Source organism: Agromyces bracchium, from assembly GCF_009709675.1.
GTDB lineage: Bacteria > Actinomycetota > Actinomycetes > Actinomycetales > Microbacteriaceae > Agromyces > Agromyces bracchium.
Genome location: NZ_WMLB01000047.1, coordinates 1 through 55,476 on the forward strand (window position 1 = coordinate 1; position 55,476 = coordinate 55,476).

Annotated in this window: 55 protein-coding genes (1 of these 55 only partly in view); 23 read left to right on the forward strand and 32 right to left on the reverse strand. The window is 72.9% G+C overall.

Annotated elements, in window-relative coordinates; all coding sequences use genetic code 11:
• Window positions 1-302: 302 nt before the first annotated feature.
• A complete protein-coding gene (locus tag GJ743_RS18790; protein ID WP_155053439.1) occupies window positions 303-1,691 on the forward strand; it encodes an HNH endonuclease signature motif containing protein in 1,389 nt (462 codons plus the stop codon).
• 37 nt (window positions 1,692-1,728) lie between these two features.
• On the opposite strand, the gene GJ743_RS18795 is transcribed toward GJ743_RS18790, so the two are convergent.
• From GJ743_RS18795 to GJ743_RS18805, 3 genes are all read right to left on the reverse strand, one after another.
• On the reverse strand, window positions 1,729-3,789 hold the full coding sequence (locus tag GJ743_RS18795) for an elongation factor G (RefSeq protein ID WP_155053440.1): 2,061 nt from the start codon (window positions 3,787-3,789) through the stop codon (window positions 1,729-1,731).
• A 222-nt stretch (window positions 3,790-4,011) separates the two neighbouring features.
• Window positions 4,012-4,881 carry an LLM class flavin-dependent oxidoreductase gene (locus GJ743_RS18800; RefSeq protein ID WP_155053441.1) on the reverse strand — a complete coding sequence of 290 codons (870 nt, stop codon included), beginning with the start codon at window positions 4,879-4,881 and terminating at the stop codon, window positions 4,012-4,014.
• Window positions 4,882-4,890: 9 nt separating this feature from the next.
• Window positions 4,891-5,538: a phosphoribosyltransferase gene (locus tag GJ743_RS18805; RefSeq protein WP_155053442.1), complete on the reverse strand. Its 648-nt coding sequence runs from the start codon at window positions 5,536-5,538 to the stop codon at window positions 4,891-4,893.
• A gap of 311 nt (window positions 5,539-5,849) precedes the next feature.
• On the opposite strand from GJ743_RS18805, the gene GJ743_RS18810 reads away from it, so the two are divergent.
• A complete protein-coding gene (locus GJ743_RS18810; RefSeq protein ID WP_155053443.1) occupies window positions 5,850-6,839 on the forward strand; it encodes a zinc-dependent alcohol dehydrogenase family protein in 990 nt (329 codons plus the stop codon).
• 238 nt (window positions 6,840-7,077) lie between these two features.
• A complete protein-coding gene (cofD, locus tag GJ743_RS18815; protein WP_328289353.1) occupies window positions 7,078-8,139 on the forward strand; it encodes a 2-phospho-L-lactate transferase in 1,062 nt (353 codons plus the stop codon).
• Window positions 8,140-8,181: 42 nt separating this feature from the next.
• On the opposite strand, the gene GJ743_RS18820 is transcribed toward cofD, so the two are convergent.
• The 7 genes from GJ743_RS18820 to GJ743_RS18850 form a co-directional block, all read right to left on the reverse strand.
• Window positions 8,182-8,655: a hypothetical protein gene (locus GJ743_RS18820; protein ID WP_155053444.1), complete on the reverse strand. Its 474-nt coding sequence runs from the start codon at window positions 8,653-8,655 to the stop codon at window positions 8,182-8,184.
• A gap of 219 nt (window positions 8,656-8,874) precedes the next feature.
• Window positions 8,875-9,222: a hypothetical protein gene (locus GJ743_RS18825; RefSeq protein WP_155053445.1), complete on the reverse strand. Its 348-nt coding sequence runs from the start codon at window positions 9,220-9,222 to the stop codon at window positions 8,875-8,877.
• The gene (locus GJ743_RS18830) at window positions 9,222-10,064 is read right to left on the reverse strand and encodes a DODA-type extradiol aromatic ring-opening family dioxygenase (RefSeq protein WP_155053446.1); all 843 of its coding nucleotides are present in this window, start codon (window positions 10,062-10,064) and stop codon (window positions 9,222-9,224) included. The genes GJ743_RS18825 and GJ743_RS18830 overlap by 1 nt, the downstream gene beginning before the upstream one ends.
• Before the next feature lie 49 nt (window positions 10,065-10,113).
• Window positions 10,114-10,977, reverse strand: a complete 864-nt coding sequence (locus GJ743_RS18835; protein WP_155053447.1) for an amidohydrolase family protein — start codon at window positions 10,975-10,977, stop codon at window positions 10,114-10,116.
• On the reverse strand, window positions 10,974-12,251 hold the full coding sequence (locus GJ743_RS18840) for a CaiB/BaiF CoA transferase family protein (protein WP_155053448.1): 1,278 nt from the start codon (window positions 12,249-12,251) through the stop codon (window positions 10,974-10,976). Before GJ743_RS18840 ends, GJ743_RS18835 begins: the two co-directional genes overlap by 4 nt.
• Window positions 12,248-12,844 carry an OsmC family protein gene (locus tag GJ743_RS18845; RefSeq protein ID WP_155053449.1) on the reverse strand — a complete coding sequence of 199 codons (597 nt, stop codon included), beginning with the start codon at window positions 12,842-12,844 and terminating at the stop codon, window positions 12,248-12,250. The genes GJ743_RS18840 and GJ743_RS18845 overlap by 4 nt, the downstream gene beginning before the upstream one ends.
• Window positions 12,834-13,841, reverse strand: a complete 1,008-nt coding sequence (locus tag GJ743_RS18850; protein WP_155053450.1) for an alcohol dehydrogenase catalytic domain-containing protein — start codon at window positions 13,839-13,841, stop codon at window positions 12,834-12,836. Before GJ743_RS18850 ends, GJ743_RS18845 begins: the two co-directional genes overlap by 11 nt.
• A 228-nt stretch (window positions 13,842-14,069) precedes the next feature.
• Here GJ743_RS18850 and GJ743_RS18855 point away from each other — a divergent pair, with 228 nt between their 5' ends.
• A complete protein-coding gene (locus GJ743_RS18855; RefSeq protein WP_155053451.1) occupies window positions 14,070-15,155 on the forward strand; it encodes an ABC transporter substrate-binding protein in 1,086 nt (361 codons plus the stop codon).
• 1,012 nt (window positions 15,156-16,167) lie between these two features.
• Here the strand turns inward: GJ743_RS18855 and GJ743_RS18860 are convergent.
• From GJ743_RS18860 to GJ743_RS18890, 7 genes are read right to left on the reverse strand one after another with little or no spacing between them, the layout of a single operon-like run.
• Window positions 16,168-16,620: a RidA family protein gene (locus GJ743_RS18860; RefSeq protein ID WP_155053452.1), complete on the reverse strand. Its 453-nt coding sequence runs from the start codon at window positions 16,618-16,620 to the stop codon at window positions 16,168-16,170.
• An 11-nt stretch (window positions 16,621-16,631) separates the two neighbouring features.
• Window positions 16,632-17,471 (reverse strand): ABC transporter permease, encoded by an 840-nt coding sequence (locus GJ743_RS18865; RefSeq protein ID WP_155053453.1) that lies wholly within the window; start codon window positions 17,469-17,471, stop codon window positions 16,632-16,634.
• Window positions 17,468-18,301 (reverse strand): ABC transporter permease, encoded by an 834-nt coding sequence (locus GJ743_RS18870; RefSeq protein ID WP_166548424.1) that lies wholly within the window; start codon window positions 18,299-18,301, stop codon window positions 17,468-17,470. Before GJ743_RS18870 ends, GJ743_RS18865 begins: the two co-directional genes overlap by 4 nt.
• Entirely contained in the window at window positions 18,298-19,131 is an 834-nt protein-coding gene (locus tag GJ743_RS18875) for an ABC transporter ATP-binding protein (protein WP_155053454.1), read from the reverse strand. The genes GJ743_RS18870 and GJ743_RS18875 overlap by 4 nt, the downstream gene beginning before the upstream one ends.
• A 37-nt stretch (window positions 19,132-19,168) precedes the next feature.
• On the reverse strand, window positions 19,169-20,176 hold the full coding sequence (locus GJ743_RS18880; protein ID WP_230386929.1) for an LLM class flavin-dependent oxidoreductase: 1,008 nt from the start codon (window positions 20,174-20,176) through the stop codon (window positions 19,169-19,171).
• 1 nt (window position 20,177) lies between these two features.
• On the reverse strand, window positions 20,178-21,590 hold the full coding sequence (locus tag GJ743_RS18885) for a dihydroorotase (protein WP_328289354.1): 1,413 nt from the start codon (window positions 21,588-21,590) through the stop codon (window positions 20,178-20,180).
• Window positions 21,587-22,537: an alpha/beta hydrolase gene (locus GJ743_RS18890; protein ID WP_155053455.1), complete on the reverse strand. Its 951-nt coding sequence runs from the start codon at window positions 22,535-22,537 to the stop codon at window positions 21,587-21,589. Before GJ743_RS18890 ends, GJ743_RS18885 begins: the two co-directional genes overlap by 4 nt.
• A gap of 234 nt (window positions 22,538-22,771) precedes the next feature.
• Here GJ743_RS18890 and GJ743_RS18895 point away from each other — a divergent pair, with 234 nt between their 5' ends.
• The 5 genes from GJ743_RS18895 to GJ743_RS18915 all read left to right on the forward strand — a co-directional run bounded on the left by GJ743_RS18895 (window position 22,772) and on the right by GJ743_RS18915 (window position 26,895).
• Window positions 22,772-23,791, forward strand: a complete 1,020-nt coding sequence (locus GJ743_RS18895; RefSeq protein ID WP_155053456.1) for a putative F420-0 ABC transporter substrate-binding protein — start codon at window positions 22,772-22,774, stop codon at window positions 23,789-23,791.
• 5 nt (window positions 23,792-23,796) lie between these two features.
• A complete protein-coding gene (locus GJ743_RS18900) occupies window positions 23,797-24,948 on the forward strand; it encodes a putative F420-0 ABC transporter permease subunit (protein ID WP_155053495.1) in 1,152 nt (383 codons plus the stop codon).
• Window positions 24,945-25,877 (forward strand): ABC transporter ATP-binding protein, encoded by a 933-nt coding sequence (locus GJ743_RS18905; protein WP_328289355.1) that lies wholly within the window; start codon window positions 24,945-24,947, stop codon window positions 25,875-25,877. Before GJ743_RS18900 ends, GJ743_RS18905 begins: the two co-directional genes overlap by 4 nt.
• Window positions 25,878-25,917: 40 nt before the next feature.
• A complete protein-coding gene (locus GJ743_RS18910) occupies window positions 25,918-26,403 on the forward strand; it encodes a nucleoside/nucleotide kinase family protein (RefSeq protein WP_155053457.1) in 486 nt (161 codons plus the stop codon).
• A gap of 72 nt (window positions 26,404-26,475) precedes the next feature.
• A complete protein-coding gene (locus GJ743_RS18915; RefSeq protein ID WP_376862060.1) occupies window positions 26,476-26,895 on the forward strand; it encodes a pyridoxamine 5'-phosphate oxidase family protein in 420 nt (139 codons plus the stop codon).
• 50 nt (window positions 26,896-26,945) lie between these two features.
• Here GJ743_RS18915 and GJ743_RS18920 read toward each other — a convergent pair whose 3' ends face one another.
• Genes GJ743_RS18920 through GJ743_RS18930 form a run of 3 tightly spaced genes read right to left on the reverse strand, consistent with a single transcriptional unit; the run spans window position 26,946 to window position 30,292 of the window.
• Window positions 26,946-27,869 (reverse strand): ABC transporter permease, encoded by a 924-nt coding sequence (locus tag GJ743_RS18920; RefSeq protein ID WP_155053458.1) that lies wholly within the window; start codon window positions 27,867-27,869, stop codon window positions 26,946-26,948.
• Window positions 27,856-28,938: an ABC transporter ATP-binding protein gene (locus tag GJ743_RS18925; protein ID WP_328289356.1), complete on the reverse strand. Its 1,083-nt coding sequence runs from the start codon at window positions 28,936-28,938 to the stop codon at window positions 27,856-27,858. Before GJ743_RS18925 ends, GJ743_RS18920 begins: the two co-directional genes overlap by 14 nt.
• Window positions 28,939-28,948: 10 nt before the next feature.
• Complete coding sequence (locus GJ743_RS18930) at window positions 28,949-30,292, reverse strand: LolA family protein (RefSeq protein ID WP_155053459.1); 1,344 nt, start codon at window positions 30,290-30,292, stop codon at window positions 28,949-28,951.
• Between the two features lie 191 nt (window positions 30,293-30,483).
• Here GJ743_RS18930 and ggt point away from each other — a divergent pair, with 191 nt between their 5' ends.
• A complete protein-coding gene (gene ggt, locus GJ743_RS18935; RefSeq protein ID WP_155053460.1) occupies window positions 30,484-32,331 on the forward strand; it encodes a gamma-glutamyltransferase in 1,848 nt (615 codons plus the stop codon).
• Window positions 32,332-32,385: 54 nt separating this feature from the next.
• Here ggt and fgd read toward each other — a convergent pair whose 3' ends face one another.
• From fgd to cofE (GJ743_RS18965), 6 genes are all read right to left on the reverse strand, one after another.
• The gene (gene fgd / locus GJ743_RS18940; protein WP_328289357.1) at window positions 32,386-33,411 is read right to left on the reverse strand and encodes a glucose-6-phosphate dehydrogenase (coenzyme-F420); all 1,026 of its coding nucleotides are present in this window, start codon (window positions 33,409-33,411) and stop codon (window positions 32,386-32,388) included.
• A complete protein-coding gene (locus GJ743_RS18945; protein ID WP_155053461.1) occupies window positions 33,408-34,298 on the reverse strand; it encodes an NTP transferase domain-containing protein in 891 nt (296 codons plus the stop codon). Before GJ743_RS18945 ends, fgd begins: the two co-directional genes overlap by 4 nt.
• Window positions 34,295-35,164: a coenzyme F420-0:L-glutamate ligase gene (gene cofE / locus GJ743_RS18950; protein WP_155053462.1), complete on the reverse strand. Its 870-nt coding sequence runs from the start codon at window positions 35,162-35,164 to the stop codon at window positions 34,295-34,297. Before cofE (GJ743_RS18950) ends, GJ743_RS18945 begins: the two co-directional genes overlap by 4 nt.
• Window positions 35,161-36,159, reverse strand: a complete 999-nt coding sequence (locus GJ743_RS18955) for a TIGR03557 family F420-dependent LLM class oxidoreductase (protein ID WP_328289358.1) — start codon at window positions 36,157-36,159, stop codon at window positions 35,161-35,163. Before GJ743_RS18955 ends, cofE (GJ743_RS18950) begins: the two co-directional genes overlap by 4 nt.
• 221 nt (window positions 36,160-36,380) lie before the next feature.
• Window positions 36,381-37,154 carry a GntR family transcriptional regulator gene (locus tag GJ743_RS18960; protein ID WP_155053463.1) on the reverse strand — a complete coding sequence of 258 codons (774 nt, stop codon included), beginning with the start codon at window positions 37,152-37,154 and terminating at the stop codon, window positions 36,381-36,383.
• Window positions 37,155-37,244: 90 nt separating this feature from the next.
• On the reverse strand, window positions 37,245-38,027 hold the full coding sequence (gene cofE / locus GJ743_RS18965; RefSeq protein ID WP_328289359.1) for a coenzyme F420-0:L-glutamate ligase: 783 nt from the start codon (window positions 38,025-38,027) through the stop codon (window positions 37,245-37,247).
• Between cofE (GJ743_RS18965) and GJ743_RS18970 the strand changes: the two genes are divergently transcribed.
• From GJ743_RS18970 to GJ743_RS18990, 5 genes are all read left to right on the forward strand, one after another.
• Window positions 38,014-38,493 (forward strand): hypothetical protein, encoded by a 480-nt coding sequence (locus GJ743_RS18970; RefSeq protein ID WP_328289360.1) that lies wholly within the window; start codon window positions 38,014-38,016, stop codon window positions 38,491-38,493. The two genes, cofE (GJ743_RS18965) and GJ743_RS18970, sit on opposite strands and share 14 nt — an antisense overlap.
• Window positions 38,494-38,503: 10 nt before the next feature.
• A complete protein-coding gene (locus GJ743_RS18975) occupies window positions 38,504-39,019 on the forward strand; it encodes a DUF6328 family protein (RefSeq protein WP_155053465.1) in 516 nt (171 codons plus the stop codon).
• A gap of 45 nt (window positions 39,020-39,064) precedes the next feature.
• Window positions 39,065-39,910, forward strand: coding sequence for an exodeoxyribonuclease III (locus tag GJ743_RS18980; protein WP_155053466.1), 846 nt, complete (start codon window positions 39,065-39,067; stop codon window positions 39,908-39,910).
• Between the two features lie 78 nt (window positions 39,911-39,988).
• Window positions 39,989-41,281 (forward strand): serine/threonine-protein kinase, encoded by a 1,293-nt coding sequence (locus GJ743_RS18985; protein ID WP_155053467.1) that lies wholly within the window; start codon window positions 39,989-39,991, stop codon window positions 41,279-41,281.
• Window positions 41,278-41,730, forward strand: a complete 453-nt coding sequence (locus GJ743_RS18990) for a hypothetical protein (protein ID WP_155053468.1) — start codon at window positions 41,278-41,280, stop codon at window positions 41,728-41,730. Before GJ743_RS18985 ends, GJ743_RS18990 begins: the two co-directional genes overlap by 4 nt.
• A 7-nt stretch (window positions 41,731-41,737) precedes the next feature.
• Here the strand turns inward: GJ743_RS18990 and GJ743_RS18995 are convergent, their stop codons facing one another.
• The gene (locus GJ743_RS18995; RefSeq protein ID WP_155053469.1) at window positions 41,738-42,574 is read right to left on the reverse strand and encodes an SDR family NAD(P)-dependent oxidoreductase; all 837 of its coding nucleotides are present in this window, start codon (window positions 42,572-42,574) and stop codon (window positions 41,738-41,740) included.
• Between the two features lie 70 nt (window positions 42,575-42,644).
• Between GJ743_RS18995 and GJ743_RS19000 the strand changes: the two genes are divergently transcribed.
• From GJ743_RS19000 to GJ743_RS19015, 4 genes are all read left to right on the forward strand, one after another.
• Complete coding sequence (locus GJ743_RS19000) at window positions 42,645-43,115, forward strand: GNAT family N-acetyltransferase (RefSeq protein WP_196217068.1); 471 nt, start codon at window positions 42,645-42,647, stop codon at window positions 43,113-43,115.
• 162 nt (window positions 43,116-43,277) lie between these two features.
• Window positions 43,278-44,156 carry an ABC transporter ATP-binding protein gene (locus GJ743_RS19005; RefSeq protein WP_155053471.1) on the forward strand — a complete coding sequence of 293 codons (879 nt, stop codon included), beginning with the start codon at window positions 43,278-43,280 and terminating at the stop codon, window positions 44,154-44,156.
• A 68-nt stretch (window positions 44,157-44,224) separates the two neighbouring features.
• Complete coding sequence (locus GJ743_RS19010) at window positions 44,225-45,250, forward strand: aliphatic sulfonate ABC transporter substrate-binding protein (protein ID WP_328289361.1); 1,026 nt, start codon at window positions 44,225-44,227, stop codon at window positions 45,248-45,250.
• A 25-nt stretch (window positions 45,251-45,275) separates the two neighbouring features.
• The gene (locus GJ743_RS19015) at window positions 45,276-46,259 is read left to right on the forward strand and encodes an ABC transporter permease (RefSeq protein WP_155053472.1); all 984 of its coding nucleotides are present in this window, start codon (window positions 45,276-45,278) and stop codon (window positions 46,257-46,259) included.
• Window positions 46,260-46,312: 53 nt separating this feature from the next.
• Here GJ743_RS19015 and GJ743_RS19020 read toward each other — a convergent pair whose 3' ends face one another.
• The 4 genes from GJ743_RS19020 to GJ743_RS19035 all read right to left on the reverse strand — a co-directional run bounded on the left by GJ743_RS19020 (window position 46,313) and on the right by GJ743_RS19035 (window position 50,868).
• A complete protein-coding gene (locus tag GJ743_RS19020) occupies window positions 46,313-48,046 on the reverse strand; it encodes a DUF5671 domain-containing protein (RefSeq protein WP_155053473.1) in 1,734 nt (577 codons plus the stop codon).
• On the reverse strand, window positions 48,043-48,507 hold the full coding sequence (locus GJ743_RS19025) for a nuclear transport factor 2 family protein (protein WP_155053474.1): 465 nt from the start codon (window positions 48,505-48,507) through the stop codon (window positions 48,043-48,045). The genes GJ743_RS19020 and GJ743_RS19025 overlap by 4 nt, the downstream gene beginning before the upstream one ends.
• Before the next feature lie 90 nt (window positions 48,508-48,597).
• Window positions 48,598-50,172, reverse strand: a complete 1,575-nt coding sequence (locus GJ743_RS19030) for a polysaccharide deacetylase family protein (RefSeq protein ID WP_155053475.1) — start codon at window positions 50,170-50,172, stop codon at window positions 48,598-48,600.
• A gap of 123 nt (window positions 50,173-50,295) precedes the next feature.
• Complete coding sequence (locus tag GJ743_RS19035; RefSeq protein WP_155053476.1) at window positions 50,296-50,868, reverse strand: hypothetical protein; 573 nt, start codon at window positions 50,866-50,868, stop codon at window positions 50,296-50,298.
• Window positions 50,869-51,250: 382 nt separating this feature from the next.
• On the opposite strand from GJ743_RS19035, the gene GJ743_RS19040 reads away from it, so the two are divergent.
• Together GJ743_RS19040 and GJ743_RS19045 are read left to right on the forward strand one after the other, a co-directional pair.
• Window positions 51,251-52,717, forward strand: coding sequence for a DUF6421 family protein (locus tag GJ743_RS19040; RefSeq protein WP_155053477.1), 1,467 nt, complete (start codon window positions 51,251-51,253; stop codon window positions 52,715-52,717).
• A gap of 152 nt (window positions 52,718-52,869) precedes the next feature.
• Entirely contained in the window at window positions 52,870-53,529 is a 660-nt protein-coding gene (locus GJ743_RS19045) for an SDR family NAD(P)-dependent oxidoreductase (protein WP_328289362.1), read from the forward strand.
• On the opposite strand, the gene GJ743_RS19050 is transcribed toward GJ743_RS19045, so the two are convergent.
• Entirely contained in the window at window positions 53,498-53,989 is a 492-nt protein-coding gene (locus GJ743_RS19050) for a hypothetical protein (RefSeq protein WP_155053478.1), read from the reverse strand. The genes GJ743_RS19045 and GJ743_RS19050 overlap by 32 nt on opposite strands.
• A 212-nt stretch (window positions 53,990-54,201) precedes the next feature.
• On the opposite strand from GJ743_RS19050, the gene GJ743_RS19055 reads away from it, so the two are divergent.
• On the forward strand, window positions 54,202-55,044 hold the full coding sequence (locus tag GJ743_RS19055) for a PIG-L deacetylase family protein (protein WP_196217069.1): 843 nt from the start codon (window positions 54,202-54,204) through the stop codon (window positions 55,042-55,044).
• Window positions 55,045-55,096: 52 nt separating this feature from the next.
• Window positions 55,097-55,476, forward strand: partial view of an alpha/beta fold hydrolase gene (locus GJ743_RS19060; RefSeq protein WP_328289363.1) — the 5' portion only. It continues 442 nt past the right edge of the window; the window shows 380 of its 822 coding nt (coding positions 1-380); its start codon is at window positions 55,097-55,099; its stop codon lies beyond the right edge, outside the window.

Here is a 55,476-nt window from a genome sequence, read left to right on the forward strand (position 1 = left end):
GTCGGCTCGTCGGCTCGTCGGCTCGTCGGCTCGTCGGCTCGTCGGCTCGTCGGCTCGTCGGCTGCGCGATCATCCGCGATCGAACGCACCCTCGAGCACGCCACCGCCCCCACATGCACGCCACCGCCCCCCACAACCCGCGCACTCCGACGGCACGATCATCCCGCTCCAGGCCCCGTCGTGGCGACACCGACTCGTCCTCCACAGCCCTCGACGGGCTCGATCTCTCCACAGGAAAATGCCCGGTCTGAGGCGCAATCCACGACACTTCGAATGTCGGAGGGTGCGTGCAGGATCGAAGTGTGGACGAACCCCTGGCGACGCTCGAGCGCGAGCTCGGTGCCCTGCGCGACGCCTGGAGTCAGGCGATGCCGGCGTTCGGGTCCATCCCGGGCAACGCGCAGGGCGAACTCGAGCAGATGGGCGACCCCGGGCTCGTCCGGGTCACCGATGGGCTGGCCTCGCTGCGTCGCGGGGTCGATGCGCTGCTCGCGCGCGCCGCCGCAGAGGTCGCCCGGCGATCCGGGCCGGAGTTCGGCGAACTCGGCCTGGCGAAGGCGCAGGGCTTCCACAATGCGGGTCGACTCGTCGCCGCTTCGACCGGGGCGTCCCGCAGCGATGCCGCCCGGCTCATCGCCGTCGGTTCGGCGACCCGCACCCGTGAATCCTTCGTCGGCGAGCGGATGCCGCCGCGGCGGCCGCACGTCGCAAGCGCCCTCGCTCGCTCTGCGATCAGTCTCGAGGCCGCGTCCGCGATCACGACGATGCTCGACCGCGTGGCGCTACGCGCCGATGCCGGAATGGTCGAGGTGGCCGAAGCGGCCCTCACCGACCTCGCCGAGCGTGCGCCGCTCGAGCTGTTGGTGCGCGGCATCCGCGAGGCCGAGGCCCGACTCGACGCCGACGGGGTGGAACCGCGCGAAGAGCAGCTGCGCGAAGAACGTTCGCTCACGCTGCGCGAAGACCGCCACGGCGTCGTGCACCTGCACGCCAGGCTCGACCCCGAGACGGCGGCACCCGTGAAGGCGGCCGTCGAGGCACTCGTCGGCGACGCGCTCCGGCGACGCGACCCTCTGCCCGGCGAACCGCGCCCCGTCGTCGACGACCGCCGGTCGATTCCGCAGATGCAGGCCGACGCGCTCGCGGCGATCGCACGTCACGCGCTCGGCTGCGAGACGACCCTGACGCCGCTCGCGAAGACCACCGTCGTCGTGCGCGTCGATCTCGACACGCTCGTCGCCGGTCTCGGTGATGCCCGCATCGACGGACTCGACCAGCCGATCTCCGCGGCCACCGCCCGGCGGCTCGCCGCCGACGCCGAACTGATCCCCGCGGTGCTCGGCGGTCCGAGCCTGCCCCTCGACCTCGGCCGCGCCGCCCGCCTCTTCACCCGTGCCCAGCGGCTCGCACTCGGCGAGCGCGACGGCGGTTGCGCGTGCTGCGGGCAGAACGTCGGCTACGTCGAAGCGCACCACATCCGCTGGTGGGAGCGGGATACCGGCCCGACGGACCTCGCGAACGGAGTGCTCCTCTGCAGCTTCTGCCACCACCTGATCCACCGTGAAGGGTGGGAGATCCGCGCGGAATCCGGTGCGATCTGGTTCATCCCTCCAGCGCACGTCGATCCCGACCGCGTGCCACGGCTCGGAGGGCGGGCGCGATTCGAAGTGCAGATGACGGATGCCGCCTGAGCGGGAACTCGAGCGAGCGTGCGCGAGCGACCCACGCTCACGCACGCGCCGCGCTCGGCGCCTTCGCGTAGTGGTCGGGTGTGATCGTGAGCTCCGCCTGGCCTGCCGTGATCGAGCGCAGGTCGAGCACGTACCGCGTGAGCTCGGCCTCGGGCACGTGCGCCACCACCCGAGCCCGCCCGTCGCTCGCGGCCTCGGTCGCGCTCACGCGACCGCGACGGCCCGACAGGTCCGTGAGCACCGCGCCCTGCAGGTCGTTCGGCACCGTCACGGTCACACTCGACACGGGCTCGAGCAGCACCGTCCCGGCTTCGGCGAGCGCCGCCTTCACGCCGATCGACGCCGCCGTGCGGAACGCCATGTCCGACGAGTCGACCGAGTGCGTCTTGCCGTCCGTGAGTTCCACACGCACGTCGACGACGGGGTGGCCCTGCGGCCCGCCCGACGCGAGCGCATCGCGCGCACCCTTCTCGACGGCCGTGATGTACTGGCGCGGCACCGCACCACCCGTGACCGAGTCGACGAACTCGAACCCGTCCCCCGGTCGCAGCGGCGACACCGTGAGCTGCACGACCGCGAACTGCCCGTGCCCGCCCGACTGCTTCTTGAGCTTGCCCTCGACCGACGCCGTGCCCGCGATCGTCTCGCGGTACGCCACCGGTGCCGGCCGGGTCTCGACCTTGACGCCGAAGATCCGGGCGAGGCGCTCGACCGCGACCGCCACGTGCGTGTCGCCGAGACCTCGCAGCACCGTGTGCTCCCCCGCCCGGTCGACCACGAGCGTCGGGTCCTCGGCGGTCAGTCGCGCGAGCGCCACCGGCAGCTTCTCGTCGTCCGACTGCGACGCGGGCTCGAGCGAGACCGCGTACACGGGCGGACGAGGCGGCGTGGCCGCCGGCCGGGCGGTGCCCGACGCTCGCGACCACAGCAGCGAACCCGACGGCGATCCGGTGAGCTTCGCGACCGCCCCGACCTCGCCTGCGGCGAGCGTCCCCGCGGTCACGTGCTCGGCCCCGCGCAGCCGGAACAGCCCGTGGATCCGCTCGTCGACGCCGGTCGTCGCGTTCCGCAGCTTGTCGCCGGTCCGCAGCGTGCCCGAGAGCACCTTGAGCATCGACACCTGGCCGACGAACGGGTCGGCGACCGTGCGGAAGACGTGCACGAGCGTGTCGCCGTCCTCGTTCGGCGCGACCTTCAGCTCCGACCCGCCCGACCCCTCGCCGACGAGGATGCGCCCGTCGCGTTCGGTCGCGGCGGGCGTGAGTTCGCAGACGAGGTCCGCGACCCGGTCGACGCCCGTGGCGTTCACCCCCGAGCAGACCAGCACCGGCACGGCCTCGCCGGCCGCGACCTCACGCGCGAACGTCCGCTCGAGCTCCGCCACCGACGGCTCGTCGCCCTCGAGGTACGCCTCGAGCTGCGCGTCGTCGTGCGAGACGATGTCCTCCGTCACCTCGACGTGCATCGCGTGCTCCTCGGCCTCCGCCTCGGGCGGCAAGGGCTCGTCGTGATGGGTCCCGTCGCCGTCGTAGACGTGCGCCTCCTCGCTCAGCACGTCGGCGATCGCCCGGAACGCCGCCTCCTCGCCGATGGGCAGCTCGAGCGCCCACAGGTGCTCGCCGAACTCGGCGCGCAACTCCGTGAGCACGCGCCGGAAGTCGGCCCGCGCCTTGTCCTCCTGGGTGACCACGACGACGCACGGCACGCCCGCAGCAGCGGCGGCATCCCACGCCGAGCGGGTCCCCGCGACGACGCCGTCCACCGCGCTGACCGTGATGAGCGCGACATCCGCCACCGACAGCGCCGCATCGACGGCGCCCACGAAGTCCGGATGTCCCGGGGTGTCGGCCAGGGTCAGGGTGTACGCCGTGCCGTCGGGCCCGGTCCAGTCGAGGTGGGCGAGCGAGAGCCCGAGGCTCGTGTGCCGGGCGATCTCCTCGGGCTCGTGGTCGCAGACGGTGTTCCCCTGCTCGACGGATCCCGTCCGCGGGATCGCGCCGGCGCGATGCAGGAGCGCCTCCGCGAGTGTGGTCTTCCCCGAGCCCGAAGCGCCCACGAGGGCGACGGTCCGGTGGGTCTGGGGCGATGCCGAGTTCATGGGGCCTCCCGCGCCGGTGCGGTTCCGTTCGTCCATCGTCGCGCGCGAAGGGCGTCAGGTCCAGAGGCCCGAGGTCCCGATCTGCGCCGAATGTCCCGATGCGGTCGCCAGCGGGCCCGAAGTGCCGCGTTCCGGTCCGCTCCGGATGGCTCGGGCCCGGCCGCGCGGATGCCGCCGCATCCTCCCGATCGGCGACGAGTGCGCCGGACGATCCTCCGTTCGTCAGCCGACGGCGGCCCGCCGCTCGGCGACGAGCGCACGCGTCGCGGGCGCGATGCGCGCCCCGAGCTCCTCGATCAGCGTCTCGTCGTCGCCGACGACGATGAACGTGTCGACGCCGTGTCGAGTCGCCAGCTCGGCGAGCCGCTCCGGGTCGGCGTCGCGCGGCCCGACGTTGAGCAGGCGACGGATGCTCCGGGGCTCGCGCCCGGCGCCGACCGCCGCCGCGTCGATGATCGCGTGCCCGGCGTCGAGCGAGTCCGTTCCGTGCTCGAGCCGACCGAATGAGGGCAGCCAGCCGTCGGCGGCGGTCCCGATCAGTCGCAGTCCCCTGGGCTTCAGCACCCCGAGCCAGATCGGCATCGGCCGCTGCACGGGCGCCGGCCCCCGCTTGGCGCCGCGGATCGGGTAGTGCTCGTTGTGCAGGAAGACGCCGCCCGAGGCATCCGTGTCCTGCAGCTCGCGGATGACGGTGATGGCCTCGCCGAGGGCCCCCACCTGCTCGGCGGGCGTGCGGCTCGGCGCGCCCATCGCGACCGCGGCCGGCGCGAACCCGCCCGCGCCCAGGCCGAGTGCGACGCGCCCGCCCGTGAGCAGGTCGAGGGATGCCGCAGCGCGTGCGAGCACGGCCGGCGGACGCAGCAGCAGGTTGTGCACGTTCGCCGAGATGCGGATGCGGCTGGTCCGGGCCCCGACCCAGCTCATGAGCGTCCACGTGTCGAGGAACCGCGGCTGGTACGGGTGGTCCTGGAAGGTGACGAGCTCGAGCCCGGCGCGCTCGCTCGCGAGCGCGAGCTCGACGGTGTGCTCGGGGTCGAGCGCCGACGGCGTGATGAAGGTTCCGAATTCGATCGGGCGGCCGTAGTCGGGCATGCGGCCACGCTACGCGAGACCCGACCTCCGTGCGCGTGCCGCCTCGAGCAGCGCGAGGACCTCCTCGTCGCTCGTCTGGCGGAAGTCGGCGTACGCCTGACCGACCGCCATGAACCAGTCCGGGACCTCGACCGCCACGACGGCATCGGCCGACGGCACGCGGGACGAGGCATCCTTCGGCGCCACCGGCACCGCGAGCACCACGCGGCGGGCGCCGCGGGCGCGCGCGACTTCGCACGCCGCCTCGGCGGTCGCGCCCGTCGCGAGGCCGTCGTCGACGACGAGCGCCGTGCGGCCGGCGAGAGGCTCGGGCGCGTGTCCGCCGCGCAACTGCGCGACGCGGCGGTCGAGGGTCTGCTGCTCCTGACGCTCGACGTCGGCGAACCGCCGATCCGAGACGTGCGCGCGGCGCACGATGGCGTCGTCGACGACGCGAACGCCCCCCTCGCCGATCGCGCCCATCGCGACCTCGGACTGCCCGGGGATGCCGAGCTTGCGCACGACGATCACGTCGAGGGGAGCGCCGAGCCCCTCCGCGACGGCGGCCGCGACCGGCACGCCCCCGCGCGGGAGCCCCAGGACGACGACGTCCTCGTCACGGAAGGCCTCGAGCCGTTCCAGCAGTGCGGATGCCGCGTCGGCGCGGTCACGGAACATGCCTCCAGCATGCGCGCGGGGCGTCGACGTTGCGGGGTACTTGGTCCCCGCGACACCGGATCGCGCGGTGTCGCGGGACGCACAGCCGCCGGACGGCGCGGCGGCGCAGTTCCGCCGGATGCCGCCGCGTCGCGGCGAGCAGGGCGCCGGAGCGACGCGGCCGACACGAGCGCGGGTCGGTCGGGAGGCGCCGCGGGGTGACCTTCGTCCTCCGCGCGCCGGGGCATCCGTCGCACGCTGGCTTTCGAGGCGACCGGCGCGATCGACCGGGCGGAACCCGGGTGGCGCGACCTGACGGAGCGGGGGCCGAGATGGATGCCTGGACGACGCGCGGCGACGGACGCCTGACCGCCGACGCACTGCCCGACCCCGAGCCGGCCGCCGACGAGCTCGTCGTCGAGGTCGCCGCGTGCGGGGTGTGCCGCACCGACCTGCACGTGGTCGACGGCGAGCTCGATCCGCATCGCAGTCCCGTCGTGCCCGGTCACCAAGTGGTCGGCCGCGTCGTCGCGACCGGCGGCGGGGTCCGTCGCACCGCGGTCGGCGACCTCGTCGGCATCGCGTGGATCCGCTCCACGTGCGGCACGTGCCGCTGGTGCCGGTCGGGGCGCGAGAACCTGTGCCCCGACGCGCGCTTCACCGGCTGGGACGCCGACGGCGGCTATGCGCGCTTCGCCACCGTGACGGAGGCGTTCGCCTACGGCCTGCCGAACGACGCCGACCCGGTCGCCGTCGCACCACTGCTCTGCGCGGGGATCATCGGCTACCGCGCGCTCGGCCGCGCGAACCTCCCGCCGGGCGGCCGGCTCGGCCTCTACGGCTTCGGCTCGAGCGCGCACCTGACGGCGCGGCTCGCGATGGCCGCGGGTGCGAGCGTCGTCGCGATGACGCGCGGCGAGGCGAACCAGCGACTCGCCCGCGAGCTCGGCCTCGACTTCGTCGGCGGCGAGCGCGACGCCCCGCCCGAACCGCTCGACGCGGCGATCGTCTTCGCACCGGCGGGCGACCTCGTGCCCGTCGCCCTTGAGGCGACCATCCGCGGCGGCACCGTCGTGCTGGCCGGCATCCACATGACCGATGTGCCGGCCATGACCTATGCCGACCACCTCTTCCTCGAACGCGACCTGCGCACCGTGACGGCGAACACGCGGGCCGACGGCGACGAGTTCCTGCGGCTCGCGCTACGCCTCGGCATCGCGCCGACCGCGACGCCGTACCCCTTCGAGCGAGCGGATGCCGCGGTCGACGACCTCCGATCGGGCCGCGCGTCGGGCTCGCTCGTGCTCGTGCGCGATGCCTGATCCGACCGACCCGATGCGACCCGATGCGACCTGCGCCGCCCGCGCGCCCGGCGTGGCTCTCGATTCCAGGCCCTCCGGCGCATGAGATTTCAGGAGATGGGCGCCCTCGGGCGCCCATCGACCGGATTCTCATTCGCCAGTCGCAGCGCAGCCCCCTCACTGCTTGCTTGCCTGCCTGCCTGCTGCTTGCCGGGCAGCATCCGGGCGGCACGCGCTCACGCGGCGCTAGCGTGGAACGGTGAAGATCACGGTGCTCGCGGGCGGAGTCGGGGGCGCGCGGTTCGCGCGCGGCGTGCGCGAGGAGTGCGCCAGGCGGTGGCCGACTGCGCCCAGCGCCGACCCTGCCGCCGACGGCACCCCGGCGAGCGCCGCCGGCGTCACCGTCGTCGTGAACACCGGTGACGACCTCTGGCTGTCGGGCGTTCGCCTCATGCCCGACTTCGACTCGCTCCTCTACGCGCTCGCGGGCGTCAACGACACCGAGCGCGGCTGGGGTCGCGCCGGCGAGTCCGAACGCGTCGCGGCCGAGCTCCGCGAGTGGGGCGTCGGCTGGCCGTGGTTCACGCTCGGCGACCTCGACCTCGGCACGCACCTCGCGCGCACGTCGTGGCTGCGCGACCGGATCGCCCCGTCCGGCGTCGCCGAGCGCCTCCAGCGCCGGTGGCGGCTCGGCGTGCGACTGATCCCCGCGACCGACACCGAGGTCGACACGCACGTCCGCATCGACCCCGCGCACCCCGACGCCGCGGGCCGCGACGAGCTGCACTTCCAGGAGTGGTGGACCCGCTACCGCGCCTCGATCCCCGCGCTCGGCTTCGAGCAGCGCAACCTCGCCGATGCGCGGCCCGCACCCGGCGTCGAGGCCGCGATCGCCGACGCCGACGTGGTGCTCCTCGCCCCCTCGAACCCCGTCGTGTCGATCGGCACGATCCTCGCGATCCCCGGCATCCGCGCGGCGCTCTCCGCGACCGCGGCGCCCGTCGTCGGCGTCTCCCCGATCATCGGCGGCCGGGTCGTGCGCGGAATGGCCGACTCGTGCCTCTCGGCCATCGGCGTCGAGACGGATGCCGCGGCCGTCGCGCGCCACTACGGCGCCCGTTCGGCGGGCGGCGTGCTCGACGGCTGGCTCGTCGACGAGACGGATGCCGCGGCCGTGCCCGGTCTCGTCGACGACGGGTTCGCCGCGGCATCCGCCCCGCTCTGGATGCACGACCTCGACACCTCGGCCGCGCTCGCGGGCGCGGCGCTCGACCTCGCGGCGAACGCCGCGGCCGGCACCGCACCCGCGCGGCGCGACTGAATCGGTCGGCCGCCGTCGGTCGGCCGCCGTCGGTCGCCGCCGTCAGCCGCCGTTCCGCGGCAGCGGGATCACCGGGCACTCGAAGTACCGGAGCACCCCGCCGATCGCGAGGTCGCCCGCGGCGGCCGCCGCCCAGAGCTCCTCGTCGGAGTCGAGGACGCCGTCGTCGTCGAGGTCGCCCGAGGCGAGCGCGGCGCCGTAGCCGTTCGGCAGCAGGACTTCGGTGACGACCCAGCGACCGCCCCGGTACCCGGGGTCGCCCGGTGCGGCCGTGGCGACGTTCGCCTGCGTGTCCTCCGGGAAGGCGTAGATCGGCTGGAACGACGACGCGGGCGCGCCCGTGCCCGAGAAGTCGGTCGTCGTGCCGACCGTGCGGTACTGCTCGCCGTCGACCCAGAACGCGGGCCCGGAGACGCCGGCGGCGTTCGCGGCCGGTGCTCCCGCCAGGACCCCGCCGACGGCGAGCGCGGCAGCGGCGACGGTTCCGAGGAGCGGGCGGATTCGGGTGGTGTGCATGAGGTTCCCCTTCCGTTCGGCCGCCGGTTCCGACGGCCCTCCAGCAGTCAATGCCGGAGCCGCGCGCGCGGCGACGGGGCAGCGCTGACGGTGCGCTTACCGTCCGCTTACGTGGGGATTACGCAGGGCGCGCAGGCCGGCGGCGACCCCGTCCCGGTGCGCGGCGCGGCGCGGCGCGGCGCGGCGCGGCGACGGAATCGCGACCTGGGCGACCGACGCTCAGGGGATGTAGTCGACGAGCCCCTGCGGTGCGACGGCGGCGCGGTAGCGCTCGACGAGCTCGCGCCATCCGGAGCCCTCGGTGTACTCGTGCTCGTACACGGCCTCGGTGAAGTGCCACAGCAGGTAGGGGTGCGCGCCGAGCGCGTACAGCGCACCGAAGTCGCGCGCGGCGAACGCGGCCCGCTCGGCCTCGGTGAGGAACCGGTCGTCGGTCGGGCGGACGGGCGTGCCGCCGCCCGCGAGCCAGCGTTCGACGAACGCAGGCGGGTCGGCGACGTACTCGGCGACCGTCGCGTCGCCGAGCTCGACCGCCCGGATGAACTTGTCGACCATGTAGGCGCTCATCAGCGGGTGCTCCAGAGGAAGAACGGACTCGTGGAGAAGCGCGACTCGGGCACGTCGACGAAGTCGGCGGCGCGGCCGCCCATCGCCGCGAGCGCCGCGACCGCGTTCAGGAACTGGGAGGTCATGCTGCCGGCCGCCGTCAGGCGGTCGACGTCGCTGCAGACCCGGATCGCGCCGTCGAGGTCGCCGTCGCGCATCCATCCGGCGGCGAGCGCGTCGAACTCGGGGTCGGGCGACCCGGCGAAGGTGCGTGGGCCGCCGACGTCGTTCGCCATGTGGCCGGAGGTGAGGATCCCGACGCGCGCATCCGAGTCCCAGTCCTCGATCGCGCGCCGCAGGTGCTCCCCCAGCGCGACGAACCGGCGCACCGACGGCACGGGCGGCATCGACGCGTTGGCGTGGATCGGCACGACCGGGAGGTCGAGCTCGGGCCGCACGTACTGCAGCGGGATGACGAACGCGTGGTCGAGGCGCCACTCGAGGCTCACCGAGAAGTCGATGGCGTCGGGTTGCACGCTTCGGCCCGCGATCCGGTCGGCGAGCTCGCGGTGACCGACGACCTCCGCATACTCCATGCCGAACGTGCGCACCTCGTTCTCCCAGGTGCCGTGGTACGCGTCGGCCTTGCCGATCGCGAACGCGGGGGAGTTGTCGTAGAAGAACTGCCGGAGGTGGTCGGTGCCGATCACGACGAGCACGTCGACCTCGTGCGACGCGACCGCCTCGCGGATGCGCGCGAAGTTCGCCGCGATCGGCCGCAGGTCGTCGGGCACGGGGTCGGTCATGGCGCGCCAGAGCAGCGGGTTGTGCGGCGTGACCGCAGCGAGCACGAGCTCGGCCATCGGGTTCCTTTCGTTGCAGCGGGTCGGCTCCGCGGAGGTCTCGGGCGGCTCAGATCCCGAACAGCCCGCGGGCGTTCTCGAGCAGGATCTTCCGCCGCGACTCGTCCTTGAGGGGCAGCTCGGCGAACTCGTCCATCCACCGATCGGCGGTCATCACGGGCCAGTCCGACCCGAACAGCACGCGGTCGGTGATGAGCGAGTCGGCGTACCGCACGACCTCGGGCGGCAGGTACTTCGGCGCCCACCCCGACAGGTCGAGGTAGACGTTCGACTTGTGCCACACCATCGCGAGGTTCTCGAGGTGCCACGGCCAGGCCGGGTGGGCGCTGATGATCCTCAGCTCGGGGAACTCGGCGGCGACGTCGTCGATGTAGGGCACAGGTCTGGCATTCTCGAGTCGGTAGCCACCGCCGCCCGGCGTGCCGGCGCCTGCACCCGGGAACCCCGAGTGGAACATCACGACGAGCCCGAGCTCGGCGCAGGTCTCCCAGATCGGGAAGAACCGCGGGTCGTTCGCAAGGAACTTCTGCCGCGACGGGTTGAGTTCGCCGACCCCCTTGATGCCGTACTCGTCGTGCATGCGGCGGATCTCGGCGATCGCGGCCTCGCCCTTCCACGGGTCGATGCCCGCGAAGGCGATGAACACGTCGGGGTGGTCGGCCTGCGCCCGACCGAGCAGGTCGTTCGGCGCGCCCTTGATGCCCGACGTCGTCTCGGAGTCGGAATTCACGATGACGGCCATCATGCGCCGCTCGCGGTACTGGTCGGCCTGTTCGGCGAACGAAACCACGGGCCGCTCGCGCCCGAAGTGCTTCGCCATCTGCTGGTGGCGCCGGCCCATCGCTGCGAGGAACTCCTCGGTCTGCGGGTGCGTGTGCACGTCGATCGCGACGAGGTCGTCGGTGCGGGTCATGCGCGGGTCCCTTCGGGTGCGGTGACGGATGCTGCGGCCGCGCCGTCGCGGTCGGCGCCGTCGTCGGGCGGTGCGCTGACGGATGCCGCATCGCGGGCGAGCACGTCGGCGTTCCCCTCGCCGAGGCGCGGCGCCGCCCGCAGCGCGGGCCGTCCGCTGGCGTGGAACACGGTGCTCGGGGCGGGCACGCACAGCGTCGCGCCATCCGGCCCCTCGATCTCCTCGACGAGGCCCATCGAGGCGACCTGCGGATCGTCGAAGAGGTCGGCGACCGTGTTCAACGGACCGTGCGGGATGTCGTGCGCGACGAGCCGGTCGAGCCAGTGCTGCCGCGGCATCCGCTCGGTGATCGCCTTCAGCTCGGCATCGAGCTCGTCGTAGTTGCGGACGCGCGCCTCACGGGTCGCGAAGCGCGGATCACCCGCGAGGTCGGGACGCTCGAGCACGTCGAGGAGTCCGGTCCAGAACTTCTCGGGCACCGACATGTGGATGACGAACGCCTTCCCGTCGGAGCCGACGCACGCGTACGCCTGCGCGCGCCGCGGGCGCGAGTCGGGCCCCGCGACCTGCCCGGTCTCGAGGTAGGTGGCCGCCGCCTCGGTGAGGAAGTCGATGAGCGAACCGACCATCGACACCTCGACGTGCTCGCCCTCGCCGGCCGGCCGCTCGCCGCGGGCGTGCAGCGCCGCGAGGATCGCCTGCGAGGCGGAGAGGCCGGACAGCAGGTCGGAGAACGCCGGCCCGAGCGGCCGGAGCGTGTCGGCGGGCACGACCTGGCTGTACATCGCGCCGACCGCCGAGATGACGGTGTCGTAGGCGGGCCGGGCGGCGTAGGGGCCGCTCGGGCCGAAGCCCGTGATCGAGCAGGTGACGAGCCGCGGGTTCAGCTCGTGCAGGGCGTCGGGTCCGAAGCCGAGGCGGTCGGCGACGCCGGGGCGGAAGTTCTCGATGAGCACGTCGGCCTCGGCGGCGAGGTCGCGCAGCGCTGCGAGCCCCTCGTCGCTCTTCAGGTCGAGCACGACCGCGCGCTTGCCGCGGTTGTACGCGGCGAACTGCGGGCTCATCGCGCCGTGGCCCTCCCAGCGCCGCATCGGGTCGCCGTCGGGCGACTCGACCTTCACCACGTCGGCGCCGAGGTCGGCGAGCAGCTTCGCCGCGTACGGTCCGGAGATGTACTGGCCGAGCTCGATCACGCGGATGCCCGCGAGCGGGCCCGCCGCGCGGGCCGGATCGGCGCCGCGTGCCGGGTCGTTCATGCCCTTATCGGCATTCATCGGGTCTGCTCCTCTCGGTGCTCGTTCCTGAGGTCGTCGGGGCGGGTGTCGAGGACGGTCCAGCCGCGCTGCACGAGCACGAGGTGCAGCGGTACGGCCTTCGACACGAGCGAGGTGGTCGGGCACCGCCGCGCGGCCTCGCGCAGCAGCGCCACGGCCTGCTCGGGCGCCGCGTCGTCGTCGATCCGCAACTCGACCACGAACCAGAGCGGATGCGCCGGCGCGCCCTCGACGAGATGCTCTCCTCGGAGGTCGAGGCACGTGCGCACCTCGGCCTCGAGCGAACGGACCGCGACATCCGCCGCCGCCCAGGTCTTCGCGGCCCAGCCGAGCATGCAGAACGCGATCGAGCTGAGCAGGTACCGCATCGGGCTCGGCGCCGAGTCGTGGCCGCCGCGCTCGGCGGACTCGTCGGACCGGAACGAGTAGTGCGTGCCGTACTGCTCGAACTCCGAGACCGACGCGACGTCGCCCTCGAGTCGCGCGTCGACCCAGGGCCGCATGCGGGCGGATGCCGCGTCGGCGCGCGTCCGCTCGGCGATGCGCTGCAGCGAGGCGCGCAGCCGCGGCCGATCGATGAGGTCAGCGGACATCGATGATCACCTTGCCCGGGGTCGTGGTGGGGAACTCGCGGTACGCGCGCCGCACGTCCTCGAGCGGGTAGCGCGCGCCGATGCGTGGCCTCACGGCGCCGTCCCGCACGAGGTCGAGCGCGCGGCGCACCTGGTCGAGGTCGGCGCTCGCGACGCCGATGAGGCGCTTGCGCGAGAGGTAGAACTCGCGCGCGTCGATGGTCAGGCGGGTGTCGACGGATGCCGCGCAGAACACGGCTCGGCCGCCCCACCCGAGGGCGGCGATCGCCTGCCCGAGGAGTGCGGCGCTGCCGCTCACGTCGACGACGGCGTCGAAGCGGTCGCCGGGAGCCAGTGCCCCGGCCAGGTCGGCGTCGGGTCCCGTGACGAGCACCCGCACCCCGTCGGGCGCGTCGTCGAGCGGATGCCGCGTCGCCGCGGTGACGTCGGCGCCGAGGTGCACGGCGTACTCGAGGGCCGCGCGGCCCAGCACGCCGCCCGCACCGGTGACCAGGAGGCGATCACCGGCGCGGACGGCTGCGGCGTCGAACGCGTTGACGACGATGGGGAGGCTGTGCACGGTCGCCGTGGCGATCTCGGCGGGGAGCCCCGCACGCTCGAAGGCGACCTCGGCCGGGACGACGACGAACTCGGCCGCCCCACCGTCGCGGTGCACGCCCACCACCCGCTGCGCGGGGCAGGTCGACTCGCGCCCCTCGGCACAAGCATCGCAGCGACCGCACGGGATGTTCGGCTTGACGACGACCATCTCCCCCACACGCTGCTCGGAGACGCCGTCGCCGACGGCCACGATCACGCCGGCGGGGTCGATCCCGAGCACCCGCGGCAGCTTGGCGGCGGCGCCGGGCCCGTGGCCCGCGATGACGTTGAGGTCGAGCTGGTTCACGCCGACCGACTCGACACGGATGAGCACCTCGCCCGCACCCGGCTCGGGAACGTCGACGTGCGCGACGTCGAGTCCGTCGAGGCCATGGGCCTGGAGGAGGGCTGCACGCACGGTTCGCCTCGTTTCCGGTCGGTCGCGGCATCCGCGCCGCTTTGGATACCGTATCCAAAAATGCGTCGGTTCGTCCAGACCGAGATCGAACCCATCGTCCCCCGAAGACGTTCGTCAGCAAACCGTGGACAGAAGCTCCAGTTTTGGATACGGTATCCAGCAATTCGCGAGAGGCTCCGCTCTCCGCGGGACGCCGACCGCGAGTCAACCCGCCAAGAATGGAGAGTCATGCGCAGATCCATCCCTCGCTCCGGCCTCGCCGCGGCCGCCGGCCTGGCAGTGTTCGCACTGCTCACCGGCTGCGCCGCGGGCGCCCCCGCAGCAGGCAACGACACCGAGCCCGTCGAGCTCGCCGACGGCGAACCCGGCGAGCCGGAGGACACCGACATCACGGTGGCCATCCCCTTCCCCGACATCACCATGTACTCGATGTACGTGCTCGCCACCGACCTCGGCTACTACGAGGAGGAGGGCCTCACGGTCGAGGTCATCACGGCCGACAACGTCACCGCGGCCGTGGCATCCGGCAGCGCCGACATCGGCGTGGAATCGACCGGCACGGTCATCGAGGCGATCCGCGGCGGCGTGGAGGTCGACCTCGTCTCCGGGCACTACTGCCGGCAGAACTTCGACTTCGCCGTGCAGCCCGACATCGAGTCGGTCGAGGACCTCGAGGGCACCTCGATCGTGCTCGCCGGCACGCCCGGCGACCCGGCCGAATTCCAGCGGGCACGCGTGCTCGCCGAGGAGGGCTGGGACCTCGAGGGCGTGAACGTCGAGGTCGTCTACCCCGGCCCCGGCTCGGAGTCGTGGACGGAGTTCTTCGTGAACGACCGCATCACGCTGCAGCCGTTCTACGGCGACGACCGCCCCGCGCTGGAGGAGGCCGGCGCGAAGTTCCCGGTGGAGGCGCTGCGGAACTGGGCGAACGACGTCATGGTCGCGGGCAGCGGCTACGTGCAGGAGAACCCGAACACGCTCGTGCGATTCCTGCGGGCGACGCTGAAGGCCGTCGACTTCATGACCGCTCCGGCGCCGGGCGAGTTCCCCGACAACGTCAGCGAGGTGCTCGACATCTACGAGGCGAACGACTTCGACGTCGAGGCGCTCCGCGGCTCCGACAGCCCCTGGGTGCTCGACGGCCACCTCGCGTGCCAGAACCTCTACTTCGACACCGAGGCCTGGGACACCACCGTCGAGACGCAGAGCCTCGAGCCGATCGAGTTCGACACCGCGCAGCTCGTCTACCTCGAGAAGGCCCAGGAGCTCCTCGGCCTCGACAACTCCGGTCCGGAGACGCTCCCCTACCCCTGACCCGATCCCCCGCACGATCGACGGGCCCTCGCCGCAGCGCATGACGGCGGGGGCCCGTCGCGTGCCCGGCTGCGGCGGTCACAGGTCGCGGCCCGGATCGGGCACTGATGTGATTCCACAGGTCGGGTGGAGAGGTATGCGCGGTTCACCTTTCCACCTCGACATTCATGAACAGATCGACTGCGGGTGCGATCAGTGTGCGCCGTCAGCGGCGGCCACGCCGTCGCTCGACGCAATGACTCGCGCCCGGATTCCAAGTCCGTGAGGGATCCGGTCGACGCAATCCGGGAGAAAAGGAGAACTGAACCACCTTTCTCCCTCAGTTCACGAGTCCATCGTCGTCTCGCGTTCGTGCGACGGCGGCTACCCGGACACCGTTGATGCATGGTGGGTGAACACCATCCGGCGGAACCGCTCGGTCGCCGGTCCACCGACGATGGTCGCTGAGCGTGAGCAGGGTGTCCTGTCACCAGGACGCGTCACTACGATGACCAGGTTGGTTTCCGCCGGCGTGAGGAAGAGGACAGCTCGCTCTTCGGCGTTGTGCTGGGTGGTGTCGGAGCTCTCGCGATGGCGTGGGGATGTGGTGGCTCGCGGCCTACATCTTTGCGTCTGTCGATGGTGACGTCCTTGTTCCCCTCGCTGAAGGGCGTCTCGCCGGCCACCGACCTTGGTCCTCCTCGTCCTGTTCGGGCTCGGGGGACTCCTCGGGGTCGGTGCGTTCGGATTCATCGTGTGGATCCTGATCTTCACCGCTTGGGAGGGCAGGCGTGGGCGTGCATAGCGCGCAGGCGTCTCGCTGACGGTAGCTGACTGGGCGGTCGCGGTCTTCGACGCCGCGAAGGGATCGGCGCGAGCGTCGTCATGGAGCACCCGTCCGATTCTGGTCACAGTGAGGGCACCCATCGGACGACGCGGACCGGGCCGGAACCGGCGCTCCAGCGCAGAGCAGCCGGCCCCCGTCATCGCGCATGAGACGGGGGCCGGCGGTCTGGGGCGAGCGGATGCCGCGTCAGCCGCTCCGCGGAGCGGCGGGTTCGGGCGGGGAGGCGGGCGCGGCGACATCCGCCCGCGACGGCACCGCCGCGATCGCCTCGATCTCGAACCGGTACTCGGGGCCGGCGAAGCCGGCGACCTGCACGAGCGTCGACACGGGGAAGTCGTGCGTGAAGTACCGGGCGCGGATGTCGCGCACGTCGTCGCGCACGAGCCGGAAGTCGTCGCGGACGAACACGTTCACCTTGACGACGTCGGCGGGGGTCGCGCCCGCGGCATCCAGCACCGCGGCGAGGTTGGCGAAGGCGAGCTCCACCTGCTCACGGGCGTCGGGCGGCATCGTGCCATCCGCTCGCATGCCGATGATGCCGCTGACAAACACCAGGTCGCCACCGGAGACGCGGATGGCCTGGCTGAAGTCCGCCGTCGGCGGGTAGACCCCGACGGGCCGGATGATCTGCTTGAGCATGCGCGAGCCCCCTACGACGCCCCGACGATCTTGCGGTCGTCGTACCAGGGGGCGAGCCGGCGACGCAGCGTCGAGATGAGCCACAGCGTGAGGTTCGCGATGATCACCATGACGATCACCAGGGCGATCGCCTCGGCCATCATGAACTGGTACGCCGCGAACTCGAGCAGGTGCCCGAGGCCGCCCGTGCCGCCGAGGAACTCGCCGAGCACCTCGCCCGTGAACCCGAGGGCGGCGCCGCGCTGAATGCCCGAGAGGCTGTACGGCAGGGTCGCGGGGAAGATCACCTTCCAGCCGAGGTAGACGCCGTTCACGCCGAAGACGCGGCCCGCGCTCACGAGCGACGGGCTTACGGCGACGGCGCCCTCCATCGTGTTGAGGATGATCGGGAACACCGCGAGCAAGAACACGAGCGCGATCTTCGACTCGTTGCCGAGCCCGAGGATCAGGATGAAGAGCGGCGCGAGCGCCACCTTCGGCGTCGAGTACAGCAGCCAGAGGAACGGTGCCACGGTGAAGCGCAGCACCGGCGACCAGCCGACCGCGAGGCCGACGACCACGCCGACGACGATCGCGAGGGCGAGACCGATCAGCAGGTTCTGCATGCTGTAGACGAACGCCTGCCAGAACTCCGGTTCGCCGAGAAGCCGGACGAACGCGGCGATGATCTCGGTCGGCGGCGGCAGGAACGCCGCGGGCACGAGCTGCAGCCAGCTCACCGCGGCCTCCCAGATGAGCAGGACGGCTGCGACGACGCCGACGAGCAGCCACGCCCACTTGCCCTCGCCGGAGCGGACGACCCGGCGCGGACGGACGATGCGGTTCGTCCCGGTCGCTGAGGTGACGGTCATCGGCGTGCCTTCCTCGTCCACGGTGCGACCCAGCGCTCCACGAGGGTCACGACCTGCGTCATTCCGACGCTCCACACCACGACGAGCGCGATCGCCGCGAACGCCTGGTCGGTCTGGTAGGTGTTGGCGGCGCGGATGATGACCGCGCCCATTCCCTGCGCCGAACCGGTGAGCTCGGCCACGACCATGCCGATCGTCGCGAGCACGACCGCCTGCCGGAGCCCGGCGAAGAGGAACGGCACGGTCGACGGCAGGTACACCGACCGGTACAGCTGGAACCGGCTCGCACCGAACACCGTGCCGGCCCGGATGATCGACGGATTCGTCGTCCGCATGCCCGCCGCCACGTTCAGCAGGATCGGGAAGACCGCACTGATCGCGACGAGGAAGATCACGGGACCGATGCCGAACCCGAACCACGCCTTCGCGAGCGGCTGGTAGGCGATCGTGGGCGTCGCGTAGATCGTCCACGCGATGGGCCCGACGACGCGGTCGACGGGCAGCGACGTGCCCATGAGCAGGCCGAGCGGGATCCCGATCGCGACCGCGATCGCGAAGCCCGTGAGCCACGCCTGCAGCGACACGAGCGCGTTCGTCGCGAGCACCCCGCTCGACCACAGCTCGAGGAAGCCCTGCCAGATCGCCGACGGCGGCGGGAAGAACACCGGGTTGATCCAGCCGAGCACGCCGACGACGAGCTGCCAGAGCACGAGCATCACGACGACCTCGGCGGCGAGCACGAGCGCCTTGCCGCGCGCGCTCAGCCCGGCGAGCCACGCTCCGATGCCGCCGCGACCGAGGTTCGGTCCCGAGGCGAGGAACGTGCTCACTTCGACACCGCCGCTGCGGTCGCCTCACCCTGCAGCGCGTCCCACAGGTGGTCGCGGAGCTCGAGGAAGCGCGGGTCGCTCTGGATGCTGCGCTCCGACCGCGGTCGCGCGAGTCCGGTCTCGATGACCTCCTTGATGGCGCCCGGATGGCTCTTGAACACCACGATCCGGTCGCCGAGCAGGATCGCCTCCTCGATGGAGTGCGTGATGAAGAGCACCGTCTTGCCCGTCGCCGCGATGAGCTTCTCGATCTCGGCGCGCATGACCTCGCGCGTGAGCGCGTCGACCGCGCCGAGCGGCTCGTCCATCAGCAGGATCCGCGGTTCGGCGACGATCGCGCGAGCGAGACCCACGCGCTGCTGCATGCCGCCCGAGAGCTCGCGCGGGTACGAGTGCTCGAAGCCGCTGAGCCCGACGAGCTCGATCGCCTCCTGCACGCGGTCGCGCCATCCGCTGCCCTTCAACGCCTTCTGCATCTCGAGCCCGAACTTCACGTTGTCGAAGACCGTGCGCCACGGCAGCAGCGCGTAGTCCTGGAACACGACCGCCCGGTCGGGGCCGGGGCCCGTGACCGGTTCCCCGGCCACGAGCACCTGCCCCGACGTGGGCTTCACGAGCCCCGCGATCACGTTCATGAAGGTCGTCTTGCCGCAGCCCGACGGCCCGAGCACGGTCACGAACTCGCCCTCGCGGACGTCGAGGTCGACGCCCTCGATCGCCACGAGCTTCTTGCCGGTCCGGGCGACGTCGTAGCTCACGGTCAGGTCGCGCACCGAGATCAGCGACGAGACGGATGCCTCGTCCTCGGCCGGCTCGATGGTGGTCGTCATCGCAGTCCCCTCTCCCATGTCCACGGGGCACCCTCGATCAGGTCAGCGCCGGCTCGGCGGCGCGCTGGCGCATCTTCGGCAGCACCTCGGTGCCGAGCAGCTCGATCTGCTCGAAGAAGCGGTCGAACTTGAACCGGAAGTCGAACACGAGGTGCTCGGTGCCGATCGCCTCGAACTTGCGGAGCTCCTCGACCGCCTCGTCGGGGTCGCCGACGATGAGCTGGCCCTCCAGGTCCTCGACGGTCTCGAACGTACCCGAGGGCGGCTTGACGGCGAACTTCGCCTTGTTCGCCCAGGCGAGCAGGCCCGGGATGTTCACGTGCTTCAGGGCCTCCTCGCGCGTCTCCTCGATGGAGGTGGGCGGGATCACCGACACGGTCGGCATCGGGCGGCCCGAGGCATCCGTCAGCTCGCGCATGTTGGCGATGCGCTTCTCCATGGTCGCGAGCGAGATGCGCCCCGGCATCCAGCCGTCGGCGTACTCGGCCGCGAGCCGCGCCGAGCGCGGGGTCGCGCCGCAGTACCAGAACGGCACGCGCCCGCCGACGGGCTTCGGCTCGATCGTGACGTTCTCGAACGAGAAGATGCCGTCGTCGTAGGTCACGTCGTTCTCGGTGAACACGCGCTTCAGGATCTCGGCATTGGAGCGGACCGCCTCGACCCGGTCGAGGTCGCCCCAGCCGATCGCCTCGAACTCGTGGTCGAACGTGCCGGCACCGAAGCCCAGGATGAGGCGCGGGCCGACGAGCTGGGTGATCGTGCCGGCCATGAGCGCGGTGACGAGCGGGTGACGGAACGGGATGAGCGACCCGGTGCCGAGCTCGAGCCGCTCGGTGACCGCGCCGATCGCGGTGAGCGTCGTGAGCGCGTCGTAGAAGGTGCGGTTCGGCTTCTCCATCTCGCCGTGCGGCTCGAAGACGAGGTGGTCGCGCACCCACACGGAGTCGAAGCCCATCTTCTCGGCGAGCTGCGAGCCCTCGAGCAGCTTCTCGCGACTGGCCTCCTCGCCGAAGTGCGGCAGCAGCAGTCCGAATTTCATCGCCATGTCAGTTCCCTTCCGTTCCGGCCGTCTCGGCCGAGATGTCGGCCGGCGCGGCCGCGAGCTTCCCGTATCCGGGTTCGCCGACGACGGCGCCGTCGGCGTAGACGTCCCGGCCGCGCACGAGGGTGCGCTCGATCCGGGTGCTGATGGTGCGGCCGTCGTACGGCGTCCAGCCGATCTTCGAGAGCACGTCGTCGTTCGTGATCGTCCACTCGTGCTGCATGTCGGCGATCACGATGTCGGCGTCGGCCCCGACCTCGAGCGTGCCCTTCACCCCGGCGAGCCCGAACTTGTCGGCGGGGATCCGGGCGACCATGTCGACCGCACGCTCGAGGGTCAGCTCGCCGCGGTTCACGGCGTCGAGCATGAGCTCGTAGTAGTACTGGATGCCCGGCGTGCCGGTGTGGGCGCTCCACATCTCGGTCCAGCCGATCTCCTTCTCCTCGCGCGTGTGGGGCGCGTGGTCGGAACTCGCGATGTCGATCGTGCCGTCGCGCATGCCCTCCCAGATCGCGGCGCGGTTGTCGTCGGGCACCCAGTACGACAGCGCGTACGGGCCGAGCGTCTCGACGTCGTGCCAGGTCGAGAGGAACGGCGCCCAGTGGTTGACCTCGCACGTGACGTCGATGCCGGCGGCCTTTGCACGTCGCACGGCCTCGATCGAGCGGCGTGTCTGGATGTGCGCGATGTGCACGGGGCATCCGGATGCCTCGGCGAGACGCAGGATCACGTCGATCGCCGTGTCCCAGATGACGCCCTCGCGCGCGGCGTACGCCGAGGCGTAGCCCTGCGGCGTGTTCTCGCCGCGCGCCAGCACCTCGCCCTCGATGTAGTCCATGAGCGCCTGGTCGTGCGGGTGCACGATGAACCGCTTGCCGGTGCCGGCGATGCGGTCCATGATCTGCAGCAGGTGGCCGTGGTCGTGGATGCCGGTGCCCGCGGGGTGCGGGTAGGTGCGGCCGGTGTCGACGACCATGTAGATCTTGTAGGCGTTGATGCCCATCTCGGCCATCGGCACGATGTCGTCGAACTTCGTCGGCGCCGGGTTGTGGTTCCAGTCGACGATCGACGTCGACGCGTACCGCTCGAAGACGTCGGTCAGCGTCTCGACGTCGACGGTCGGCGGGTTCAGGTTCGGCATGCCGAAGATGGTCGTCACGCCGCCGGCGGCGGCCTGCCGCGTGGTCGTGAGGATGTCGTCCTTGTGCTCGTAGCCGGGCTCCCGGGTGTGCACGTGGACGTCGACCATGCCGGGCAGCACGAGCCGCCCGGTCGCGTCGATCGTGCGGGCGGCGTCGACGGCGACGCCGGGTGCGACGAGGCCGGCGATCCGGCCGTCGTCGACCAGCAGGTCGGCGGTGGTGGGGCCGGACGGCGTCACGACGACGCCGCCGGCGATCCTCAGGTCGATGGTCACTGCGGTGCCTCCATGCGATCGATCGACTCGCCCAGGCCGGGCGAGCGGGTGGTGCGGACGTCGACGTGGCTCGGGCGCACGTAGCGGTCGAGCCAGTCGACGATCAGCGGGGTGGTCTCTTCCCAGTAGCGGTCGTAGGCGGCGTAGTGGGTGGTGTGCCGCTGCATGACGAGCTGCCTGGGGCCGCGGGCCGCGGCGTACAGCCGCTCCGCGTGGTCGGTGGGCGTGGTCGCGTCGCCCTCGACGCCGATGACGAGGAGGGGCGTGGTGAGCCGGGCGGCGGCGTCGATCGGCCGGTAGCCGAGGATCTCCTCGGCGCACGAGAGCGGGATGGCGCTCGGGATGCGGTCGTCCACGTCGGCCTTGATCGTCGTCGCGCGACGCTCGGGCGTCGGGACCATGATCTCCTCGCGCGGGTGCACGAGACGCCCCTCGCCGGTCGTGACACGGCGGCGCCGGTCCTCCTCGAGTCCGGCCAGGAACGCGAGCCACTCGTGCTCCTGGCGCATGCGGTGCAGCCAGTCGGTGCCGTCGGCGACCGGGACCTGGCTCACGGCCGCCTTGACGCGCGGGTCGGCGTCGGCGAGCAGGACGGCGTTGCCGCCACCCGTGCCGCCGGTGCCGAAGACGCCGATCGCGTCGGCGTCGACGTCGTCGCGCGTGGTCAGGTAGCTGACCGCGTTGACGAGGTCCTGCAGCTGCCGGGCGGGGGAGAGGATGCCGCGGTCGCCGCCCGAGTCGCCGAAGCCGCGGTAGTCGAAGACCAGCACGGCGAAGCCGGCGGCCACGAGGGCCTCGTGGTAGCGGACGTAGAGCTTGGCGTCCTTCAGCCCGAGCCATCCGGGGCCCTGGACGATGGCCCGGTACGGGCCCGCCTCATCGGGGGTGCGCCAGAGTCCCGCGAGGCGGTCTCCCTCGCTGTAGAACTCGACCGGTGTCGTCTGCATGGATGCGACGTCCTTCCGTTGAACGCTGCGACGCGTGGTTCGGGTGGATTCCAGCACCCGTGATTTGGATCATGCACCATTTTGGATCCAGAATCCAGTATTGAATCCATTTCCACCGCGTGGAATGATGACGAGTGACCGCCGGTTCGGATTGACCGGTCGGGCCGGCCCGGGATTGGGCCGCGAGTCGCCGACGTTCGTCGGATCACGCACGCACACCGTCCCGGAGGCCCCATGTCCACGTTCACGAATCCCCGATCCCGTGCCGCGCGCGTCGTCGCGCCGCTCGCCGCCGCGGCATCCGTCGCCCTGCTCGCCGCGTGCGCCTCGACGGCGAACGCCGGCGCCGACGACGCGAGCGGCGGCCAGGACGCCGCAGCGTCCGGCTTCCCCGTCACGGTCGACAACTGCGGCACCGAGGTGACCTTCGACGCCGCCCCCGAGCGCGTCGTCACGATCAAGTCGTCGACGCTCGAGCTGCTGCTCGCGCTCGGCCTCGAGGACCGCGTCGTCGGCGCCGCGTTCACCGACGGACCCGTGCCCGACGAGAACGCCGACGCCGCTGCGGGCATCGAGATCCTCTCCGACAAGGTGCCCTCGCAGGAGGCGACGCTCGCCGCCGAGCCCGACCTGGTCTTCGCCGGCTGGGAGTCGAACCTCACCGCAGAGGGCGCGGGCGACCGCGCGACCCTCGAGCAGCTCGGCGTGCACACCTACGTCGCGCCCGCCGCGTGCAAGGCGGAGGGCTACATGCCCGACCCGCTGACCTTCGACGGCGTGTTCGCCGGCTTCGAGGAGGCGGGCGAGATCTTCGGTGCGACGGATGCCGCGGCCGACCTCGTCGCGGAGCAGCGCGCCGCGCTCGAGGCGATCGAGCCGAGCGACGACGGCCTCACCGCGCTCTGGTACTCCTCGGGCGACGACCAGCCGTTCGTCGGCGCCGGCATCGGCGCACCGCAGATGATCATGGAGGCCGCGGGCCTCACGAACGTCGCCGCCGACGTGCACGACACCTGGACCTCGCTCTCGTGGGAAGCCGTCGTCGACGCGAACCCTGACGTGATCGTGCTCGTCGACGCCGCGTGGAACACCGCCGAGGCGAAGATCGAGAAGCTCGAGGCGAACCCCGCGACGGCCGCGATGCCCGCCGTGCAGCAGGGCCGCTACGTGATCGTCGACTTCCCGTCGACCGAGGCGGGCGTCCGCAACGTCGACGCCGTCGCCTCGATCGTGGAGCAGCTCGGGGCACTCTGATGGCGATGCAGGCGGGCAGGGCGACGGATGCCGCGGGGCGGCCGTCCGTCGAGCCTGCCCGCCGTGCGGGGCGGGCGTCGGGGCCGCACGGCGGGCCGAGCGAGCCGCACGGCGGACCCTCGGCCGGTGACCGGACTCCGCGGCGCGCGGGCACGGCGACCGCGGTCGGCGTGGGCGGCGCGCTCGTCGCGCTGCTCGCGGCATCCGTGGTGCTCGCCGTGACGATCGGGCCGGCCGGGCTCGCGCCCGGCGACGTGCTCGCGTCGATCGCCGCGCACCTGGGGCTCGGCGAGCCGACGCTGTCGCCGCTCCGCGACGCGATCGTCTGGGAGCTGCGCATGCCGCGCGTGCTCACGGCCGCCGCGGTCGGCGCGGGGCTGGCGATCTGCGGCGTCGTCATGCAGGCGCTCACCCGAAACCCGCTCGCCGACCCGTACCTGCTCGGCCTCTCGTCGGGCGCGTCGGTCGGCGCGGTGATCGTGCTCGTGCTCGGTATGGCCGTCGCCCTGCCCGTGGCGGCGTTCGCGGGCGCGCTCGCGGCGCTCGCCGCGACCCTCGGACTCGCGCGCGCGGCCGGCGGGCTCAGCCCGACCACGACCGTGCTCGCGGGGCTCGCCGTGTCGGCCGTGTTCGGCGCCGTGACGAGCCTCGTCATCTTCTGGAGCGCCACGACCGACAGCTACCGCGAGATCCTGAACTGGCTGCTCGGCTCGCTCGCCGGCGCCGGATGGCCCGCCGCGGCGCTCGCCGGCGCCGCGATCGCGATCGTCGGGCTGCCGCTGCTCGCGACCGGGCGCACGCTCGACGCCTTCGCGTTCGGCGACACCGCGGCATCCGCCCTCGGAATCCACGTGCCGCGCACGCGCGCGCTGCTGCTCGTCGCGACCGCGCTGCTCACCGGCGCACTCGTCGCGGTGAGCGGGGCGATCGGGTTCGTCGGGCTGATCCTGCCGCACGCGGTGCGGCTCGTCGTCGGCGCGCGGCACCGCGCGCTGCTGCCGCTGTCGGCGCTCGCCGGGGCGGTCTTCCTGGTCTGGGTCGACACCGGCGCCCGCACGCTGTTCGATCCGCGTGAGCTGCCCGTCGGGATCCTCACCGCGCTCGTCGGCGGGCCCGTGTTCGCGGCGCTGCTGCTTCGCGCACGGAGGGCGTCGTGAGCGGCGTGCGGGCCGGCGGCGGCCGCGTTCCCGAGGCGCCGTGCGGGCTCGGCGCATCCGGCGGGGCGAGCACGGCAGGCGGGAGCTGCCCGGCGCGGCCCGGCACCGGCCTCGAGGGCTCGCGGGTCTCGTTCGCCCGCGGCTCGCGGCTCGTGGTCGACGGGGTCGACATCACCGTGCCGCGCGGCGCGGTGGGCGCGCTCCTCGGCCCGAACGGCGCCGGCAAGTCCACGCTGCTGCACCTCCTCGCGGGCGTCGAGCGTCCGGAGGTCGCCGCACTCACACTCGACGGCGACGACCTCGTCGCGCTGCGGCGACGCGAACGCGCCCGGCGCATCGCGCTCGTCGAACAGGACGCGCAGGCGCCCGACGGCCTCGCCGTCGAGCACGTCGTCGGCCTCGGCCGCATCCCCCACCAGTCCGCGTGGGGCGGGGACTCCGCCCGCGACCGCGAGGTCATCGCGCACGCGCTCGACGCCGCCGACGCGACCGCGTTCGCGAGCCGTCGCTACGACGAACTCTCGGGCGGCGAGCGCCAGCGCGTGAACCTCGCGCGCGCGCTCGCACAGGAGCCCGAACTGCTCCTCCTCGACGAGCCCACGAACCACCTCGACATCCGCGCCCAGCTCGCAACGCTCGGGCTGCTCCGCCGACTCGCCGACGACGGGCTCAGCGTGCTCGCCGCCCTGCACGACCTCTCGCTCGCCGCCTCGTACGCCGACCACGTGGTCGTCCTCGCGAACGGCGTCGTGGTCGCCGCCGGCGACCCCGCCGACGTGCTCACCCCGCCGCTCATCCGCGCGGTCTGGGGCGTGGAGGCGAGCGTGCTGCGGCATCCGTCGACGGGTCGGCCGCTGCTCGCGTTCGCGCCCGCCGACGCGGACGAGACCGTCGCGCCCGAACCGGCGCCTGCGCCCGAACCGGCCTGAGCGGATGCCGCGACGCGGGCATCGGCGTAGCGTGGCCGCCATGGCACAGGTGACCGAGGACCGCCGGGCGCTCGTCGAGTCCGTCGCGGAGGAGTTCCTGCACAACTCGTGGCGCGGGCGGCGGCTCGTCGCGGTGGAGGGCGCCTCCGAGGCATCCGCCGCACGGTTCGCCGACGACCTCGCGGCGACGCTCGTCGAACGCGGGCAGCCCGCCGTGCGGGTCTCGCTCGGCGACGTCTCCGAGGCCGATCTCCGTGCGGAGACCGTCGAGCCGTTCCGCGCCGGCACGCTCGCGGGGGCCGAGGCCGACGACGCCGTGCTCGTCGTCGACGGCCGGCGTCTGCTCAACGACGCCGTACGGGGCATCTGGCACTTCACGGTCTGGACGCTCGCGGGCGACGAACTCCCCCACGCCTCGACGAACGTCGTCATCGACCTGACCGACGAGTCCGCGCCGACTCGCTACTTCTACGACCTCTGCAAGCTCCCGCCGAGCGTCGGCGAGCGCCGCGCCGCGACCGGCTGACCGCGGGGGCGAGCGACCGGCGCCGAGCACGGCGACCTCGACGTCTCGCCGAAGGGCGATCCGGCGGGGTTCGTGCACGTGCTCGACGACACGACCATCGCGATCCCCGAGCGCCCCGGCAACCGACGTGCGGACGGCTTCCACAACGTGCTGCGGAACCCGCACGTCGGGCTGATCTTCGTCGTGCCCGGCCGCGGCGACACGCTCCGCATCAACGGCCGCGCGACGATCGTGCGCGACGCGCCGTTCTTCGACCACCTGGTCGTGAAGGGGCACCGTCCCGCGCTCGCCCTCATCGTCGACATCGACGAGGTGTTCTTCCACTGCTCGAAGGCGTTCCTCCGCTCGCAGGCGTGGAAGCCGGAGTCGTGGACCCCCGACGCCGTCCGTCGCCGCGCGCTCATCGCCAAGACCCTCGAACGGCCCGAGGCGGATGTCGCCGAGCTCGACGAGTACTACGGCCCGTCGTACGCCGATCGCATCTACGGGTAGCGCGAGGCCGCGGCATCCGCTCGCGACCCGGCTGAGCCGCAGCCACCCCGCTACGAGAGGATGTCGCGCGTCGCGAACCGCCACGCCGCGAGCCCGCCGAACACCGCGATCCACGCGGCCTGAAGCATGGCGTTGTCGCCGAAGGACTCCCACGACGGCGGCGAGCGCAGCAGGTCGGCGAAGTCGAACCAGCGGTCGGTGAACAGGAACGGGTGCGTCCACTCGAGTTGGGGGATCGCGCCGATGATCTGCGCGACGACGGCGAGGATCGCGGTGGCCGCCATCGCGCCGACCGGCACGACCGTGAGCGTCGAGGCGAACAGGCCGATCGCCGAGAGCCCGAGCATCGAGACGGCGACGTATGCGCCGATCGCGAGGAGGCGGAGCAGCCCCTCGCCGACGGAGATCTCGCCGCCCGAGAGCAGCGTCACCGGCCCGATCGGGAACAGCACCCAGCCGATGAGCGTGCCCACCACGATGACGGTGAGCGCGGCCGCCGCGCAGAACACGGCGGCGACCACGTACTTCACCGACAGCAGGCGCAGGCGACCGGCCGGCGCGATCAGCAGGTAGCGCAGGGTGCCGAGGCTCGCCTCGCCCGCGATCGTGTCGCCCGAGACGACCGCGATGGTGAGCGGGAGGAAGAGCGGCGTCGCGACGACGAGCGCGGTCACCCCGACGAAGAGTCCGTTGCCGGCGACCTGGTCGAGGAAGGCCGGTCCACGGCCCGGACTCGACGGCCCCGCGACGCGGATCGCGATCGCGATGAGGATCGGGATGAGCGCGAGCGCTGCGAGCATCGCCCAGGTGCGCCAGCGGCGGAAGAGCGTCGCGGTCTCGGAGGCGAGGAGGGAGGCGAGGCCGCCGCCGCGCGGGCGTGCGGGGTCCGGCGCGGCGGCGGCGGTGCCGCCGTGGCCGTTGGCCGCGCCGAGCCCGACGGCGCCGACCCCGGCAGCTGGCTCAGGCGACGACATCGAAGCCCTCCCCCGTGAGCTCGACGAAGCGCTGCTCGAGGCTCGTGCGGCGGATCGCGAAACCGCGCACGCGCACGCCGTCGCGCACGAGCGCGGCGACGATCGCCTCGGCCGCGGGCCCGTCGGGGTCTCGGTCGACCGGGGCCGGGCCGTCGCGCAGGCCCAGGGCCGGGCCCAGCGCCGGGTCGTCGGCCGGGCCATCGGGCAGGGCGTGGTTCCGGTCACCGGGCAGGGCCGCAGTGACGAGCGCGTCCCCGGACCCACCGGATGCCGTCGCATCCGCTGCCCGCTCGACGGATGCCGCGGCATCCGTCGCCAGACCCAGGCGACTCAGCACCGCGAGCGCGGCCTCGGGGTCCGGCGTGACCACCTCGACCCGCGACTCGCCCGATCGATGGAACTCCTCGAGCGTTCCCTGGGCGACGAGGCGCCCGGCGCTCATCACCCCGACGTGCGTGCAGAGCTGCTCGACCTCGGCGAGCAGGTGGCTCGAGACGAACACGGTCGTGCCGTCGGCCGCGAACGAGCGGATGAGCGAGCGCACCTCGCGCGTGCCCTGGGGATCGAGCCCGTTCGTCGGCTCGTCGAGCACGAGGAGGTCGCGCGGCATGAGCAGGGCGTTGGCGAGCCCCAGCCGCTGCTTCATGCCGAGCGAGTACGCGCCCGCCTTCTTGCGCGCGGCGTGCGAGAGTCCCACCCGGTCGAGGGCGTCGGCGACGCGCCGGGCGCGCGTCGACGGCGCCGCGTGCCGGTCGGCGGCGTCGAACCGGGCGAGGTTCGCCGCGCCCGACAGGAACGGCGCGAACGCGGGCCCCTCGACGAGCGCGCCGACGCGCGGCAGCACGTCGTCGAGCCCTTTCGGCATGTCGGTGCCGAGCACCTGCGCGGTGCCGGCGGTCGCGCCCACGAGGCCGAGCAGCATGCGGATGGTCGTGGTCTTTCCCGAGCCGTTCGGCCCGAGGAAGCCGAAGACCGAACCGCGCGGCACCGCGAGGTCGATGCCGTCGACCGCGACCTGCGCGCGGAAGCGCTTGGTGAGCCCGTCGGTCCGGATGGCGAGATCGCTCACCGGCGGCCCGTCAGCGACCCGACTCGGCGTACCCGACGAGCGTGTCGACCGGCACCGACCCGGCGAGCACGCGACCGTCGTCGGTGAACAGCACCGACAGGAGCGACGTCTGCAGCGCGCGGCCGCCGTCGACGGGGGTCGTCAGCGTGTCGAGCAGGTCGAGCGCCTCGCCCTCGGTGAAGTGCGCCTCAGTCGCGGGGGCGACGCCCTCGCCCGCGTCAGGGTCGGCGTCGGCACCGGTCTCGGCACGGTGCTCGGCCATCGCCTCGGCGACGGTCGCGGCATCCACCTCGACCACCGTCGCCCAGCCCTCGCCGTGCACGACCGGCGGCGGCACGTCGGCCGCGTCATCCGCTTCCCCGCCCTCGCGCGCCTGCGCCTCGGCGACCCACTGCTGCAGCTCCGCCACGGTCGGCAGGGGGAGTTCCTCCTGCTCGACCGCGTACGACGCGCTCGGCTCGAAGACGAACACCGACGGATCGGGCGCGGCGAACGAGACGTCGGTGAACCCGGTCTCGAACGCGGGCGCGTCGGCGCCTCGCGCGGTGACGGATGCCGCCAGCGCCGCCCCGTTCTCGCCGTCGACCGCGACGCGGATCTCGCCGACGAGCGTCTCGTCGGTTCGCGGCTCGAGCACGAGCTCGTACACGTCGCGGCCGGCGACGCGCCCGTCGGTCCCGACGGAGACCTCAGTGGTCTCGTCGAGCCGATCGAGCGCGCGGTCGAGCAGCTGCTGGGGGGTCGGCAGCTGCTCGCCGTCGGGAAGTTCCGCCTCGACCTCCGCCTTCGCCGCGTCCTTCGCTTCGGCGGCGAGCCGCTCGAGCTCGGCCTCCAAGCCTTCGACGTCGGCGTCATCGGCCACGCTCAGGCGCGTGGCGGTCTGCGACTCGGAGTCGACGAACCACGCCTCACCCGGATTCACGTAGACGTTGCGCTCGGCCATCCGATCGAGCACCTGCAGCCGGGCGTGCTCGCCGTCGAGGTAGACGTTCGCGTCGAAGCTGCCCGTCGCGAGCGACACGAGATCCGAGAACGTGTCGGATGCCGCGGAGTCGCCGCCATCCGCGTCGCCGGCGCCGGGGCCCGGGTCCGAGCCGGCGCCAGAGCCGCCCATGAGCGCACCGAGGTCGGGCAGGCCGAGTTCGGACCGCTGCTCGATCGTGCCGGACAACGCGTCGACGTCGCTCGACTTCACGAACGCGATGAGTTCCTCGGGCGTCTTGTCGGGCAGGTCGACCGTGGCGTTCGCCTGCATCGGCACCAGCACCGCGACCGCGATCGCGACCGGCACCCCGACGGCGGGGACGACGGTGCGGGCTCGGAATCGAGACGGCCCGGTACGACGTGGGCTCATGCCCTCAGGCTACGCCCGCCCTGACACGTCGAGCCCGGTGCGGGGCGAATTCGCAGGCTGCCGGGCCCCGCGTCGACCCCGCCCGCCGCCGTCGCCGGTCGACCACCGCACCGCGCAACCCCATTGCCCGGTGTCGCCGTCCGGGTCTACGGTGGGCAGCATTCGCTTGTAACCAGTTCGGGGGGTATCCCATGGTCGACACCGAAGTCCGTTCCCGCTCCGCGCTCCGGCGCGCGGGCGTCCTCACCGCCGCCGCGCTCGCGGCCGGAGGGCTCGTCGCCGCCGGTCCGGCGGCCGCCCTGCCGTCCGCGGCGCCACCCGGTGCGAGCGTGAACGCGGGCAGGCCCGCGCCGCCGTCGCCCGCGACCTCGACGGGAACCGGCGGCGCCGTGTCATCCGTCGACGCCGAGGCCAGCCGCATCGGACTCGAGGTGCTGCGCAAGGGCGGCAACGCCGCCGACGCCGCGGTCGCCACCGCCGCCGCGCTCGGCGTGACCGAACCGTACAGCGCCGGCATCGGCGGCGGCGGGTACTTCGTGTACTTCGACGCTGCCTCAGGCGAGGTCACGACGATCGACGGCCGCGAGACCGCCCCCGCCGCGATGGAGAGCGACGCGTTCATCGACCCGGCGACGGGCGCGCCGTACCCGTTCTTCGACGCCGTGTACTCGGGGCTGTCCGTCGGCGTGCCCGGCACGCTCGCGACCTGGGAGTCGGCACTCGACGAGTTCGGCACCGAGTCGCTGAAGGAGATGCTGAAGCCGTCGATCCTCCTCGCGACGCGCGGATTCGAGGTCGACGAGACCTTCCGGGCGCAGACCGAGGCGAACCAGGCCCGCTTCGAGCAGTTCCCCGCCACGGCCGAGCTGTTCCTGCCGGGCGGAGAGCTCCCCGTCGTCGGCTCGACCTTCCGGAATCCCGACCTCGCGAAGACGCTCCGCGAGATCGCCCTGCGCGGCACCGACGCATTCTACGAGGGGGCCATCGCCGACGAGATCGCCGACCTCGTGCAGGACCCGATCACGACCGACGACGCCACGCTGCCGGCCTATCCGGGCGCCATGACCGCCGACGACCTCGCCGACTACGCGACCCTGCTGCAGGACCCGACCCACGTCGAGTACCGCGGCCTCGACGTCTACGGCATGGCGCCGTCATCGTCGGGCGGCACGACCGTGGGCGAGTCGCTGAACATCCTCGAGAACTTCGAGCCGTCGGCGGATGACCCGGGGCAGGCGCTGCATCTCTACCTCGAGTCCACCGCGCACGCGTTCGCCGACCGTAACGCCTACGTCGGCGATCCGGCGTTCGTCGACGTGCCGACCGAGACGCTGCTCAGCCAGGAGTTCGCGGACGCCCGGGCGTGCGAGATCGACCCGGACGCGGCATCCGTCAAGCCCGTCGCACCGGGCGCGCTCGACGCGACCGGCTGCGCCGCGGCGGCCGCGGCGATGCCGGAGGGCGCCGAGGGCCCGTCGACCACGCACCTCTCGGTCGTGGACCGCTGGGGCAACGCCGTCGCCTACACGCTCACGATCGAGCAGACGGGCGGATCGGGCATGACCGTGCCGGGTCGCGGGTTCCTGCTGAACAACGAGCTGACCGACTTCAGCTTCGTGCCGAACCCCGACGACCCGAACATCGTCGAGCCCGGCAAGCGCCCGCGCTCCTCGATGTCGCCCACGATCGTGCTCGACGACGGCGAGGTGCGCTACGTGGTCGGCTCGCCCGGCGGCTCGACGATCATCACGACGGTCGTGCAGATCCTGCTGAACCGCATCGACCTCGGCATGACCATGCCCGAGGCCGTGGCGGCGCCGCGGGCGACGCAGCGCAACACCGCAGCGGTCCTCGCCGAAGCCGACTTCATCTCGGAGTACGCCGACGATCTCGCGCCCTACGGGCACGTGATCAACCCGACGGGCGAGATCGGCGCGGCCGCGGCCATCGAGGTTGACGCCGACGGGCTCATGACGGCCGCGGCCGAACCCGAGCGCCGCGGCGGCGGCACCGGGCTCGTGCTCGAACCCGCCGACTGAGCGCGACGATCGGTGGTCGAGTCGCCGCGAGCGCTCGACCACCGGTGCGACCGGCTACCCCAGCGCGCGCAGCCTCGGCGCGAGGTCGCGCTCGAACAGCTCGAGGAATCGCAGCTGGTCGTGGCCGGGCGCGTGGAACACGAGGTGGTTGAAGCCCCAGTCCACGTACTGCCCGATCTGGGCGACGACCTCGTCGGGGTCGGTGCCGACGATCCAGCGGCCCGCGATCTCCTCGATCGGCAGCGCGTCGGCGGCCTGCTCCATCTCGACCGGGTCGGTGATGTCGTGCTTCTGCTGCTTCGAGAGCGACAGCGGCGACCAGAACCGGCAGTTGTCGAGCGCGTCGTCCTCGTCCTCCTCGTACGACAGCTTGATCTCGATCATGCGGTCGTACCCGTCGAACGCGAGTCCGTCGCCCCGGGCCTCGAGCCCGTCCTTCACGGCCGGCATGAGCTGGTCGACGTAGAGCCCTGCCCCCTTGCCCGACGTGCAGATGAAGCCGTCGCCGGCCCGGCCGGCGTACTTCGCGACCTGCGGCCCGCCCGCCGCGATGTAGATCGGCACGCCGCCATCCGGTCGGTCGTAGATCGACGCGTCGTGGGTCGAGTAGTACTCGCCCTCGAAGTTCACGCGCTCGCCGTTCCAGAGCGCGCGCATCAGCCGGACCGCCTCGCGGAGTCGCGCGTAGCGCTCGCGGAACTCGGGCCACTCCTGCTCGCCGGCCCCCTGGAAGCCGGTCGCGATCTCGTTGAGCGCCTCGCCCGTGCCGAAGCCGGCGATCACGCGGTCGGGATACATGACGCCGAGCGACGCGAACGCCTGCGCGAGCACCGCCGGGTTGTACCGGAACGTCGGCGTCATGACGCTCGTGCCGATCTTCACGGTCGAGGTGCGCTCGCCGACGGCCGCCATCCAGGTGAGCGAGAAGGGCGCGTGCCCGCCGGTGTGGCGCCAGGGCTGGAAGTGGTCGCTCGCCCACACGGACTCCATGCCGTGCGCCTCGGCCGCGACGGCGATCTCGACGAGCTGGCGCGGGTCGAACTGCTCGGCGCTGGCCTTGTATCCGAGGGTCAGGGTCACGATGCTGCCTTCCTGTCTGCGCCGTGCGGCGCGGTTGCGGCGCCCGTGGGCGCGGTCGATGGGTCGAGCGGATGCCGCGGCGCGGCGCCGTCGGCGAGGTCGACCCGGTCGCCGAGCCCGCCGACCACCTCGGCGGTCCGGACGTGCACGCCGAGCGCGATGGCCTCGCGCAGCTCGCCCGCGGTGTCGACGTCGCGGCGGAGTCCCGGCGCGATCGCGCGAGGCTCGAGCGCGACGAGGTCGGCGAAGCCGGCCGCGCGGTGGCGGGCGGCCGAGTCGGGCCCGAAGTGCGCGGTGAACGGCACCCCGGCGAGCGCGGTCGCGAGCGTGGTGCCTGTCCCTTCGGCATCGGCCACGAAGGCGAGCGGATGCCGCGCCGCGGCCTCGAGCGCCGCATCGAGGTCGTCCGGCCCCATGGCCGGCAGGTCCCCGAGCAGCACCGCGACCGCGCCATCCGCCCCGCTCGCCGCTTCCTCGCGGGCCTCCGCGGTCTCATCGAAACGTCCCGGATGGCGAGCAGCACCCTGCATCCGCGACGTCTCGATCGCGGGAGCGGTCGACGGCAGCGTCGGCGGCGCGGCCGCACGGGCGACGGCGATGCCGTGCGCGATCGCAGCGGCGAGGCCGCGCGGACCGAACTCGGGCACGACGTCGACCCCGGGCACGCCGCGCAGCTCGCGCTCGACGACCGGCTCGTCGGACACGACGACGACCCGCCGCACGGCACGCGCCGCACGCGCGGCGTCGATCGTGTCGAGCGCGAACGCCCGCGCGAGCGCGGCCCGCTCCGCGGGCCCGAGCTCGGGTGCGAGCCGGGTCTTCGCGCCCGTGAGCGATTTCACTGGCACGACGACGATCCAGCCGGGCGCGTCGTTTCGCGGACTCATCGGGGCACCCGCTCCCGCTCGACGGCGGCGAGCGCGGCGGCGAATCCCTCGGCGAAGCCGATCGAGCGGCCGGCCGAGTACCCGGCGGTGCGGCCCGCCGTCATGCCCTGCGCCATCGCCTCGTCGGCGCCGAGCCGGAACAGGTCGCGCTCGGCGGGCCGGACGATCGACCTCGCGCCGGGCAGGTCGAGCGGTCCGACGAGGTGCCCGACGCCCGAGACGACGGCCACGGGGCATCCGCTCGCCTTGCCCTTGACCAGGTCGCCCGCCGCGGCGAGCTCGTCGGCGACGCACGGCATGGTCACCGAGAGGGGCTTGCCCGCGGCATCCGTCGTGCCCCGCAGGTCGTCGAGCACCTGCACGCCGGCGGCGCCGATCGCGACGTCGGTCTGCCCCTCGCGCCATGGGCGGCCGAGGGTGTCGCTGAGGATGACGCCGATCCGGCGGCCGGTCCGCGCCAGCACGCCCTCGGCGATCCGGCGGGCCGAGGCGTCGGGGTCGACGGGCAGCAGCAGCACGGTGCCGTCCTCGGTGTTGCTGGCGTCGACGCCCGCGGCCGCCGCGACGATCCCGAGCCGGTTCTCGACGATGCGGGTGATGCCGCCCTCGTGCGCCCGGGTCGCGACGACGCGCACCGTCTCGTCGGTGATCGCCTGCTCGCGATCCGCCGCTCGAACGATCCGCCCCTCGGCCTTCGAGACGACCTTCGAGGTCACGACGAGGATGTCGCCGTCGACCAGCGTGTCGCCGGCCGACGCGAGCACGACCTCCACGAGATCGTCGCCGGGGCGGATCTCGCCGATGCCCTCGAGCACGCGCACCGCGAGCGTCGGGCCCGCCGGCTGCGCGCTGGTCGCCGTGCTCATGCGCGCAGCCCCGGAAGCACGTCGCGGCCGAACACCTCGAGGAACCGCTGCTGGTTGCGGCCGACGTTGTGGAGGTAGATCCGGTCGAAGCCGAGGTCGAGGTGGCGCTGGAGGTGCGCGCGGTGCACGTCGGGGTCGGAGGACACGAGCATCCGGCCCTCGAAGTCCTCCGGTCGCACGGTGCGCGCCAGCTGCTCGAACTCGAAGGGCGAGCGGATGTCGCTGCGCGAGAACCGCATGCCGCCGATCGGCCACTCGGTCAGGGCGTTCCGCATCGCCTCGGCGTCGGTCTCGGCCCACGACACGTGGAGCTGCAGCACTCGCGGCATCGCGCTCGCGTCGCGGCCCGACTCGCGGGCGCCCTCGGCGAACCGGGCGACCAGCGCGGCGAGCCGGTCGTACGGCCCGCCCGTCGTGATCAGCCCGTCGGCCGCCTTGCCGGCCCGACGTGCGGTGACCGGACCGTTGGTCGCGACGAGCACCTGGGGCGCGACGGGCGGCATGGTCCAGAGTCGCGTCGTCTCCATTCGGAAGTGCGGGCCGTGGTGTCGCACCTCGCGGCCGGCGATCGAGGCGGCGAAGAGCTTGCGGATGACCTCGACGGCCTCGAACATGCGCGCGATGCGCTCGTGCGCCTCGGGCCAGTACTCGCCGACGACGTGCTCGTTGAGCGCCTCGCCGGAGCCGATCCCGAGCCAGTGCCGGCCCGGGTACATGGAGGCGAGGGTCGCGCTGGCCTGGGCGACCACTGCCGGGTGGGTGCGGAAGGTCGGCGTCGTGACACCCGGGCCGAAGTCGCCCCGGGTGCGCGCGCCGATCGCGCCGAGCACGCTCCAAACGTGCGCCGACTGCCCCTGCTGCGGGAGCCAGGGCTGGAAGTGGTCGGTCGCCATGGTGCCGGAGAACCCGTGCCGTTCCGCCAGTTCCGCATACGCGACCGCGTCGGATGGAGGGAACTGCTCGAGCATCGCGGCGTAGCCGATGTGCACTGACACCCCTCCATCCTGACGCGTCGTCGCAGTGGTGTCATTCGGGGCCGGTCGGCCCGAACGGCGGGTCCACCTCCCGCTCGTCCATTATTTCGGATACTGGATCCAGAATGCAAGCATGGACTTCGAGCGCCACGTGGCGCGGAGCGGCTCGGGCTGGAGGGACTCAGCCGCGGACTCCTCGGGCTGGAGGGACTCAGCCGCGGAGCAGCTCAGGCTGGAGGGACTCAGCCGCGCGAACGCCGACGACGGGCCGGCGCCGCCTGCGCGAGGGACTCCGCCTCGAGCATCTCGAGCACGCCGTCGCGCACGCCCTCGAGGTGATGCTGCAGCAGCTGCACGGCGGGTTCGACCTCGCCCGCGGCGACCGCATCCGTGAGCTCGTCGTGCGAGTGGTGGTGGGTGTCGTCGCCGACGAGGCGCCACCCGAGCATGTAGCGGCCGACCTTCAGCCGGAGCTGCTCGATGAGCTCCCACTGGATCGGTCGACGGGCGGCATCGTAGAGCTCCGCGTAGAACGCGGTCCGGGCGTCGACGAAGTCGCCGCCCTCCTGCTTCGCATCGGCGGTCCGCCCGAGCTCGCGGAGGCGCGCGAGCCGCTGGTCGGTCATGTCGGCCATCGACTGCCGCAGCGCCGCCGTCTCGAGCAGGATGCGCAGCTGGTAGACCTCGCGCGCCTGTTCGACGGAGAGCGACTTGACGACGGCACCGCGCCGGTCGTGGAACTCGACGAGGCCGTCGGATTCGAGCTGGATCAGAGCCGAGCGCACGGGCAGCCGCGAGACGCCGATCAGCTCGGCGAGCGTCTCCTGCCGCAGCTTGTGCCCGGGCGGGAGCGTTCCGTCGAGGATCGCCTCGCGGATGATGTCGTACGCCATGACGCCCACCGACCGGTACCCGACGGCGTGGCGCCCGGCGAGCCGCGCGAGCGCCGCCTCCGGATCGCTCGGCGTCCCGACCTCGATGGACTCGTCCGCGCCGTTGCGCTCGCCTGCCGTCATGGATCCCGAATGTATCCGAAAGATCACGGCGAAGTCTGCATCTTGGATCCAGAAATCACGATCCGCGTCGTGCCGTCGGGCGCGAACCCGTCACTCCGCGCGCAGCGGCCCCTCGGCCTGCGCCTCGTCGAAGCCCGCGCGGTAGCCCTCGTCGTACGCCTCCTCGGCCCCCTGGCGGAACAGGTCGCGATCGGCCGGCCGCACGATCGTGCGGGCGCCCGGCAGGTCGAGGTCGCCGACGAGGCGGCCGAGCCCGCGGACGACCGCCACCGGCACCCCTGCGGACTTGCCCTTCACGAGCTCCGCCGCGCCGGCGAGCTCGTCGGCCACGCACGGCATGGTCACCGCCAGGGGCTTGCCCGAGGCATCCGCCTGACCCCGCAGGTCGTCGAAGACGTGCACGCCGGCCGCGCCGATGGCGATGTCGGTCTGGCCCTCGCGCCACGGCCGGCCGAGCGTGTCCGAGAGCAGCACGCCGACGCGAGCGCCGGTGAGCGAGCGGATGCCGGTGGCCAGCGCCCGCGCGGACGCGTCCGGGTCGACGGGCAGGAGCAGTACCGTGCCCTCCGGGGCGTTCGACGCATCGACGCCCGCTGCGGCGCCGATGATGCCGAGCCGGTTCTCGACGATGCGGGTCGTGAACTCGCCCGTCTGGCGCGTCGCGACGACGCGGACGGTCTCGTCCGTGATCGCCTGCTCGCGATCGTCGGCCTGCACGATCCGCCCCTCGGCCTTCGAGACGATCTTCGAGGTGATGACGAGGATGTCGCCGTCGGCGAGCGGTTCGCCGATCGCGCCGACGATGAGCGCGGCCAGGTCGGCCCCGACGCCGATCTCGGGGAGACCGCCGACGCCCTCGATGCTGTACCTCACGTGCCCACCCTCCCGCTCGGCCCTCCTCACATCTTGGCAGCAGGCTCGGCCGCTGTCAGACTTCGGTCAGGGCGCGCGGGGCGCGCCGGGGGAGGGTCGGATGTCGGAGGACGTCGCCGCACCCGCGAAGCGGCCCGTCATCGTGTGGGACCTGGTGCTCACCATCGTGCTGCTGGTGCTCATGGCGGGCCTGGCGTTCATGCTGCTGTTCTTCTCGTTCTTCCTCGCGTTCGCCGGCGACTCGTGCGGGGCCTCGTCGACGTGCGACTACGACCGCATCGGCACCGGGATGCTGCTCGCGATGATCCTGCCGATCGTCGTCGCCGCGATCGCACTCGTCGCCGCGGTCGTCGTGCTCGTCCTGAAGCGCATCGCGTTCTGGATCCCGATCGCCGGGATGGTGCTCATGGTCGGGGCGTTCGCGCTCGGCGCGGCCATCACCGCGTCCGGCGTGCAACCGGCGTAGCATCCCGGCCATGACGTCAGACGCAGTGCACGGGTCGGCAGCGGAGCGCTCGGGAGCGGCCGAGGAGCGTCACGAGACCGAGGCGGAGCGCTACGACCGGAAGTTCAACGACATCCTCCAGGAGCTGCGCGTCGTGATGACGGGGACGCAGCTCATCACGGGCTTCCTGCTGGCCGTCGCATTCCAGCCGAAGTTCGCCGAGCTCGACGCCCAGGAGGTCGTGCTCTACCTCGTCCTCGTCATCCTCGCGACGACCGCGACCATGCTCGGCCTCGCTCCGGTGATCCTGCACCGGCAGCTGAGCGGCAAGAAGCAGAAGGACCGGGTCGTGCGGATCGCGAACTCGCTGCTGCTCATCCTGCTGGTCGTGGTGTCGCTCGTGGCCGCAGGCGTCGCGATGCTCATCTTCGACGTCACCGTCAACCGCCAGGCCGGGTACGTCGCCGGAGCCATCGCACTGCTGCTCCTGCTCGCGTTCTGGATCGTGGTGCCGCGCATCGGCCGGCACGAGCCGCGCCGGCGCTGACGCCCGCGTAGGGCGGGGTCGGCGGGCGACCCTAGGCTGGAATCCATGCGCATCGCCACCTGGAACGTCAACTCGATCCGCACCCGCTACGGCCGCGTGGTCGACTGGATGGTGCGCGAGGACGTCGACGTGCTCGCGATGCAGGAGATCAAGTGCAAGCCCGAGCAGTTCCCGCACGAGGCGTTCGAGCAGGCGGGCTACGACCTCGCGCTGCACGGGCTGAACCAGTGGAACGGCGTCGCGATCGCGAGCCGGCTTCCGATCGCCGACGTCGAGACCGAGTTCCCCGGCATGCCCGGCTTCCTGAAGGGCCACGAGGGCCCCGACCTGCCGAAGGAGGCGCGCGCGATCGGCGCGACGGTCGACGGCATCCGCCTCTGGAGCCTCTACGTGCCGAACGGGCGATCGCTCGGCGACCCGCACTACACCTACAAGCTCGACTGGCTCGCGGCGCTCACCGACCTCGCCCGCGCCGAGACGACCGCGCACCCCGAGCGCCCGTTCGCGCTCATGGGCGACTTCAACATCGCCCCGCTCGACGAGGACAACGGCGACCCGACCGTCATCGAGGGCGTGACGACCCACGTCTCCCCGCCCGAGCGCGCGGCGTTCCGCGCCCTCGAGGAGGCGGGGATGACCGACGTCGTCCGCCCCATCGTCCCCACGGGCTACACCTACTGGGACTACAAGCAGCTCCGCTTCCCCCGCAACGAGGGCCTCCGCATCGATTTCGTGCTCGGGTCGGCGGCGTTCGCCGACCAGGTGACGGATGCCTCCATCCACCGCAACGAGCGCAAGGGCGACGCACCCAGCGATCACGTGCCCGTCCTCGTGGAACTCGCGCGCGACGAAGCGGGCGACGACGACGACCTGCCGATGATCTTCGGCTGATCCTCCGGCGCTGCACCGTCCGGCCGCCCGTCCGCAACCCCGATCCGACGTCCAGCGCGAGGGGTTACCCTTCGTCAGATGGACTCCCCCACGGAACAGGTCGCGAATCCCGCGACCGACCCGGTCCTCGGATCGATCCTGGCCGACCGGTACCGCGTCGACGGCCTCATCGGGCGCGGCGGCATGGCCGCGGTGTACCGGGCCGACGACCTTGCGCTCGGCCGCCGGGTCGCCGTCAAGGTCTTCACGGCCTCGGCCGAGGGCATCGACGACGCCGACCGGCGCCGTTCCGAGACGGCGCTCCTCGCGAGCCTCACCCACCCCGCCCTCGTCACGCTCTACGACGCGGCGAAGGACCCGGCGAGCCGGCGCGAGTTCCTCGTCATGGAACTCGTGGACGGCGAGGACCTCCGCCGGGTGCTCGACCGCGGCCCCATCCCCCTCCGCGACGCTGCGCGCGTGCTCGCCGACCTCGCCGAGGGCCTCCACGTCATCCACTCCCGCGGCATCGTGCACCGCGACGTGAAGCCCGCGAACGTGCTGCTCGCACCCGCGCACCTGCCGACGCGGCGGTGGAACGCGAAGCTCGCCGACTTCGGCATCGCGCGGCTGCTCGACGAGTCGCGGCTGACCGCGACCGGTCGGATCATCGGCACGCCCGGCTACCTCAGCCCCGAGCAGGTGCGCGGCGAGGCGGTGGGCAGCAGCGCCGACGTGTACTCGCTCGGCCTGCTCCTGCTCGAGGCCGTCACCGGCGCTCAGCCCTACCCGGGGCCGGCGCTGGAGTCGGCGAGCGCACGCCTCGTGCGCGACCCGCACATCCCGACCGAGCTTCCGGCCGGATGGCGCGACCTCCTGGCCGCGATGACCGCACGCGATCCCGCGGACCGTCCGACCGCGCTCGACGTGGCGCTCGCGACCGAGTCCCTCGTGACCGACGGCGCCGACCCGGGCGAGACCGGTGCGGCGACCGCGATCTTCACGCCCGCCGTTGCGGACGACGGTGACACGCGGGTCCTCCCCGCCACACGGGTGGACGGGTCCGCGACCCCGTCCGCCGCGGCGTCCGACGACGACGCGACGGCGGACACCCGCGTGCTGACCGGCTTCGCCGCCGCGCCCGCGGTACCGGGACCGGCGAGGGCCGCAGACGGCGTATCGGCACCGAGACGACTGCCGCGACGGCTCGTCATCGCGATCGCCGCCGCCCTCGTCGTCATCGGCGCGGCCGTGATCGTGCCCGTCGCGGTCGGCGCCCTCGCGGGCGGCGGTGCCGCGACCGAGCCGACGCCGTCGGAGGCGCCGATGCCGAGCGTGGAGGGCGACCTCGGAACGCACCTCGACCAGCTGGAGGAGGCGGTCTCGCCATGACCTCGCGACTGCGCCGCGCGGTGGCCGCGGCATCCGTCACCATCGCCCTCGCTGCGGGCCTCGCCGGCTGCGCCACCGCGCAGGACGACGCCGGCCAGGCGACCGGCTTCCGGACGCAGGTGGTCTCGATCGCCGAGTCCTCGGCGGCCGGCGACTTCGCCGACGCGCTCGCGCGCCTGGACGCCCTGCAGGCGGAGGTCGATGCGGCGCTCGCCGACGGCACCCTCGACGCCGACCGCGCGGCGAGCATCACCGAGGCGATCGCGCTCGTCCGCGCCGACCTCGACGCGGCGATCGCCGCGGCGACGCCGACCCCGTCGCCGACGCCCACCGACGCGTCGGACGACGACGGGGACGAGACCGAGGACGAGGCCGACGACAGCGGTCCGGGCAACGCCGACGACAAGCCCGGCAAGGGCAAGGGCCGCGACAAGGGCGGCGACGACTGACCCGGGATCAGCCCCGGCCGGTGAACCGCTCCATCGAGCGGTAGACGCCGAACCCGTCGCCCACGACCCGGTCGAACACGCGCGTCGGCAGCAGGCCGCGCAACGCGCGCGAGAGCCGGACGCTGGCGGGCAGTTCGACGAGGGGCCGTCCGGCGAGCATCGCGCGCCAGACGCGGTCGACGACGAACTCGGGCTCGAGGACCGGCGCGAGGATCGGGCCGCGCGCGCCGTGGAACATGCCCGTCGAGATGTACGAGGGGGTCACGGTCGTGACCGTCACGTGCCGGTGGCCGGCCTGCTCGAGCTCGAGGCGGAGCGAGTCGCTCCAGCCGTTCAGCGCCGCCTTGGAGGCGGCGTAGGCGGCCATGCGCGGGTTCGCGAGCGTGCCCGCCGCGCTGCCGACGTTGACGATCCGGGCGGGTCGGCCGCGCGCGATCATCGCGGGCAGGAACTCGCGCGTGACGTACATCGGCGCGAGGGCGTTGACGAGCATCGTCGGCCGCATGTCGTCGCCGCTGTCGGTCTCCCAGAAGTAGGCGTTGCCCCGCACGATGCCGGCGTTGTTGACGAGGATGTCGGGTGTGCCGAGGTCCCGACGGACCTTGTGCGCCGCCTTCGCGATCGCCCCCGACTCGGCCACGTCGACCACGTACGAGCGGACGCGCGTGCGCCCCTGCGCCTGCCGCCCGAGTTCGTCGGCGGTGCGCGCGAGTGCCGACGCGGCGCGGTCCCAGAGCACGACGGATGCCGCTCCCTCCGAGACGGCCCGCTCGGCGTACATGCGGCCCATGCCGCCCGCCGCGCCGGTGATCAGGAGGTTCGCTCCACGAACGGTTCTCGCCATGGGGATCATTCTCGCAACCCGGCGCGGCGCCGCGCGCCGCGCCGGCGTCGTGGGCGGCAGAATCACCCCCATGACCGACTCCGAGGTGCGACTCGTGCTGATGTCCGACGCCGAGGTCGCCGCGTGGCTGCCCACCGCGATGGCGCTCTACGAGCAGGCACGACTCGACGCCGGCGACACCCCCGAGCAGGCGGCGGCAGGCCGACGCGCCTCGGAGGAGCGCTTCTTCCCCGACGGCCGCCTCGTCGACGGCCAGCTGCTGCACGCGATCCGCGTCGACGGCGAGGACGCCGGGTGGCTGTGGCTCGGGCCGTGGGACGAGCAGGGCGACCTCTGGTGGATCTGGGACGTCGAGGTGCACCCCGACTTCCGGCGGCGGGGCATCGCCCGTGCGGCCATGCTCGCGGGCGAGGGGATCGCGCGCGAGCACGGGGCGGCGCGGCTCATGCTCAACGTCTTCGGCGGTAACGACGGCGCGATCGCGCTCTACCGCGGCCTCGGCTACGAGGTCGCGTCGCTGCACCTGGCGAAGCCGCTCTGACCCGCGGCCGCAGCTCCGGCGGCGCGACCCGGACGCCGTGACCCATCACCGCGTGTGACGCCGCGTGTCGCGCGGGTGTTACGCCGTGCTTCGCCGGCACGGCGGCGGAGAGCACAATCCGGTTAGCGTCGAGCGACCACCCACACCGACCCGGAGCACGCCATGGCCACCGCACGAACCGCACCCGCCGGACCCGCGTCCGCCGGCGCCGCGACCGCCGCACCCGCGGCGCCCGTCGCGCTGCGCGGGGTCGGCCGCGCGTTCACGGCGCCCGACGGCGGCACGCGCGACGTGCTGCGCGGCGTCGACCTCGACGTCGCCGCGGGCGAGATCGTCGCGATCCTCGGTCCGAGCGGATGCGGCAAGTCGACGCTGCTGCGGATCGTCGCGGGCCTCGACCATCCCACCTCCGGCGAGGTCGCGATCGACGAGGCTCCGGTCCGCCCGTACGACGTGCGCTGCGCGGTGGGCTTCCAGGAGCCGCGGCTGCTGCCCTGGCGGAGCATCGAGAAGAACGTCGCGCTCGGCCTGCCTCGCGGCACCGCACGTCGCGACGGCCGCGCGCAGGTCGCACGCCTGCTCGAACTCGTCGGCCTCGCCGAGTTCGCCGGGCACCGCCCGCACGAGGTCTCCGGCGGCATGGCGCAACGCGCGTCGCTCGCCCGCGCGCTCGCGCGCAACCCCGAGGTGCTCCTGCTCGACGAGCCGTTCGGCGCGCTCGACGCGCTCACGCGCCTGAAGATGCAGGACCTCCTGCTCGACGTCCACGCGGCCGAGCCGACGACCGTGCTGCTCGTCACGCACGACGTCGACGAGGCGCTGCAGCTGGCCGACCGGATCGTGCTGCTCGGCACCGACGGCGACGAGCCCGGAGCCGGCATCCGCCAGACCGTCGTCGTGCCGGGCCACCGCCCGCGCGACCGCGGCTCGGCCGAACTCGCCGAGCTCCGCGGCCGCCTGCTCGACGGCCTCGGCATCGACCGGCACGGCGCCGCACGCGGCATCCAGGCCACCACGACCATCCCGCACTACCCGTACTGACCGGCGACGACGGCCAGACCACAGCACCGCCGTCGACGCCCGACCCACCCCACCGAGAAGGAGCACCCGTGTCCCGCACCACCGTCTTCCGCACCGCGCTCGTCGCGGGCGCCGCCGCGACCGCCCTGCTGCTGTCGGGCTGCGTCGCCGGCGAGAACCAGCCAGCCGAGGCCGTCGCCGAGGGCGACTCGCTCGAGGGCCAGGCCCTGAACATCGACTTCGCGACCTACAACCCGCTGAGCCTCATCATCAAGGACCAGGGCTGGCTCGAGGACGAGGGCCTCGAGGTCACCTGGGTCCAGTCGGCCGGCTCGAACAAGGCCAACGAGGCGCTGCGTGCCGGCGCGATCGACGTCGGCTCGACCGCGGGTTCTGCCGCGCTCCTCGCCCGCGCCAACGGCTCGCCCATCAAGACGATCGACATCTACTCGCAGCCCGAGTGGTCGGCGATCGTCGCGGGCCAGGGCAGCGAGATCGACGAGGTCGCCGATCTCGAGGGCAAGACGGTCGCCGCGACCAAGGGCACCGACCCGTACTTCTTCCTCCTGCAGACGCTCGAGGCCGAGGGCCTCTCGCCCGACGACATCACGGTCGAGAACCTCCAGCACGCCGACGGCTGGGCCGCACTGCAGAACGGCGCCGTCGACGCGTGGGCGGGCCTCGACCCGATCATGGCCGGTGCCGAGGAGGCGGGCGCGACGCTCATCTACCGCAACGTCGACTTCAACAGCTACGGCTTCCTGAACGCGACCGAGTCGTTCCTCGAGGAGAAGCCCGCGCTCGCGCAGGCCGTCGTCGACGCGTACGAGCGGGCGCGCGCCTGGGCGGCCGAGAACCCCGAGGAGACCGCCGCGATCCTCGCCGAGGTCGCCGGCCTCGACGAGTCCATCGCCTCGAAGGTCATCCTCGAGCGCTCCAACCTCGACGTCGACCCGGTCCCCGGCGACGCGCAGGTGGCGCTCCTCGAGAAGATCGGGCCGGTGTTCGTCGAGCTCGGCGACGTGGCCTCGCAGGACCAGGTCGACGAGGCGCTCGCGACCCTCATCGACGACTCGTACGTCACGCAGGCGGACCCCGAGCGGTTCGCGAAGTAGCCGGAACCCATCCAGGGAGCAGACCATGACGACGGATGCCGCGAAGACGACGGACACGGAGCGCTCGGGCCTGCCCGACGGCTCGGTCGGGTCGGCCTTCGCGGCACCCGTCGCGGTCGGCGGGCGGCCAGTGGCCGCGGCGGATGCGACGGGGCCGGTCGGCGTCGACGCACGGCCATCCGGGGACGAGGAGCGGCCCGCGGCAGCATCCGTCATCCGTCGCGGCGGACCGGGTCGCGACCGCCGCGCGCTCACCTCGCGCCGGTGGTTCCGCATCGTCGGCGGCGCGCTGATCCCGCTCGCGCTGCTCGCCGCCTGGCAGGTCGTGTCGACGTCGGGCGCGGTGCCCGTCTCGCAGCTGCCGAGCCCCGAGATGGTGTGGCTCGCGGCGGTCGACCTCGCCGAGCGGGGCCTGCTCGGCCTCTACGTGGCGATCTCGACGCAGCGCGTGTTCATCGGGTTCGCGTTCGGCGCGCTGTTCGGCCTGCTCGCGGGCGCGGTCGTCGGCCTCTCGCGGCTCGGCGACGTGCTGTTCTCGCCGACGCTCGGCGCGGTGCGCGCGGTGCCGTCGCTCGCGTGGGTGCCGCTGCTCATCCTGTGGTTCGGCATCGGCGAGGACTCGAAGGTCATCCTCATCTCGATCGGGGCGTTCTTCCCCGTCTACACGATCGTCGCCGCGTCCCTGCGCCACGTCGACCGGCGCCTGCTCGAGGCCGGCCGCGCGTTCGGCCTGCGGGGCGCGACCCTCTTCGCGACGGTGCAGCTTCCGGCCGTGGTGCCCTCGGTGATCGCGGCGCTCCGCCTCGCGCTCGCGCAGGCCTGGCTCTTCCTCGTCGCGGCCGAGCTCATCGCCTCGTCGATGGGCCTCGGGTTCCTCCTCAGCGACTCGGGCAACACGGGCCGCATCGACCGCATCTTCCTCGCGATCATCCTGCTCGCGGTGCTCGGCAAGCTGAGCGACGCGCTCGTCGGGCTGCTCGAGCGGTGGGCGGTGCGCCGCTGGGCGTGAGCCCGGCGGGCCCGTGCGGCATGAGGCGGGCGGCGTAAGGCCTGCGCTCGGGCTCACTCGACGAGCGGCACCGCCTCGACCCGGTCGCCCGGTCCGACGAGCACGAGCACCCGCCGAGCGGTCAGGCCCTCGAGCGCGGCGACGACCCTGGCGGCATCCGGACCGGCCCCGGGCGCCGACGGCTCGACGACCGCAGCGGGTTCGACGCCGGGTTCGACGGCGGCCCGGAGGCTGGGCTCCGCACCCGCCTCGACAGCGACCGGCTCGCCCGCGCCGACATGCGCCTCCGCCCTGCGCCACACGACCACGCTCGCCCCGGTCGCGTCGGCGATCGCGCGTTCGGCCGCGTCGGTGTCACCGGCCGCGACGAGCACCACTCGTGCGATGCGCCGGCCGGGCGCGACGCCCGCCTCCGCGATCAGCGCCCGATCGCGTCGCCAGACCGCGAAGTGGTAGGCGAACACGAGCGCGGTCGCGACGAGCAGTCCGAGCGGCGCACGGATCCGGTCGACGAGCGACGCGCCCGTCACGGGGTCGAGCACGAACTCGAAGACGCGATACGCCACGACGAGGAGCGTGATGAGTGCGACCACCGCGCTCGCGCCGAACACCGCGATGAGGTAGATCCGTCGCCCCACGTCGACGGCGTCGGCGGGCTCGGGTCGATGCGTCGGCCGCCAGTTCAGCCACCAGACCGGCCCGCCGACCACGATCGCGCTGATCCCGCCGAGCAGCAGCGCCCGGTTCCCGGAGGACGCGAGCGGCGACGACAGCTCGGCCAGCAGCGCGTTCACGACGACCCCGATGCCGGATGCCGCGGCGACGAGCCCCAGGCCCGACATCACGAGCACGGCCGCGCGTCGCGTGGCGTCGGAGTGCGCTCGGGCGATGCGCGAGTGCACGATCCAGACGATCGCGCCCACCGCCGCGGCGGCGATCGCCGTGCCGAGCGGGACGAGGACGGCGCCGGCCGGCTCGCTCGGGTCGAAGGCGAGCCGGAGCCCGACGAAGAGCGCGGTGCCGATGCCGCCCAGCATCGCCGCGGCGCCGCCGAGCACGCCGACGACGACGAGCGCGACCGCGGCGAACCCGGTCGGGATGCGCCTGACGTCGTCGCGCACCCAGTGCCACCACCAGACCAGCGCGCCGATCACGGTCCAGACGAGGGCGTCGAGCGCCGCCTGGCCCCAGGAGTCGCGGCCGACGAGCACCGTCTCGGAGGCCCCGCGGATCGCGGCGTCGAACACCGCCGCCAGGGCGGCGATCGCCCCGCGCGCGCCGACGATCAGCCCGTAGGCCGCTCCGATCACGAGCGGCACCGTCGCGAGGCGCGTCGGGCCCTTGACGGGATGCCGGAGCATCCACCGGTGCCACAGCCAGACCAGTGCCCAGACGAGCCCGATCGCGAGGCCGCCGGGATTCCAGCGGCCGCCGACGAGGTCCGCGAGGCCGCCGGCGATCGACATCGTGGCGACGACCAACGAGACGGTGCCCATCGCGGTGAGGTAGAGCGCCCACGCGATCGAGCCGCGTTCGGCGGGCTCCGCCATCCGTCGCCACGACGCCCACCAGAGCAGGGCGGCGAGCGGGCCGCCGATCAGGGTGAAGGCCAGTTGGAGCGCGAGGTCGTCCGCGCCGCCCGCCGCGAGCGTGCGATCGACGTCGAGCGCACGCTCGAGGAGACCGCCGAGGCCGATCGCGGTGATCGCGACGAGCACGAACAGCAGGACGAAGACGATCAGGCGGCGCACCGTGCCCTGGGCCGACCCCGCGGTCGGGGCGCTCATCCCGGTACCACCGTCGGGTCGCAGATCGCGAGCGGCCACGGGGCGACCTCGATGCGCCACTCGCCGCCGACGCGCACGAGGTCGAACACGCCGGGCTCCTCGTACTCGGAGGATCCGAAGGGTCCGCTGTCGAAGGTCGTGACGATGAGCACGTCGACGTCGGCGGTGTCGTCGCGCTCGGTGGTGTCGACGAGCGTCACGCGCATGCCGGCGCGGTCTCCGAACGGCATGCGCACGCAGTCCTCGGCGACGGCGGGGTCGAGGTACTCCATCGCGGCCGCCTCGTCGCCGTCGATGACGGCGGCGGAGTACCGCTGGACGACGCCTTCCGGGGTGCTCTCGTCGAGTTGCGCCGGCTCGCCCCGCGTGAAGACGGCGATGAGCGCGACGACGACGAGCACCCCCAGTACGGCGAGGATGACGACGAGCGTGCGATCGGGTTTCGGGCGCTGGCCTTCCATGCTCGTATCTTGGCCCGCGCAGGACCCGCCGCGACGGACCGAAGGTCACGCGATGCGGCCGTGTCGGGCCGGCGCGCGGGACGCGGCCGCTCAGCGTGGGCCGTGGCTGACGAGTGCACCGGCTCCGGGCAGCGAACCGGCGAACTGGTCGTCGACGCTCACGACCGCGGCGCCCCTCGCCCGCAGCCCGTCGATGATCGCCGGGACCGCCTCGATCGTGTCCTCGTGCGTGTCGTGCATGAGCACGATGCTTCCGGGCACGGCACCGCCGACGGCCCGTTCGACCACCACGTCGACGCCCGGGTCCTGCCAGTCGCGGGTGTCGACGTCCCAGACCACGAACGGCATCGGGACGAGTTCGCGCACGTGCGGGTTCGAGGCGCCGTACGGCGGTCGCAGGCTCGTCGCGCGTACTCCGGTCGCGTTCGAGATCGCCTCCTGCGCCCGCCGCACCTCGTCGCGCACCTGCTGGTCGGTGAGCTTGGTCAGGTTCGGGTGCGCCCACGTGTGGTTCGCGATCTCGTGCCCGGCGGCGACGATGCGCGCCGCCGTACCGGGATTGCGCGCCACGGCCGACCCCTGGACGTAGAACGTCGCCGCTGCGCGTTCGCGGTCCAGGACGTCGAGCAGTGCCGGGGTCAGGGAGCTCGGGCCGTCGTCGAAGGTGAGCGAGACGCACGCCAGGAGCGTGCAGTCGACCGGGTCGCCGCCGGCCGGCGCCGACGCCGGCTCGTACGGCTCGCCGGAGACCGCGGCCGCCCGGACCAGCGATCCGGCTTCGGAGAGGAACGGGTCGAGCAGGCGCCACGGCACGAGCACGGATCGCGGGCGGGATCGTTCGGCGCCCGGCACGGACAGGGTGACGACGACCCCGACCTCGGCGGCGGACGAGTCGACGAGCAGCGCGCGGGCCGCCTCGGGCGCCAGCCGTGCGAACGGGTCCTCGCCGGGGGCGATGCGACCCGCGGCGCGGAGCGCCTCGGCGACGAGGGCGAGCACCCGCGCCTCGGAACCCTCCGCGTAGAGGGCGGCGCCGTCGTGCGGCGCACCTCCCGCGCCATCCGCGTACCAGACCTCTCGGGCGACCTCGGTCGGTGCGCCGTCGGCCGTGCGGGCCGTGACGAGTCGCTCGCCGATGACGCCGCCGGAGGCCACGACGATCGAGCAGTCGACGGTCAGCCTCGTCGGGTTCGCCGCGAAGGCGCTTCCACCGGCGCAGGGCGCGCTCGCGCCGCCCGCCACGAGGTCGAGGCCCGGCGTCCATGCGGCACCGTTCGCCTCGGCGAACCCGCGGACCGCGGCCGCGACACGGGCGGTGAGCGCCTCGCCGAACGCGGTCGCGCCGGGAGGGACCGCCCATCGAGCGGCGGCGACGAAGCCCTCGGTACGCATCGCGGCCAGGCGCGGCACGAGCGCGGTGACGCGATCGCCGCCCAGCACGACGGGCCCCGGCACGACGCGCGGGCCGGCCTCTGCGGTCGGCTGCGGCGACGCGGTGGCAGCGGATGGCGCGGACCCGCTCGGCGTCGCCGACGGCAGCGGCGCGTCGGTGCCAGGAGCCGTGAGGACGGCGTCGCAGGCGGTGAGCCCCAGGGCGATCGTGGTCGCGACGAGGATCGCGGACGCGGTCCGCGTCCGTCGGCGTCGCCCCGTCGCCGCCTGCATGCATTCAGGCTACGCGTGCGTTCCGACGCCGTCCGGGTGCACGGCCGCATGCCGCCGACGAGGACGGGCGCGGCGGTCGATCCGACCTGCCGCGCCCGTCTGCGGTGCGCCCCCGAACCGGCCTCATCGGCCGCTCCCGAGCGGGGAGACATCGGCCTCGGGCGACTCCGTCGCCGGAGCTTCCCGCATGGCGTCGGCGTACTCCGACAGCCGCTGGCCCTGCATGTCCGCGCTCGTCGTCGACGACGACTGCATCGCCTCGGCGTACTCGGAGAGCCGGGTGCCCTGCATCTCGGCGCTGCCGCTCGCGGCCGCCCTCGAGTGCAGCTCGCGACGCGCGTCGGCGCTGATCGCGCCCTGCTCCGTCGGCACGACGACCGAGTGCAGCTCACGGCGCACGTCGGCGCTGAACGGGGTGACCGAGCTCGGCTGCGTCACCGCGTGGAGTTCGCGGCGTGCCTCGGCGCTGAACCCCTGCACCTGGCCGAGACCCTCGAAGATCGAGGAGACCGATTCGCCCGTCGCTGCCGGGGAGAGGTCGTCGCGCACGATCACCTGTCCCCGAGCGAGGCCCACGGCCGACGGGACGCGGTCCTCCCGGACCGGGCCGCCCCATGCGGCGGACGCGGTCCCGCCGCCGATGAGCATCACGAGCGACCCGGTGAGGATCACCGTCGTCGCCGTCCTTGTGTTCATGGCTCCATTCCTTCCATCGATCGAGCCTGCTGTCGGGATACGGCCAAGCTACGAACGGCTCGGGACTGCCGGATCCGTGCGCGCCCGCGAAGGTGAACCCGGTTTTCCCGAGCTTCCCTCAGTACTGCCGTGCCGTCGCCTCAGTACTGCTGCGCGATCCCCCTCAGTGCTGCGCGCGGCGTACGTGCTCCGAACGGCGCACCGCACGATCGTCGCCGTCCGCAGGAACCGCGCGCGATTTCGCGCCGGGACGCAACATTCCCGCGCCGAACCGCAATCAATCGCGGAGGCGGCGCACGTAGCCTTGGAATGCGCGCGGATTCGCCGCGCCCACCCGATGCCGCCTCCGAGCGGCCCGACCCATGAGGAACGGAGGTTTCCGATGTCACAGAGCACCATTGAGACGATCGTTGGCGAACCCGAGGTCCTCGAGGACGAGGCTGCCCGCATCGAGATGACCCCCGAGCGCATCACGCTCGCCGACGGGGTCGAGTCAGACCCCGCCTGGGTCCGCCTGAAGGAGTCGGCCACTGCGCTGCAGGGCCTGCAGGTGAAGGACGGCTCGGTCCCCGAGGAGTCCGACAAGCCCGAGGCATCCGCCCTCGTCGACGTCATCGTCGAGTCGGTCGCCGCACTCGCGCCCCGCTTCCCGCACGAGGCCGCGTACCTCGAGGCGCTGCAGGCCGACTTCCGGAAGTGGCAGGCCGACGGCCTCGGCGTGCCCGACTTCCTCGACTCGCTCGTCGAGTTCCAGCCGCAGCTGCACCGCGTCGACGGCATCCGCCACCTCGTCGTGTTCCCGATGTACACCCAGAACGGTTCGCTCGACCGGCACGTCGAGGCGCTCGTCGTCGAGACGATCTGGCCCGAGTTCATCGCGCACCTCGAGGCCGGCGACTACGGCAACAAGCTCTTCGTGAGCCTGCGCCTCGTCGACTTCACGCCCGGCTACGACACGAACTCGGCCGTGCTGTTCCCCGAGACGGTCGCGATGCGCGAGATCCCGCCGTTCACGTGGGGCGCGATCTTCCAGGACCGCGAGGCGGCCCGGTACCGCCGGGTCGTGCGCGCGGCATCCGAGATCACCAAGCTCGAACTGCCCGATGACGCGGCGAGCCTCCTCGAGGACCAGGACCTCGCCGAGCGCACGTTCGTGATGTGGGACATCATCCACGACCGCACGCACATGCGCGGCGACCTGCCGTTCGATCCGTTCATGATCAAGCAGCGGATGCCGTTCTTCCTCTACTCGCTGGAAGAGCTGCGCTGCGACCTCACCGCGTTCCGCGAGTCGGTGAAGATCCAGCGCGGGCTCGACGCCCGTCTCGCGGCCGGCGAGCAGCTCAGCGACGTCGAGGAGCAGATGCGCTCGACGGGCAAGCTCGTGCAGTACGCCGTGATCTTCGACCGGATCTTCCGGTTCGCGATCACGGGTTCGCGCGTGCGCAACTACGACGGGCTCGGCGGCCAGCTGCTCTTCGCGTGGCTGCACCAGAAGCACGTGCTCGACTGGACCGACGTGAAGCTCACGTTCGACTGGGAGGCCGTGCCCGACGCGGTCGTCGAGCTCGGTGACGCGATCGACGAGCTCTACTGGAAGTCGATCGACCGGCCGAAGACCGCGCACTGGCTCGCCGCGTACGAGCTGGTCCGCGGGGTGCTGACGCCCAACCCGGCATCGGTGTGGGCCGAGGGGCTGCCGCGCGAGGTGCTCGCCGGCCCGCCCAAGGGTTACACCGACCTCGTGATGGACGACGAGTTCCCCCTCTCGATGTTCTTCGAGGCGCTCGACAAGAAGATGAAGCCCGTCATCGAGTCGACCGTGGGCATCACCGCCGCCGACGCCTGACGGCCTCGAGATCGCTGCGATGCCGGTGGCCGAGTAGCACGCGAAGCGCGCGTATCCAGACCCCTCACGGGTCTCGATGCGGCCGCGAGCGGCCTGCTCGACCACCGGCGCGTGGAGCGCGCACCCCGAGACCCGTGAGAGGATCCCCTACCGTGAACACCCTCCAGGACAAGGTCGTCGTCATCGCCGGCGCCACGAGCGCCTCCGGTCGCGCGGTCGCGCGCGCCCTCGTCGAGCACGGCGCGAAGGTCGTCGTCGTCGGCACGCACCAGGGCCGCCTCGACGAACTCGAGGTCGAGCTCCCCGGCGTCGTCGGCGAGCGCGCCGACCTCACCGACGGCGACGACGTGCTCGAGCTCGCGATGCGCGTGCACGCGAAGCTCGGCGACGTCGACGGCGTGGTGCACCTCGTCGGCGGATGGCGCGGCGGCGGCGGAATCCCCGGCCAGACCGAGGAGGACTACCGCCTCCTCGAGCGCTCGCTCACGGCGCTGCGGTACGCCAGTCGCGTGTTCTGGGAGGACCTCGTCGCCTCACCGGCCGGCCGGGTCGCGATCGTGTCGTCGACGACCGTCGAGAAGCCGACCGCGGGCGGCGCGAACTACACCGCGATCAAGGCCGCGAGCGAGTCGTGGATGCGTTCGCTCGCCGACGGCTTCGCGAAGGCCGACTCGCCGGGCGCGGCCGTGACCTTCCGCGTGAAGGCGCTCGCCGGGCTCGAGCAGCGGCTCGCCGACGAGGTGGTCGCGCTCTGGTCGACGGATGCCGCGGCCTCCGACCTCAACGGGCGGGTGACGACGCTCCAGGCGTGACGTCCCGGTCGTCGGTCGCGGGCTCGGTCGTGGTCTCGGCGGGAGTCGGCTCGCCGTCCTCGCCGACGGGCTCGACGGCGTCGTCGTCATCAGCGAAGACGGCCACCCCGTCATCGCCGTCCGCGTCGGCATCCGCATCGGCATGGGCATCGGCGAGCGCCGCCGCCGCCTCGGGACGCGGGGCGAACGCGCGGATGCTTCCCGCGATCGCGATCGTCGCGAGCGACACGACCACGGCGAGGATGCCAGCGGTCAGGATCGCAGCGGCGACCGTGACGCGGGACTGGCCGCCGTACACGTCCGCGGCCGTGGCATCCGGGCTGTTCAGGGCCGCGACGAGCGCGTCGTTCTCGGCGATCGTCATCACGATGCCGATCACCAGGACGGCGATCGACGCGATGAGCTCGAACGGCGGGATGACGAGCGCGGCGAGGGAGATGGAACGGCGGGACGCGGGCATGGAGACCTCGGTTTCATTCGGCGACGCGGTCGGCGTCGGTTCGGACCCGACCGACCCTAGGGACGGCGCTTATGCGTGGGCTGTGGATCGCCGGTGCGCCCACGAGCCCGTCGGCCGAGCGCGATTCGGGATTCGCGCGCACGCGGAGTAGCATTCCCGCGCCCCCTGACGTGCCGTCACCCGCGGCCACCCCGAACGAGAGCATCACCCCCATGCGCAAGCGCACCGTCGCGCTCATCACCGTGTCCGCCGTCGTCCTCGCCGCGGTCGGCGCGGCCTACTGGGCGGGCCGCGACCTGTTCCACGAACCGAGCGCGCGAGGCGTCGACTCGGTGGTGGCCGAACTCGACGGCGAGCGCGTGCTCGGCGTCTTCGCCCACCCCGACGACGAGCAGACCGTCAACGGCCTGTTCTGGCGCGCGTCGCAGGACGGCGCCGAGACGGCGATGATCACGGCGACGCGCGGCGAGGCCGGGCACCAGGTGCCCGTCGTCGCGCGCCAGGAGGACCTCGGCACGGTCCGCGCCGCAGAGGCGCTGAAGAACAGCTTCAACCTGGGCGTCGACGAGCACGAGGTCTGGGAGTATCCCGACGGCGGCCTGCCCGACATCGACGAGGACGAGCTCGTCGAACGCGTCGCCGACGCGATGCGCGACTTCCGCCCCGACGTCGTCGTCGCGTTCTGGCCCGAGAGCGGCGCCACCGGCCACGCCGACCACATGGAGATGGGCCGCGTGACCGAACTCGCGATCGCCGAGCTCGAGGAGTCCGGCGGCTCCTACACCGGACCCGACCACCTCGTGTACACGATCAGCCCGACGAAGGCGCTCACGACCTTCGGCGGCGAGACCGGCGCGTTCGTCGTCGCGAACCAGCCGGAGCCCGACTACGCGATGCCGGCCGAGGTCGGCAAGAAGTTCGAGGGCTGGCAGATCCACGCGTCGCAGCGCGACTTCATGCCCGCGTCGTACATCCTGCCGACGTGGGTCGTCTACGCGCTCTGGGACCACGAGTTCTACACCGTGCGCGACCTCGGGACCGACCCGCTCGCCTGAGCGCGGGCGCCCGGATAGGGTGCATCCACACGACCCGGAAGGGGGGCGGACCGTGGTCGACCTCATCGCATCCGACGGCACGCGGCTGAACTACCTCGAGTACGGCGACCCTGCCGGGCGCCCGGTCGTGCTGGTCGCGGGCTTCAAGGCCCCCGCGACGAGCTGGCGGTACCAGGTGAAGCCGCTCGCCCGCGCCGGGTACCGCGTCATCGCGCTCGACCGGCGGGGGCACGGGAAGTCCGAGGCGGGCGAGGGCGAGCCGACGATGGAGCGGCACGGCCGCGACATCCTCGACCTGCTCGACGGTCTGGACCTCACGGACGCGACGCTCGTCGGCCAGTCGATGGGCGGCGACGCGCTGTGGGCGCTCGTCGCCGAGCACGGCACCGAACGGATCCGCGACCTCGTGATCGTCGACCAGACGCCGTGCAT

What these genes read in the sequence shown, in the direction of transcription:
- GJ743_RS18795 (WP_155053440.1), bottom strand. Translation starts at nt 3,789, where the DNA reads ATGAACTCGGCATCGCCCCAGACCCACCGGACCGTCGCCCTCGTGGGC.
- GJ743_RS18800 (WP_155053441.1), bottom strand. Translation starts at nt 4,881, where the DNA reads ATGCCCGACTACGGCCGCCCGATCGAATTCGGAACCTTCATCACGCCG.
- GJ743_RS18805 (WP_155053442.1), bottom strand. Translation starts at nt 5,538, where the DNA reads ATGTTCCGTGACCGCGCCGACGCGGCATCCGCACTGCTGGAACGGCTC.
- GJ743_RS18810 (WP_155053443.1), top strand. Translation starts at nt 5,850, where the DNA reads ATGGATGCCTGGACGACGCGCGGCGACGGACGCCTGACCGCCGACGCA.
- GJ743_RS18820 (WP_155053444.1), bottom strand. Translation starts at nt 8,655, where the DNA reads ATGCACACCACCCGAATCCGCCCGCTCCTCGGAACCGTCGCCGCTGCC.
- GJ743_RS18825 (WP_155053445.1), bottom strand. Translation starts at nt 9,222, where the DNA reads ATGAGCGCCTACATGGTCGACAAGTTCATCCGGGCGGTCGAGCTCGGC.
- GJ743_RS18830 (WP_155053446.1), bottom strand. Translation starts at nt 10,064, where the DNA reads ATGGCCGAGCTCGTGCTCGCTGCGGTCACGCCGCACAACCCGCTGCTC.
- GJ743_RS18835 (WP_155053447.1), bottom strand. Translation starts at nt 10,977, where the DNA reads ATGACCCGCACCGACGACCTCGTCGCGATCGACGTGCACACGCACCCG.
- GJ743_RS18840 (WP_155053448.1), bottom strand. Translation starts at nt 12,251, where the DNA reads ATGAATGCCGATAAGGGCATGAACGACCCGGCACGCGGCGCCGATCCG.
- GJ743_RS18845 (WP_155053449.1), bottom strand. Translation starts at nt 12,844, where the DNA reads ATGTCCGCTGACCTCATCGATCGGCCGCGGCTGCGCGCCTCGCTGCAG.
- GJ743_RS18855 (WP_155053451.1), top strand. Translation starts at nt 14,070, where the DNA reads ATGCGCAGATCCATCCCTCGCTCCGGCCTCGCCGCGGCCGCCGGCCTG.
- GJ743_RS18860 (WP_155053452.1), bottom strand. Translation starts at nt 16,620, where the DNA reads ATGCTCAAGCAGATCATCCGGCCCGTCGGGGTCTACCCGCCGACGGCG.
- GJ743_RS18865 (WP_155053453.1), bottom strand. Translation starts at nt 17,471, where the DNA reads ATGACCGTCACCTCAGCGACCGGGACGAACCGCATCGTCCGTCCGCGC.
- GJ743_RS18875 (WP_155053454.1), bottom strand. Translation starts at nt 19,131, where the DNA reads ATGACGACCACCATCGAGCCGGCCGAGGACGAGGCATCCGTCTCGTCG.
- GJ743_RS18880 (WP_230386929.1), bottom strand. Translation starts at nt 20,176, where the DNA reads ATGGCGATGAAATTCGGACTGCTGCTGCCGCACTTCGGCGAGGAGGCC.
- GJ743_RS18890 (WP_155053455.1), bottom strand. Translation starts at nt 22,537, where the DNA reads ATGCAGACGACACCGGTCGAGTTCTACAGCGAGGGAGACCGCCTCGCG.
- GJ743_RS18895 (WP_155053456.1), top strand. Translation starts at nt 22,772, where the DNA reads ATGTCCACGTTCACGAATCCCCGATCCCGTGCCGCGCGCGTCGTCGCG.
- GJ743_RS18900 (WP_155053495.1), top strand. Translation starts at nt 23,797, where the DNA reads ATGCAGGCGGGCAGGGCGACGGATGCCGCGGGGCGGCCGTCCGTCGAG.
- GJ743_RS18910 (WP_155053457.1), top strand. Translation starts at nt 25,918, where the DNA reads ATGGCACAGGTGACCGAGGACCGCCGGGCGCTCGTCGAGTCCGTCGCG.
- GJ743_RS18920 (WP_155053458.1), bottom strand. Translation starts at nt 27,869, where the DNA reads ATGTCGTCGCCTGAGCCAGCTGCCGGGGTCGGCGCCGTCGGGCTCGGC.
- GJ743_RS18930 (WP_155053459.1), bottom strand. Translation starts at nt 30,292, where the DNA reads ATGAGCCCACGTCGTACCGGGCCGTCTCGATTCCGAGCCCGCACCGTC.
- ggt (WP_155053460.1), top strand. Translation starts at nt 30,484, where the DNA reads ATGGTCGACACCGAAGTCCGTTCCCGCTCCGCGCTCCGGCGCGCGGGC.
- GJ743_RS18945 (WP_155053461.1), bottom strand. Translation starts at nt 34,298, where the DNA reads ATGAGTCCGCGAAACGACGCGCCCGGCTGGATCGTCGTCGTGCCAGTG.
- cofE (WP_155053462.1), bottom strand. Translation starts at nt 35,164, where the DNA reads ATGAGCACGGCGACCAGCGCGCAGCCGGCGGGCCCGACGCTCGCGGTG.
- GJ743_RS18960 (WP_155053463.1), bottom strand. Translation starts at nt 37,154, where the DNA reads ATGACGGCAGGCGAGCGCAACGGCGCGGACGAGTCCATCGAGGTCGGG.
- GJ743_RS18970 (WP_328289360.1), top strand. Translation starts at nt 38,014, where the DNA reads ATGCTGTACCTCACGTGCCCACCCTCCCGCTCGGCCCTCCTCACATCT.
- GJ743_RS18975 (WP_155053465.1), top strand. Translation starts at nt 38,504, where the DNA reads ATGACGTCAGACGCAGTGCACGGGTCGGCAGCGGAGCGCTCGGGAGCG.
- GJ743_RS18980 (WP_155053466.1), top strand. Translation starts at nt 39,065, where the DNA reads ATGCGCATCGCCACCTGGAACGTCAACTCGATCCGCACCCGCTACGGC.
- GJ743_RS18985 (WP_155053467.1), top strand. Translation starts at nt 39,989, where the DNA reads ATGGACTCCCCCACGGAACAGGTCGCGAATCCCGCGACCGACCCGGTC.
- GJ743_RS18990 (WP_155053468.1), top strand. Translation starts at nt 41,278, where the DNA reads ATGACCTCGCGACTGCGCCGCGCGGTGGCCGCGGCATCCGTCACCATC.
- GJ743_RS18995 (WP_155053469.1), bottom strand. Translation starts at nt 42,574, where the DNA reads ATGGCGAGAACCGTTCGTGGAGCGAACCTCCTGATCACCGGCGCGGCG.
- GJ743_RS19000 (WP_196217068.1), top strand. Translation starts at nt 42,645, where the DNA reads ATGACCGACTCCGAGGTGCGACTCGTGCTGATGTCCGACGCCGAGGTC.
- GJ743_RS19005 (WP_155053471.1), top strand. Translation starts at nt 43,278, where the DNA reads ATGGCCACCGCACGAACCGCACCCGCCGGACCCGCGTCCGCCGGCGCC.
- GJ743_RS19015 (WP_155053472.1), top strand. Translation starts at nt 45,276, where the DNA reads ATGACGACGGATGCCGCGAAGACGACGGACACGGAGCGCTCGGGCCTG.
- GJ743_RS19020 (WP_155053473.1), bottom strand. Translation starts at nt 48,046, where the DNA reads ATGAGCGCCCCGACCGCGGGGTCGGCCCAGGGCACGGTGCGCCGCCTG.
- GJ743_RS19025 (WP_155053474.1), bottom strand. Translation starts at nt 48,507, where the DNA reads ATGGAAGGCCAGCGCCCGAAACCCGATCGCACGCTCGTCGTCATCCTC.
- GJ743_RS19030 (WP_155053475.1), bottom strand. Translation starts at nt 50,172, where the DNA reads ATGCAGGCGGCGACGGGGCGACGCCGACGGACGCGGACCGCGTCCGCG.
- GJ743_RS19035 (WP_155053476.1), bottom strand. Translation starts at nt 50,868, where the DNA reads ATGAACACAAGGACGGCGACGACGGTGATCCTCACCGGGTCGCTCGTG.
- GJ743_RS19040 (WP_155053477.1), top strand. Translation starts at nt 51,251, where the DNA reads ATGTCACAGAGCACCATTGAGACGATCGTTGGCGAACCCGAGGTCCTC.
- GJ743_RS19050 (WP_155053478.1), bottom strand. Translation starts at nt 53,989, where the DNA reads ATGCCCGCGTCCCGCCGTTCCATCTCCCTCGCCGCGCTCGTCATCCCG.
- GJ743_RS19055 (WP_196217069.1), top strand. Translation starts at nt 54,202, where the DNA reads ATGCGCAAGCGCACCGTCGCGCTCATCACCGTGTCCGCCGTCGTCCTC.